Annotated in this window: 59 protein-coding genes, 2 pseudogenes and 1 CRISPR repeat array (1 of these 62 only partly in view); of the genes and pseudogenes, 35 read left to right on the forward strand and 26 right to left on the reverse strand. The window is 42.0% G+C overall.

All coding sequences use genetic code 11. The annotated features are described in order from the left end of the window. The 4 genes and pseudogenes from V7L05_RS00295 to V7L05_RS00310 form a co-directional block, all read left to right on the forward strand. Positions 1-386, forward strand: the end of a protein-coding gene (locus V7L05_RS00295) for an SPFH domain-containing protein (protein WP_335160720.1). Its footprint begins 622 nt before the window's first position; only the last 386 of its 1,008 coding nucleotides appear in the window; its start codon lies beyond the left edge, outside the window; it ends in the stop codon at positions 384-386. A gap of 516 nt (positions 387-902) precedes the next feature. Beyond that, positions 903-1,148: a hypothetical protein gene (locus V7L05_RS00300; protein ID WP_335160722.1), complete on the forward strand. Its 246-nt coding sequence runs from the start codon at positions 903-905 to the stop codon at positions 1,146-1,148. Between the two features lie 5 nt (positions 1,149-1,153). Then, complete coding sequence (locus tag V7L05_RS00305) at positions 1,154-1,549, forward strand: PIN domain-containing protein (RefSeq protein WP_335160724.1); 396 nt, start codon at positions 1,154-1,156, stop codon at positions 1,547-1,549. 166 nt (positions 1,550-1,715) lie between these two features. Further along, positions 1,716-2,285, forward strand: a pseudogene (locus V7L05_RS00310) (Uma2 family endonuclease). A gap of 29 nt (positions 2,286-2,314) precedes the next feature. Here V7L05_RS00310 and V7L05_RS00315 read toward each other — a convergent pair. Both V7L05_RS00315 and V7L05_RS00320 read right to left on the reverse strand, forming a co-directional pair. Beyond that, on the reverse strand, positions 2,315-2,551 hold the full coding sequence (locus V7L05_RS00315) for a type II toxin-antitoxin system Phd/YefM family antitoxin (protein ID WP_335160726.1): 237 nt from the start codon (positions 2,549-2,551) through the stop codon (positions 2,315-2,317). A gap of 144 nt (positions 2,552-2,695) precedes the next feature. Further along, positions 2,696-3,100: a Fur family transcriptional regulator gene (locus tag V7L05_RS00320; RefSeq protein WP_335160728.1), complete on the reverse strand. Its 405-nt coding sequence runs from the start codon at positions 3,098-3,100 to the stop codon at positions 2,696-2,698. Between the two features lie 145 nt (positions 3,101-3,245). Between V7L05_RS00320 and purS the strand changes: the two genes are divergently transcribed. Together purS and purQ are read left to right on the forward strand one after the other, a co-directional pair. Further along, complete coding sequence (gene purS / locus V7L05_RS00325; protein WP_335160730.1) at positions 3,246-3,524, forward strand: phosphoribosylformylglycinamidine synthase subunit PurS; 279 nt, start codon at positions 3,246-3,248, stop codon at positions 3,522-3,524. Between the two features lie 90 nt (positions 3,525-3,614). Next, on the forward strand, positions 3,615-4,289 hold the full coding sequence (gene purQ, locus V7L05_RS00330; RefSeq protein ID WP_335160732.1) for a phosphoribosylformylglycinamidine synthase subunit PurQ: 675 nt from the start codon (positions 3,615-3,617) through the stop codon (positions 4,287-4,289). A gap of 347 nt (positions 4,290-4,636) precedes the next feature. Here the strand turns inward: purQ and V7L05_RS00335 are convergent, their stop codons facing one another. The 5 genes from V7L05_RS00335 to V7L05_RS00355 all read right to left on the reverse strand — a co-directional run bounded on the left by V7L05_RS00335 (position 4,637) and on the right by V7L05_RS00355 (position 13,270). Then, positions 4,637-5,134: a DUF427 domain-containing protein gene (locus tag V7L05_RS00335; RefSeq protein ID WP_335160734.1), complete on the reverse strand. Its 498-nt coding sequence runs from the start codon at positions 5,132-5,134 to the stop codon at positions 4,637-4,639. A 38-nt stretch (positions 5,135-5,172) separates the two neighbouring features. Beyond that, positions 5,173-6,741, reverse strand: coding sequence for an HlyD family efflux transporter periplasmic adaptor subunit (locus V7L05_RS00340; RefSeq protein WP_335160736.1), 1,569 nt, complete (start codon positions 6,739-6,741; stop codon positions 5,173-5,175). 176 nt (positions 6,742-6,917) lie between these two features. Beyond that, positions 6,918-9,920 (reverse strand): peptidase domain-containing ABC transporter, encoded by a 3,003-nt coding sequence (locus V7L05_RS00345; protein ID WP_335160738.1) that lies wholly within the window; start codon positions 9,918-9,920, stop codon positions 6,918-6,920. Between the two features lie 1,188 nt (positions 9,921-11,108). Next, on the reverse strand, positions 11,109-11,531 hold the full coding sequence (locus tag V7L05_RS00350) for a hypothetical protein (RefSeq protein ID WP_334946837.1): 423 nt from the start codon (positions 11,529-11,531) through the stop codon (positions 11,109-11,111). A gap of 101 nt (positions 11,532-11,632) precedes the next feature. After that, positions 11,633-13,270 (reverse strand): CTP synthase, encoded by a 1,638-nt coding sequence (locus tag V7L05_RS00355; protein ID WP_335160740.1) that lies wholly within the window; start codon positions 13,268-13,270, stop codon positions 11,633-11,635. 84 nt (positions 13,271-13,354) lie between these two features. Between V7L05_RS00355 and V7L05_RS00360 the strand changes: the two genes are divergently transcribed. The 10 genes from V7L05_RS00360 to V7L05_RS00405 all read left to right on the forward strand — a co-directional run bounded on the left by V7L05_RS00360 (position 13,355) and on the right by V7L05_RS00405 (position 23,549). Further along, positions 13,355-15,130, forward strand: coding sequence for an N-acetylmuramoyl-L-alanine amidase (locus V7L05_RS00360; RefSeq protein WP_335160742.1), 1,776 nt, complete (start codon positions 13,355-13,357; stop codon positions 15,128-15,130). Positions 15,131-15,302: 172 nt separating this feature from the next. Then, complete coding sequence (locus V7L05_RS00365) at positions 15,303-15,476, forward strand: hypothetical protein (protein ID WP_335160744.1); 174 nt, start codon at positions 15,303-15,305, stop codon at positions 15,474-15,476. A gap of 38 nt (positions 15,477-15,514) precedes the next feature. Next, entirely contained in the window at positions 15,515-15,670 is a 156-nt protein-coding gene (locus tag V7L05_RS00370; protein ID WP_335160904.1) for a type II toxin-antitoxin system RelE/ParE family toxin, read from the forward strand. A 17-nt stretch (positions 15,671-15,687) separates the two neighbouring features. Further along, entirely contained in the window at positions 15,688-16,014 is a 327-nt protein-coding gene (locus tag V7L05_RS00375) for a helix-turn-helix domain-containing protein (protein ID WP_335160746.1), read from the forward strand. 429 nt (positions 16,015-16,443) lie between these two features. Next, positions 16,444-17,700, forward strand: coding sequence for a dynamin family protein (locus V7L05_RS00380; RefSeq protein ID WP_335160748.1), 1,257 nt, complete (start codon positions 16,444-16,446; stop codon positions 17,698-17,700). A gap of 147 nt (positions 17,701-17,847) precedes the next feature. Beyond that, positions 17,848-18,852 carry a hypothetical protein gene (locus tag V7L05_RS00385; protein WP_335160750.1) on the forward strand — a complete coding sequence of 335 codons (1,005 nt, stop codon included), beginning with the start codon at positions 17,848-17,850 and terminating at the stop codon, positions 18,850-18,852. Positions 18,853-18,858: 6 nt separating this feature from the next. Continuing rightward, positions 18,859-19,650, forward strand: a complete 792-nt coding sequence (locus V7L05_RS00390) for a hypothetical protein (protein ID WP_335160752.1) — start codon at positions 18,859-18,861, stop codon at positions 19,648-19,650. A gap of 11 nt (positions 19,651-19,661) precedes the next feature. After that, positions 19,662-21,941, forward strand: a complete 2,280-nt coding sequence (locus V7L05_RS00395; RefSeq protein WP_335160754.1) for a dynamin family protein — start codon at positions 19,662-19,664, stop codon at positions 21,939-21,941. Positions 21,942-22,435: 494 nt separating this feature from the next. After that, on the forward strand, positions 22,436-22,909 hold the full coding sequence (locus V7L05_RS00400) for a helix-turn-helix domain-containing protein (RefSeq protein WP_335160756.1): 474 nt from the start codon (positions 22,436-22,438) through the stop codon (positions 22,907-22,909). Positions 22,910-23,201: 292 nt separating this feature from the next. After that, a complete protein-coding gene (locus tag V7L05_RS00405) occupies positions 23,202-23,549 on the forward strand; it encodes a hypothetical protein (RefSeq protein ID WP_335160758.1) in 348 nt (115 codons plus the stop codon). A gap of 331 nt (positions 23,550-23,880) precedes the next feature. Here V7L05_RS00405 and V7L05_RS00410 read toward each other — a convergent pair whose 3' ends face one another. The 3 genes from V7L05_RS00410 to V7L05_RS00420 form a co-directional block, all read right to left on the reverse strand. Further along, a complete protein-coding gene (locus V7L05_RS00410) occupies positions 23,881-24,042 on the reverse strand; it encodes a type II toxin-antitoxin system HicA family toxin (protein ID WP_335160760.1) in 162 nt (53 codons plus the stop codon). Then, positions 24,042-24,284: a DUF1902 domain-containing protein gene (locus tag V7L05_RS00415; protein ID WP_335160762.1), complete on the reverse strand. Its 243-nt coding sequence runs from the start codon at positions 24,282-24,284 to the stop codon at positions 24,042-24,044. The genes V7L05_RS00410 and V7L05_RS00415 overlap by 1 nt, the downstream gene beginning before the upstream one ends. Positions 24,285-24,705: 421 nt before the next feature. Further along, complete coding sequence (locus tag V7L05_RS00420) at positions 24,706-25,215, reverse strand: pentapeptide repeat-containing protein (RefSeq protein WP_335160764.1); 510 nt, start codon at positions 25,213-25,215, stop codon at positions 24,706-24,708. An 87-nt stretch (positions 25,216-25,302) separates the two neighbouring features. Here V7L05_RS00420 and V7L05_RS00425 point away from each other — a divergent pair, with 87 nt between their 5' ends. Together V7L05_RS00425 and V7L05_RS00435 are read left to right on the forward strand one after the other, a co-directional pair. Further along, positions 25,303-25,806, forward strand: coding sequence for a hypothetical protein (locus V7L05_RS00425; protein WP_335160765.1), 504 nt, complete (start codon positions 25,303-25,305; stop codon positions 25,804-25,806). 105 nt (positions 25,807-25,911) lie between these two features. Then, positions 25,912-26,423: pseudogene (locus V7L05_RS00435) on the forward strand (YraN family protein). A 70-nt stretch (positions 26,424-26,493) separates the two neighbouring features. Here the strand turns inward: V7L05_RS00435 and V7L05_RS00440 are convergent. After that, positions 26,494-26,883 (reverse strand): hypothetical protein, encoded by a 390-nt coding sequence (locus V7L05_RS00440; RefSeq protein WP_094333021.1) that lies wholly within the window; start codon positions 26,881-26,883, stop codon positions 26,494-26,496. A gap of 272 nt (positions 26,884-27,155) precedes the next feature. Between V7L05_RS00440 and queA the strand changes: the two genes are divergently transcribed. The 4 genes from queA to V7L05_RS00460 all read left to right on the forward strand — a co-directional run bounded on the left by queA (position 27,156) and on the right by V7L05_RS00460 (position 32,261). Next, on the forward strand, positions 27,156-28,358 hold the full coding sequence (queA, locus tag V7L05_RS00445; RefSeq protein ID WP_442937046.1) for a tRNA preQ1(34) S-adenosylmethionine ribosyltransferase-isomerase QueA: 1,203 nt from the start codon (positions 27,156-27,158) through the stop codon (positions 28,356-28,358). 121 nt (positions 28,359-28,479) lie between these two features. Further along, positions 28,480-29,589, forward strand: coding sequence for a tetratricopeptide repeat protein (locus V7L05_RS00450; RefSeq protein ID WP_442937051.1), 1,110 nt, complete (start codon positions 28,480-28,482; stop codon positions 29,587-29,589). Positions 29,590-29,777: 188 nt separating this feature from the next. Continuing rightward, a complete protein-coding gene (locus tag V7L05_RS00455; protein WP_335160770.1) occupies positions 29,778-30,620 on the forward strand; it encodes a methyltransferase domain-containing protein in 843 nt (280 codons plus the stop codon). Between the two features lie 401 nt (positions 30,621-31,021). Further along, a CRISPR array of direct repeats spans positions 31,022-31,422; the repeat unit is 37 nt; unit sequence GTTTCTATAAAACAAATCCCCTCACGGGGACTGAAAC. Positions 31,423-31,484: 62 nt separating this feature from the next. Then, entirely contained in the window at positions 31,485-32,261 is a 777-nt protein-coding gene (locus V7L05_RS00460; protein ID WP_442937819.1) for an ABC transporter ATP-binding protein, read from the forward strand. Between the two features lie 196 nt (positions 32,262-32,457). On the opposite strand, the gene V7L05_RS00465 is transcribed toward V7L05_RS00460, so the two are convergent. The 3 genes from V7L05_RS00465 to V7L05_RS00475 all read right to left on the reverse strand — a co-directional run bounded on the left by V7L05_RS00465 (position 32,458) and on the right by V7L05_RS00475 (position 34,336). After that, on the reverse strand, positions 32,458-33,228 hold the full coding sequence (locus tag V7L05_RS00465; RefSeq protein WP_334946813.1) for a hypothetical protein: 771 nt from the start codon (positions 33,226-33,228) through the stop codon (positions 32,458-32,460). Positions 33,229-33,349: 121 nt separating this feature from the next. Beyond that, complete coding sequence (locus V7L05_RS00470; protein WP_335160772.1) at positions 33,350-33,997, reverse strand: hypothetical protein; 648 nt, start codon at positions 33,995-33,997, stop codon at positions 33,350-33,352. A gap of 102 nt (positions 33,998-34,099) precedes the next feature. Then, on the reverse strand, positions 34,100-34,336 hold the full coding sequence (locus tag V7L05_RS00475) for a DNA-directed RNA polymerase subunit omega (RefSeq protein ID WP_334832704.1): 237 nt from the start codon (positions 34,334-34,336) through the stop codon (positions 34,100-34,102). Between the two features lie 158 nt (positions 34,337-34,494). On the opposite strand from V7L05_RS00475, the gene V7L05_RS00480 reads away from it, so the two are divergent. Next, positions 34,495-34,914, forward strand: a complete 420-nt coding sequence (locus V7L05_RS00480; protein ID WP_335160774.1) for a fasciclin domain-containing protein — start codon at positions 34,495-34,497, stop codon at positions 34,912-34,914. Here V7L05_RS00480 and V7L05_RS00485 read toward each other — a convergent pair. From V7L05_RS00485 to pilM, 6 genes are all read right to left on the reverse strand, one after another. Next, positions 34,871-35,047 (reverse strand): histidine kinase, encoded by a 177-nt coding sequence (locus tag V7L05_RS00485; protein WP_335160776.1) that lies wholly within the window; start codon positions 35,045-35,047, stop codon positions 34,871-34,873. The genes V7L05_RS00480 and V7L05_RS00485 overlap by 44 nt on opposite strands. 10 nt (positions 35,048-35,057) lie before the next feature. After that, entirely contained in the window at positions 35,058-36,530 is a 1,473-nt protein-coding gene (locus tag V7L05_RS00490; protein ID WP_335160778.1) for a glycoside hydrolase family 13 protein, read from the reverse strand. 454 nt (positions 36,531-36,984) lie between these two features. Then, positions 36,985-39,318 carry an AMIN domain-containing protein gene (locus V7L05_RS00495; protein WP_335160780.1) on the reverse strand — a complete coding sequence of 778 codons (2,334 nt, stop codon included), beginning with the start codon at positions 39,316-39,318 and terminating at the stop codon, positions 36,985-36,987. A 611-nt stretch (positions 39,319-39,929) separates the two neighbouring features. Then, positions 39,930-40,733: a pilus assembly protein PilO gene (locus V7L05_RS00500; protein WP_335160782.1), complete on the reverse strand. Its 804-nt coding sequence runs from the start codon at positions 40,731-40,733 to the stop codon at positions 39,930-39,932. Then, positions 40,730-41,506 (reverse strand): PilN domain-containing protein, encoded by a 777-nt coding sequence (locus V7L05_RS00505; RefSeq protein ID WP_335160784.1) that lies wholly within the window; start codon positions 41,504-41,506, stop codon positions 40,730-40,732. Before V7L05_RS00505 ends, V7L05_RS00500 begins: the two co-directional genes overlap by 4 nt. Before the next feature lie 4 nt (positions 41,507-41,510). Next, positions 41,511-42,617, reverse strand: coding sequence for a type IV pilus biogenesis protein PilM (pilM, locus tag V7L05_RS00510; RefSeq protein ID WP_335160786.1), 1,107 nt, complete (start codon positions 42,615-42,617; stop codon positions 41,511-41,513). A 201-nt stretch (positions 42,618-42,818) separates the two neighbouring features. Here pilM and V7L05_RS00515 point away from each other — a divergent pair, with 201 nt between their 5' ends. Next, entirely contained in the window at positions 42,819-44,117 is a 1,299-nt protein-coding gene (locus tag V7L05_RS00515) for an ABC transporter substrate-binding protein (RefSeq protein ID WP_335160788.1), read from the forward strand. 85 nt (positions 44,118-44,202) lie between these two features. Here V7L05_RS00515 and V7L05_RS00520 read toward each other — a convergent pair whose 3' ends face one another. Continuing rightward, positions 44,203-45,492, reverse strand: a complete 1,290-nt coding sequence (locus V7L05_RS00520) for a bifunctional folylpolyglutamate synthase/dihydrofolate synthase (RefSeq protein WP_335160790.1) — start codon at positions 45,490-45,492, stop codon at positions 44,203-44,205. Between V7L05_RS00520 and V7L05_RS00525 the strand changes: the two genes are divergently transcribed. Next, positions 45,445-45,570, forward strand: a complete 126-nt coding sequence (locus tag V7L05_RS00525; RefSeq protein WP_335160918.1) for a hypothetical protein — start codon at positions 45,445-45,447, stop codon at positions 45,568-45,570. The genes V7L05_RS00520 and V7L05_RS00525 overlap by 48 nt on opposite strands. 125 nt (positions 45,571-45,695) lie before the next feature. Continuing rightward, positions 45,696-45,887, forward strand: a complete 192-nt coding sequence (locus V7L05_RS00530) for a hypothetical protein (RefSeq protein ID WP_335160792.1) — start codon at positions 45,696-45,698, stop codon at positions 45,885-45,887. 7 nt (positions 45,888-45,894) lie between these two features. Here V7L05_RS00530 and V7L05_RS00535 read toward each other — a convergent pair whose 3' ends face one another. Beyond that, positions 45,895-46,023, reverse strand: a complete 129-nt coding sequence (locus V7L05_RS00535; protein ID WP_334946793.1) for a photosystem II protein Y — start codon at positions 46,021-46,023, stop codon at positions 45,895-45,897. A gap of 210 nt (positions 46,024-46,233) precedes the next feature. Beyond that, the gene (locus V7L05_RS00540) at positions 46,234-46,761 is read right to left on the reverse strand and encodes a gamma carbonic anhydrase family protein (protein WP_335160795.1); all 528 of its coding nucleotides are present in this window, start codon (positions 46,759-46,761) and stop codon (positions 46,234-46,236) included. 243 nt (positions 46,762-47,004) lie between these two features. Here V7L05_RS00540 and V7L05_RS00545 point away from each other — a divergent pair, with 243 nt between their 5' ends. Further along, positions 47,005-47,514 carry a TIGR02652 family protein gene (locus V7L05_RS00545; RefSeq protein WP_442937050.1) on the forward strand — a complete coding sequence of 170 codons (510 nt, stop codon included), beginning with the start codon at positions 47,005-47,007 and terminating at the stop codon, positions 47,512-47,514. Positions 47,515-47,573: 59 nt separating this feature from the next. Beyond that, positions 47,574-48,017, forward strand: a complete 444-nt coding sequence (locus V7L05_RS00550; RefSeq protein WP_335160799.1) for a VOC family protein — start codon at positions 47,574-47,576, stop codon at positions 48,015-48,017. A gap of 173 nt (positions 48,018-48,190) precedes the next feature. Here the strand turns inward: V7L05_RS00550 and V7L05_RS00555 are convergent, their stop codons facing one another. Continuing rightward, the gene (locus V7L05_RS00555; RefSeq protein ID WP_335160801.1) at positions 48,191-48,919 is read right to left on the reverse strand and encodes a Bax inhibitor-1/YccA family protein; all 729 of its coding nucleotides are present in this window, start codon (positions 48,917-48,919) and stop codon (positions 48,191-48,193) included. Between the two features lie 337 nt (positions 48,920-49,256). On the opposite strand from V7L05_RS00555, the gene V7L05_RS00560 reads away from it, so the two are divergent. Next, the gene (locus V7L05_RS00560) at positions 49,257-50,042 is read left to right on the forward strand and encodes an RNA polymerase sigma factor SigF (RefSeq protein ID WP_334946783.1); all 786 of its coding nucleotides are present in this window, start codon (positions 49,257-49,259) and stop codon (positions 50,040-50,042) included. A gap of 65 nt (positions 50,043-50,107) precedes the next feature. On the opposite strand, the gene bchD is transcribed toward V7L05_RS00560, so the two are convergent. Next, the gene (gene bchD / locus V7L05_RS00565; RefSeq protein WP_335160803.1) at positions 50,108-52,141 is read right to left on the reverse strand and encodes a magnesium chelatase ATPase subunit D; all 2,034 of its coding nucleotides are present in this window, start codon (positions 52,139-52,141) and stop codon (positions 50,108-50,110) included. A 104-nt stretch (positions 52,142-52,245) separates the two neighbouring features. Here bchD and V7L05_RS00570 point away from each other — a divergent pair, with 104 nt between their 5' ends. The 6 genes from V7L05_RS00570 (at position 52,246) to V7L05_RS00590 (ending at position 55,877) form a co-directional block, all read left to right on the forward strand. Further along, complete coding sequence (locus V7L05_RS00570; RefSeq protein WP_335160805.1) at positions 52,246-52,827, forward strand: Uma2 family endonuclease; 582 nt, start codon at positions 52,246-52,248, stop codon at positions 52,825-52,827. A gap of 244 nt (positions 52,828-53,071) precedes the next feature. After that, a complete protein-coding gene (locus tag V7L05_RS00575; RefSeq protein WP_335160807.1) occupies positions 53,072-53,680 on the forward strand; it encodes a hypothetical protein in 609 nt (202 codons plus the stop codon). Positions 53,681-54,071: 391 nt separating this feature from the next. After that, positions 54,072-54,257 (forward strand): hypothetical protein, encoded by a 186-nt coding sequence (locus tag V7L05_RS00580; protein ID WP_335160809.1) that lies wholly within the window; start codon positions 54,072-54,074, stop codon positions 54,255-54,257. After that, positions 54,247-54,486, forward strand: coding sequence for an HNH endonuclease (locus tag V7L05_RS34575; RefSeq protein ID WP_442937820.1), 240 nt, complete (start codon positions 54,247-54,249; stop codon positions 54,484-54,486). Before V7L05_RS00580 ends, V7L05_RS34575 begins: the two co-directional genes overlap by 11 nt. 88 nt (positions 54,487-54,574) lie before the next feature. Beyond that, on the forward strand, positions 54,575-55,264 hold the full coding sequence (gene rnc, locus V7L05_RS00585) for a ribonuclease III (RefSeq protein ID WP_335160810.1): 690 nt from the start codon (positions 54,575-54,577) through the stop codon (positions 55,262-55,264). Positions 55,265-55,658: 394 nt separating this feature from the next. Then, positions 55,659-55,877 carry a hypothetical protein gene (locus V7L05_RS00590; RefSeq protein WP_334832735.1) on the forward strand — a complete coding sequence of 73 codons (219 nt, stop codon included), beginning with the start codon at positions 55,659-55,661 and terminating at the stop codon, positions 55,875-55,877. Positions 55,878-55,932: 55 nt separating this feature from the next. On the opposite strand, the gene ribD is transcribed toward V7L05_RS00590, so the two are convergent. After that, positions 55,933-57,177: a bifunctional diaminohydroxyphosphoribosylaminopyrimidine deaminase/5-amino-6-(5-phosphoribosylamino)uracil reductase RibD gene (gene ribD, locus V7L05_RS00595; protein ID WP_335160812.1), complete on the reverse strand. Its 1,245-nt coding sequence runs from the start codon at positions 57,175-57,177 to the stop codon at positions 55,933-55,935. Between the last annotated feature and the right edge of the window lie 494 nt (positions 57,178-57,671).

The raw sequence follows: 57,671 nt of genomic DNA on the forward strand, positions 1-57,671 counted from the left end.
AAATATTGGATGCCGAGGCTCGTCAAAAATCGACAATTTTGCAAGCGGAAGCTGAACAAAAGGCGATCGTTTTGAAAGCTCAAGCTGAACGTCAGCAGCAGGTTTTAAAAGCGCAGGCGATCGCAGAGTCTACAGAAATTATCGCCCAAAAGCTCCACTCTAATCCTAATGCCAATAAAGCAGTGGAAGTTCTGTTTGCTTTGGGCTATCTGGATATGGGCGCGACAATTGGTAAAAGCGATAGCAGCAAGGTCTTATTTATAGATCCGCGCACTATCCCTGCTGCTTTCGAGGGTATGCGCTCCATTATCTCAAATGGTCAGGTTGACTCTAACGAGTTGTTTCCTAAGCAAATACCAGGGTTAGAAAACAAGCGTCCTAGTTAGGAATGGGGAGTGCGGAGTGGGGAGTGGCATTGGTGTCAACTTAAGTTTAAAACCCTTTCCAAACCTCGTTTTTAGCCTCTGACCATTGGTGACAACTTAAGTCAGAAAGCTCATTCCACAGTCATTTTACCCCACCCTTTAATCCCCTCCCCGTTCACGGGCAATACGCTTCGGTTAAGGCAAGAGACGCGATAAATCGCCGTCTTTACAATAAGCAGCCCTTTGTAGAGACGGCGATTTATCGCGTCTTTGCGATTAGCGGCGTGTCATCAAAAAACCTTATTAGACAAAAGCGGGGTGGGGTTGCGAGGGCATAATTAGTAATTGAGTGGACTTGGTATAACGCAATTTGCTTGGGTTTGACGTTAAGTTGACACCAATGAGCAATGCTGTGCCCCTACCGTCTATTGTCGTGTATTTCATCCAAACGAGAAGCGCCATAATCGCTATGATCAAACAATAAAGCTTTGGGACATTAAAACAAGTGAGTGTATCGAAACTCTGAGAGATAAAAAAATGACAGTCAGCAAAGAACACATCAAGCAAGAATTAGATAACCTCAACGAACAACAGCTAGAGGAAGTTACCGATCTTATTACATCCATCAAATTTCGTACTCAAGCAATCGAGAAAACTCCAAAAAAACGCCTCAGTGAATTTTATGGTGTTTTACATACAACTATTGCCTATCCAAGTAAAGAAGCAATTCGTCAAATAGTTGGCGAAACTTTAGCTCAAAAAAGTTCCACTGATAAATCATAACTAATTTGTGGGTAGATGCTAACATCTTGCTCCGTTTTCTCACTGGAGAACCACCTGATTTAGCACAACGAGCTTTAAAACTAATACAAAAGGCTGAATCTGGGGAAGTTACGCTTCGACTTTCGCTAATTGTCGTCGCAGAAGTGGTTTGGGTTTTGTCTTCGTTTTATAAATATTCTCGCGTGCAAATTGCTGAAGTTTTGTTGCCTTTAGTAGGCGCAGAAGGAATTTTGTTAGATGATTTAGAACAAGTAACAGCCGCCTTTAAACGCATGGCTAATGCTAATGTCGATTTTATCGATGCTTATTTGGCAGAAATTGCTCGTCAAAAAGGAGAGACAATAGTTTCTTTTGACAGAGATTTTAAGCGTTTAGAAATTGATTGGGTTCAGCCAGAATAAATAGATGAAATAAAGTATCAAATGAAGGACAAGTGATTATTATTAATAAATTTGAGGCGATACCTGACGGTAAGCTAGCGCGATCTCTAGGATGGGCTACGCCTACACACTAAATTGCCACATTATTCTAGTGATAAAATAATCAAGTTTTGATAAGTTGTAAATTATGACGTTATCTATTCAGCCAACCACAGCATTAAGTGTAGAAGAGTTCTTAAAACTACCAGAAACCAAACCAGCAAGCGAGTATTTTAACGGGCAAATCTACCAAAAACCTATCCCACAAGGAAAACATAGCACTTTACAAATTGAATTAGCTTCTGCCATAAATCAAGTGACAAAACCACAAAAATTAGCTTATGCCTTTCCTGAATTACGCTGTACATTTGAAGGTCGTTCAATAGTACCGGATATTGCTGTGTTTGAATGGCAAAGAATTCCCCTTGATGGAAAAGGCAGAATTACAAATAAATTTGAAATTCCCCCAGATTGGATAATTGAAATTCTCTCACCAGAACAATCACCCAACCGAGTTATCCGCAAAATTACATTTTCTATCCAACATGGAGCAAAGCTAGGTTGGTTGCTCGATTCTGATGATGAGTCAATCATGATTTTTGAACCCAACAAATTACCATAATTAAAAGAGAAGCAAGATTTTTTACCCGTTTTGAGTGTTTTGGAAAATTGGCAATTAACAGTTGCAGACGTATTTAGTTGGTTAAGTTTTGTTTGAATAAAGCATAATGCTTGTATCTGAATAAATCAACGACTTTGCTCTGTACGTGCATTTATGACAGTTGCACTCAAAGACTCACCCTTAATCGCCAGCGAATCTCGAAATTTTTTCATAGTTGCTAACCGTTGTTCTTTTTGTCGGAAAGCAACCAAACGAGCTACGGCTTTATCTTGCTCTAGCAAAATTACTTCTTCTCCCCTAGCTACTCGTTCCAAGAAAGATTTTAAATTCATAGCTGCTTCTTCAACGCTAATTCTCAACACTCCATTACTCCTGTAGTTAAGCTTGAAGATCAAAGAAAATTTCCTGCTAATACCATTTCTTGATGAAAATGCACATAATTAGCCTACTGACGCAGGCTTTAGTCTCTGGGAGAATAAGTGCAACCTCAGATAAAATGAGTATGACTATTGAACAATCCCAGTAGCTTGATTTACTTGGCACTGGCTGCACAACCCAAAAAACTCTAGGGTGTGGTAAAAAACTTTAAACTTATGGTTGGATTCTAACTGGTCTTCTAGGTCATGAACGGGGCATTGATTAATCGGAATTGAGACACCGCATTGCAAGCAAGTAAGGTGGTGTTTGTCTTGCTGCGCTAGGCTGTAGAGGGCTTCACCGTTAGCCAAATTCCGCACTTGTACTATGCCTTCTAGTTTTAAGGCATCTAGGGAGCGGTAAACTGTCGCTAAACCCATGCTCTGATTAGTATTACGTAGCTCTACGTAAATATCCTGGGCGGAAATGCCTTTTTTGATGGTTTTCAATAGGTTGAAAATACGCTCTTGACTGCGGGTGCGTATAGCTCTCATAGACAATTATTTAAATATGCCACTGTAGTGGAAGCTGATTAGATGGGCTAATTGATCAATTAACTTTAACCGCTTCGTAATCTTATTTTCACTCAGTTGGAGGATAAAGTTATAGTATAGCGATCGCAGCATTCAGCAAAAGCCCGTGCAAACTAAGTATTTAGCCAAAATTTTCGTGACGCTTCGTCCTTCAGTCTTAGACCCTGCTGGTGTGGCTGTACAATCCGGTCTTCAGCAAATGGGATACGATAACGTTGACCAGGTGCGGATTGGTAAGTACATTGAACTCACCATCACTTCGACTGATGAAAAGAAAGCGCGTCAAGACCTTGATAGCATTTGTAACCAAATGCTATCAAATCCCGTAATTGAAAATTACCGCTTTGATTTGATTGAGGTCGAAACCCAAACTGGGGTATTTTAAGGATTGGGCATGGGGCATGGGGCATTGCTTTCTCCCTCATCTCCCTCATCTCCCTCATCTCCCCCCACTCCCCACTCCCCTTGACTAATCATGAAATTCGGCGTTGTTGTTTTTCCAGGTTCTAATTGCGATCGCGATGTTGCTTATGTAACCAGAGATTTGCTCTTACAACCGACTCGCATGGTTTGGCATCAAGAAACGGACATCGCTGATTTGGATGTCGTAATTATACCTGGTGGTTTTAGTTACGGGGATTATCTGCGCTGTGGTGCGATCGCCCGTTTTTCACCGGTGATGCAGCAGGTTGTCGAACACGCCCAAAAAGGTAAGTTTGTCCTCGGTATTTGCAACGGTTTTCAGGTATTAACTGAAGCTGGACTTTTGCCAGGAGTGTTAACTAGAAATCGGGATTTGCATTTTATCTGCGATCGCGTTCCCTTGAAAGTTGAGCGGACTAATCTCTTATGGACGCAAGCTTATAGCAATGGTGAAGTGATCACTTTGCCCATTGCCCACGGAGAAGGGCGATTTTACGCTGATCAAGCCACTCTCACACAAATTGAAGATAACGGGCAAGTTGTGTTTCGCTATGAAGGGGAAAATCCCAACGGTTCACTAAATAACATTGCCGGGATTTGCGATCGCCGAGGCAATGTGTTGGGGATGATGCCGCACCCAGAAAGGGCGTCTGACGCGATGCTGGGGAATAGCGATGGCTTGAGGTTGTTTCAGGGATTGTTAGAGAAAGTAGCGGCATTAGCCTAGAGCAAATATCGGGCGACTAGGTTGGGTTAGAGAGCGATCGCTGCAATGAATAACTAGCAACTTGGGGCGACAAGAATAAGTCGCACATCGAGTTAACAAATTCGGTGGGTTTAAGTCTCCGGCAACTAACAAGCCGTAAGTTTTGTAACGGGGATTTAGACCCTGCCACAAAACTTACAGCTGTTTTCATGTAAATAGACCACGCGGTAGGGGCACAGCAATGCTGTGCCCCTACGACAGATGTGGTTCAAATAGATCAAAACTGCTGTAATTACGAATTACGAACTTGTACTGAGCGCAGCCTCTCCTAGAGAAGTATTACGAATTACGAATTTTTTTAAATTGGCTCACCATCCCCAACTACCAGGAGCGCCTTTGAAAGGCCCAACAATATCACTGGTGATCCAACCGCCGTAGAAGTTACCTGGTTGTGGTTGCACTTCTTCGCCATCCACGTAGCAATTATCCATTAGATGAGCATAAAAAGCTACATAGTCCTTGAGAGAACCAAAAGCTGGTGTCGGGTTAGGGTAGAACCAAGCAGCATTCTGGACTTCTTTTTCACCAACTCGAATTGTGTAATAACTAGCACTTCCCTTCCACTCGCAAAAGCTAGATTGCGGCATCAGCTGCAAATATTCCATTTTGATATCCGCAGGAGGAATGTAGTAAGAAGGAGGATGACTAGTTTCTAAAACACGTTTGGGGTTGTGGGTATCTGCAATTATTACTCCGTTAAAGATAATTTGGATATGCTTACTTGTGTCCTCCAGACGAGGAGGACGGGGGTAATCCCAAACTGATTCTTGTCCAGCAGCAGGTTCGATGCGTTGAGAATTAACCATTTAACCATTCAAAACTGAAAATTGTTTGACTACAACTACTAACGTACCTCTTTAAGAGTATCAACTTGCTTGGTAAACAACTCAGTGAATAAACTGATCACACTCCGTTCTTCGCGCACTTTGATATTGGCACTGATGGACATACCTGATTGCAAGGTGACTTTTTTACCTTTAATCACTAAAGATTGTTTATCCAATGAGACTCTTGCCGGAAATCTATAAAACTGATGTGTTTGATCTGGCGGTAATGCGTCTGACCCTATGTCAATCACTTTTCCTTTGATATCGCCAAACTCGCTGTAAGGAAAGGAGTCAATTCTGACATCTACCTTCATGTCTTTTCGCACAAAACCAATATCTTTATTAGTGATGAAAACTTCAGCTATATAGTTTTCATTTGGGACAATTTGCAGCAGTTTTGTCGTTGGAGTCGCCACAAATCCAGGGTTTTTTGCTTGTAAATCGAAAATTTTTCCAGCTACAGGCGCACGGAGTTCTTCATATCTAATATTTAACTGTGATTGAGAGATTTTACTATTGACATCTGCCAAACGCTGCTCATTATCCAGCACAACTTTCATGAATTGGCTATCGATTGCGGCAATACGCTGTTTGTTATCAGCTATCTTATCCAAAATGGTCTTATCAGAAAGAGCCACCGTATTGTTTAACTCTTGTCGTCCTTTTTCTATATCAAACTGGAGGCGTTTTGTTTCCTCACCTAGTTGTGCTACTTCCGCCGTGCGGTTTTGTACTTCTTGTTGCTGGTTGAGATACTGAAGTTGAGAAATTCCACCTTCTTGTGCTAATGTCTTCAGCTTATTTAAAATCCCTCGTTGAATAGCTAAACTTGCTTTGCTATCTTCCAGCTTAAATTGATTTTGACTAAGTTGTTTTTTAGTTTTTTCTACTTCCAATCGCGCTGCCAAGGAGCGAGAGTCTAATTCTTTTTTGGCAACTTGTAGAAGTTTTTGCTCATCAATTCCTACCGCATAATCTTGACCGGAATTTTTTAATTGAGTCCGCAATAATTCATTTTCTGCTACTAGTGCTGCCCGACTTTTCAACAGAAAAGCAGTTTCTGGTGGCAAATTCCCGCCCAAATATGAGACTTCAGATCCTGTGTTGGTACTTGCACCCATCAATCGGCGATAAATCTGGTTTTCTTTAATTAATGCAAGGCGAATTTTATTCAAAGAATTTAATTCAGCAACAGAAGCGATAGAATCAAAAGTCAGCAGCAAATCTCCTGGTTTTACTTCTTGTCCATCTTTAACATTAACCGTTTTCACCACTCCACTCACAGGAGCCTGAATTTCTTTGACTGTTCCTTGTGGTTTTAATTGCCCTGTTGCTGGCACTACTTGCTCAATTTTGGCAAAATAAGCCCAACCAATTCCAAAACAGGCTAGCAGTATTAGAGTAACCATGATTGTACGCGACCAAATTGGAGATTGGCGCAAGACAATGGATTGCTCAAATTCCTGATTGTTTGAGTTAGTTAAAGACTCTTGAGCAGCTTTCTGTTGTTTTCTAATTATCTGTGAATCTTGCCTTACTCCGTTTTTCTGATTGCCGTTAAGTTGATTCCCATTAAGTTGAGTCATAACGATTTTGGTTTTTGGGTTTGGGATTTTTTGTAGGATGGGCACTATTTATCAATGCCGGAAACCTGGATTTTGATATTTGTGACATTGCCTACTCTACGCTGATTGCTGCATCTATGGAATAGTTGGGCAAACAGAGAATTTTCTCATACCATGCTCCCAGCAGCAATGACTAATTACAAGTTAACATCTTGTTGCTGATACAGATAAGAATAATGACCTTTAAGAGCCATTAGTTCTTGATGGCTGCCTTGTTCTATAACCCTACTATTATCCATCACGACGATCTTATCTGCATTACTCACGGTGTTCAGTCGGTGGGTAATAAAAAATACTGTATCACCCTTGAATGCTTTGGCTAAATTGAGACATATTTGCCGTTCTGTGGGATAATCTAATGCGCTAGTTGCTTCATCTAAAACTAATAATTTTGGTCGTTGTAAAACAGAGCGGGCGATCGCAATTCTCTGTCGTTGTCCACCTGAAAGTGCAGAACCCCGTTCTCCCACCCGCGTGTTGTAACCGTTGGGCAAGTTCATCACAAACTCGTGAGCGCACGCAACCTGAGCCGCTTCGATAATTTCTTCGGTTGTGGCATCGGGATTCGTCAGAGCAATATTTTCCTGAACGCTGCCATCAAACAATAATGTCTCTTGGGGAACTACGCCTATCTGTCGTCGCAGTGAATAAAGTTCCACTTTGGCAATATCATAACCATCAATCAAAATTCTACCGGACTCGGTTTCGTAAAGTCTCAGTAGTAACTTCATCATCGTACTTTTACCAGATCCACTTTGTCCGACAATGCCGATAAATTCACCTGGAGAAAATTCGAGGTTGACATTAGAAAGTTGCAAAGGACCACTTGTGCCAAACCGGAAGGAAACATTTTCGTATTTCACTGCTCCCTTGATTGCAGGTAAGGGGATATTGTAGCGGTCTGTTTCTGCTTCTTGTGGTGTATCGACAATATCGCCTAAACGTTCTATAGACAAGGCAGTTTCTTGGAAGCTTTGCCAGAGTTGAGCCAAGCGCAATATTGGACTGGTGACGTAACCCGATATAATCCTAAAGGCAATTAATTCGCCTAAAGTTAATTCTCCTTTCAGTACTAAATAAGCTCCTACCCACAAAACTAGTAAGCTGCTGAGTTTGTTGAGGAAGCTGCTGGTAGAGTTGGCGAGGGTAGAAGTCACAACTGTTTTAAAACCTGCGGCAACAAATCGAGCGTAACGCTCTTGCCAGGAAAAGCGCGTTCGCAATTCAATATTTTGCGCTTTTACTGTTTGAATTCCTGACATCACCTCCACTAAATAAGATTGAGTTTCGGCGTTGCGTTCGGCTTTGCCACGTAACTGTCTGCTAATGGTGGGAGAAGCAATTAAGATCACAATGATAAACACCGGAATTGTGCTTAAGCCTACTAAGGTGAGTTGCCAACTGTAAATCAGCATCACACCGATATAGACCACTGAGAATAGAGCATCTAACCCCACTGTTAAGGCAGTACCCGTGAGGAATTGGCGGATATTTTCTAGTTCGTTGATGCGAGTCGAAAGTTCGCCCACCGGTCGGCGTTCAAAATAGCGCAGGGGTAAACGTAGTAAGTGGTCGATGATTTCCGACCCTAAACTCATATCGATCCGGTTAGTGGTATCAACAAATAAGTAGGTTCTTAAGGTAGTCAGCACGGCTTCAAATATCCCGACTACTAATAGCAAAACCCCCAAAATATGTAGAGTACCAATACTATTTTGAGTGATAACTTTGTCAATAATTAACTGAACGACTAGCGGATTTGCCAAGGCTGCCAACTGCACGAAAAAGGAAGCGACAAAGACCTCGATCAGGACTCGACGGTAGCGTGACAAATAGGGCAGAAACCACCGGATACCAAAGCGCTCTTGGGGTGTTTCTTTGGTAGGAGTGAGCAGTAATACTCTAACTTGGGGCGGAAAGTTGGTTGGATCAACATCTAATTGTTCAATCAATTGGGCGGGTTTGCAGCGCACAATTCCTTCGGATGGGACACCCACAACCATAGTATTTGCATCTGCTGCATATAAAACCGCAAAATTATCACCATAGCGAATTAATGCTGGTGTAGGAATGCGCGTTACAGAGGCGACTGGTAGCTCTATCAACTGCGCCTTCAGTCCGATTAACTCTGCTAGGTAAGCAGTAACTTGAAACGATATAGTACCCTGACGTTTGACTTGCTCAGTTAAGATGCGGCGAACCACCTCTCGACGAAACGGCATTTCTAGTTGCTTCGCGATCATTTGGAAGCAGGCGAAGGCTGTATTTAGTTCTCCGTTACCACCAAAAAACGGGTATTTGCCTTTTAGCAAATTGTTTGAGGTCTGGGGCGTTGTCTGTGGAACTATTTCGTTTGATGCGTAAGGAATATCTAGTTCCTGGGCGCTATTTGATTTGGTGTCACTTACCACAAGTTCTATCTGATCAGGGACTTCCAAGATCAAATCTGACGGATGTATCCCAAGCAAGCGGGCGGGGTTTTGACCGATGACTTGGATATTATCTCTATCATCGTGCGCTTCTAGGCGATCGCTAGGTGATAAATTCGTGACTGTCCCACCGCCACTCACAAACCAGACCCTTTCGCCATCTAGTTGGTTGAATGGAGTTTTTCCGGGAGGAAGGTAATGTATTTTCGCCTGTGGTAAAGCCTTTTCTGACAGTTCTTTGAGATTTAAAGTCGCGATCGCTTGCTTTTGCCAATAGGAACTGAGAATATCGAAGACTTCCACTAAATAACTGCGGTTCTTGCGAGCATCGGCAAAAGCTGGATATAAAGCCAGAAAGCTAAAATATGCTGAGGCATTCAAGGTTAAACATACTACTTCGGTGGAGGCGATCGCTGTTTCACAGGCGATATCGCGCAGCAAACCAATTTCGCCAATAATTTCGCCAGGTTGCAGTAATTTTAGAGTGATTGGCAGTTGCGTCTGGGGGTCATATCCCAACAGGCGCACTTGTCCCTCATAAATTATGGTGATCTGTTCCGGGAGACTTTCTTTACCAATGATTTTCTGACCGATGCGATAGCGCCAAGCTTGCACCTGTTCTGATAGATTGGCGATCGCTGCATCTGGTAACTGATCAAACCCTTCTAGGGTGGTGAGAAATTCCGCAAAAGTGTTCTTAATGTAAGTCATATAAAACAAGTCGAAGGAAAAAGTGAGGAATAAAGCCGAAAATATTAGGGAGTATCTCTTTTTATTAACAGTAGCAATGTTTGGTTTTATGCCAGCAGCCGCAAGACTTATCTACTATTCAGTGTGTGCCTGAATATGTAAAAGCACAGAGAGTAACTTCATCTAATTGCAGTTCTACATCCAGATCACACGGTTCCTAATGTTATGCATTATTCAAAACCAAGATAGCGTAAATAGATCGAGGACAAGTTATCACTTGGTTAACGCTACATAATTTACGCCATCGTCGCGTTAATTTATACAAGTTGAAAATCAATATTTAGCATTGCAAGTATGCAACATGGATACTTATCATCAAACCAGGACACATAAACGCGGTTGTTAAACTTAGCGTCGGATATTTGAATTTATGATAATTTAACATGAAAATATCACAAATGCTTTCCTAAGTAAATACCCTCATGAAGAATTGTGTAATTAAAAAAACTTTAAATTTCTGAGTTATTTTTTACAAATTCTTCAATATAGGGATTGATACCATCACTATATGATCGGTGAAAAACAACAAACTTTCGTTGTCAAACAGTAGCCATGACATTTGGGCCAGATTAATTCAATAAAAATTAACTGGAAAAGTAAAGGTGAAGATTTTTTGATCGCCTGAGAGTAGTCAACTACTCAATTTATGAAGAAAAGACAATAACTGCCTTCAGTAAATCTACTAGTTTAATTAATATCGGCGTGAAATACAGACCTAACAAGAACAGCCCCTTAAGAGCTAGCGTTGGAGAGTAAGCCTCAAAGCCTCTCTCCTAAAAGGAGAGAGGTTTGGAGAGAGGTCAAAGTGTATTGCATCCAAACAAGAAGCGCTATATTTCAGGCATTTTTGACTGGTAATACCATTTCACACAAACCCTGATACATATAGATTTCTTGTAGGGGCACAGCATTGCTGTGCCCCTACCAACGTATTTGTATCATTATTAAAGTAAAAGGGTATAAGACAGTGTGAAACGCAGAAATCTAGGTTTTATCAGGCTTTGAAAAATATAGTGAGAAATCCGGGATCAAGCAACCTGATCCCGCAACAGGGATAATGTTGATAAATTTTATACAAAAAGTACTAGCGCTTAATACTATGCAGCATTGACACTTAGATTCACACGTACAATAATATTGTCCTAATTCCTAAGATAAAGAATATCCAGTTGCTTTCTTAACGTATTGCACGACTTTTTGATATGATTCAGGATTACTCACAGGGTTGATAATGATGGGGATAGTCCCATCTGGCAACCAAAAAGTTATCCTGCCGTTCGGTTCATGACAAAAGGAACTGATACAGTTGAGATTAATTACATATTCATTTTTTTCGTAAATAATTTTCACCCAGTGGGCGTGATCTAATTTCAAACCCGTCACACATTCTAAATAATCGAGAATCTTTTGATAATCTTCCAAGTTAGTTTGCGGGTTAATCACTATGGGAATGGCACTATCGGGCAACCAAAAAGTAACCCTGCCATTCAGTTCATAACAAAAGGCATGGACACGCTCAAAATTCACTACATATTCTCTCCTCTCGTAAAGGATTCTCACCCAGTACGCCACAACATCTCCTCAAGTCCGAAATTTACGAATGATGCACCCTGGATGTCCAAATCTGCTGAAGCCTTAAGTTAATGTTGCAATTAATTATCTATTGTGAATTTTTATGACACCTCCAATGGTGTTGGTTGATCAGATGTTGAGATAGAAAGAGCGATCGCTGCTTGAATAAAGCCTTTAAATAAGGGATGAGGGGTACTGGGGCGCGATTGAAATTCTGGATGGAATTGGCAAGCAAGAAAGAATGGATGCTTGGGTAACTCCACAATTTCAACTAAGCGTCCATCGGGAGAAGTGCCACTGATCATATAGCCAGACTTCAATAACAACTCGCGGTAATCATTGTTGAACTCATATCGATGTCGATGTCGTTCATAAATTACATCTTCTTGATAAAGCTTGAAAGCTAGAGTATCAGGTATAACACGACAAGGATATAGCCCCAAGCGCATTGTACCCCCTAAATCAACTACTTCCTGCTGTCCTGGCAATAAATTAATTACCGGATCAGTTGTATAGGGGTCAAATTCAGCACTATTAGCATCGGTTAATCCCCCTACGTGCCTAGCCCATTCAATCACAGAACATTGCATTCCCAGGCATAAACCCAAAAAGGGAATTTGGCGATCGCGCGCATATTTAATCGCAGCAATTTTACCATCCACCCCCCGAACACCGAAACCTCCTGGCACAACTACGCCATCGACACCCTTAAGATGAGTTTCGGCTGATTCAGTTTCCAAATCTTCTGAGTTCACCCAACGCAGACGCAGTTTGCCATAGGTGGAGATTGCAGCATGGTTGAGTGCTTCCACTACAGATAGGTAGGCATCACTTAACTGCACATATTTACCGACAATGGCAATTTCTACCTCGTGCTTGGGACTATGTAACCGTTTTACCAGGGTTTGCCACTGCGTCAAATCTGGTTTGCGTTGTTCCATTTGCAGCAAGTTCAGCACTTGTTCTGCCATTCCTTCCCATTCCAGATTTAGCGGGACTTCATAGATACTTTTGGCATCTTGGGAAGTGATGACGCATTCTTCGGGTACATCGCAAAATCCCGACAATTTTTGTTTTAATCCCTTGGGTAAGGGGCGATCGCTGCGACAAACTAAAATATCTGGTTGAATGCCAATGGATCTCAGTTCCTTAACTGAATGCTGCGTCGGCTTAGTTTTCATCTCACCCGCAGAAGCAATCCACGGTACCAGCGTTACGTGCATATACAACACATTCTGCCGTCCCACCTCTTTGCGGAACTGGCGAATTGCTTCCAAAAACGGCAGTGATTCAATATCTCCCACCGTACCGCCGATTTCTGTAATCACTACAGAGGGGTTTGTACTTTTAGCAACTCGCAGAATCCGATCTTTTATTTCATTGGTAATATGAGGAATAACCTGTACAGTACCGCCCTTGTAGTCTCCGCGTCGCTCTTTATTGATCACTGCCTGGTAAATCGAGCCAGTAGTAACACAGTTCAAGCGCGACATTGAGGTATCGGTAAAGCGTTCGTAATGCCCTAAGTCCAAATCTGTCTCCGCACCATCCTGGGTAACGAATACTTCCCCATGCTGAAAGGGACTCATTGTGCCAGGATCGATATTGATATAAGGGTCGAGTTTCAGAATCGACACCGAATATTCGCGCGACTTGAGCAAACGCCCTAGACTTGCTGCTACAATGCCCTTACCAATACTGGAAACTACGCCTCCAGTTACAAAGATAAACTTAGTCATAAGAGTTTGAATTTCTAACAACTTCTAAAAATACATCCCGTCATTGTGCCACAGTTATTGTGGTGTCATCTTCTGTGATTTGCTGTGAAAAACCTCTTAGGATTAGTAATATTAGGCTGTATTCTCACCTCCTCAGTAGCATTGGCAGAGCCATCTCTTATAGTCGTTTTTCCCCAGACAAACTATCAGACGAGTGCCGAAAAAATCTTCTTTCTGGGTACTGCACCACCAGATGGTCAGGTTTTGATCAATAGTAAGCCAGTTACCCGCAGCAAAGCTGGTCATTTTTCCCCCAGTTTCCCCTTGCAGTTGGGAGAGAATCTTTTTACTGTGCGTCACGACAATCAAGAACTCCAGATTAAGGTGACAAGGCTTACCACTGGACTTGAGCTACCACAAGGTTTAGGCTTTGCTAAAGATTCCCTGACTCCCGCAGCTGAGATTGCCAGACTACCAGGAGAACTAATCTGTTTTAGCGCGTTAGCAAAACTTCCTCAAGGGGTCGCACCCCCTAACGCCAATGTCTCTGTCAAGTTGGCTAATCAAACTATTGCCCTTTCACCCCAACCTCAACAGGCACAACTACCAAGTAATTTGGCAATTCTGACAGGGCAAAATCAGCCTTATGCCCAGTCTAGCGTAGGCAATTATCAAGGTTGCACCACAGTGGCAACAGCCGCTGATCTGGGACAACCTCAGTTTCAACTGACGCTCAATGGCAAGACGATAACTCAGCTAGGATCTGGTAAGATTCAAATCCTCTCAAGAGCAGAGTTGCCAGTTGCTGAGATCACGGCAGATGCAGGTGTTGCTCGCACTGGCCCGAACACCGATTATTCTCGACTCACACCACTGCCCAAAGGCACACGCGCAACAGTTACAGGTAGGGAAGGTGAATGGTTGCGCCTTGACTATGGCGCTTGGATTAATAGTAAAGAAACCCGCATTTTACCTGGTGCAATTGAGCCACAGACAATAATTCGCAGTGTCGGATACCGTCAACTCCCTGGTGCGACAGAGATATTTTTCCCCTTACAAGTTCCTGTACCTGTGAGCGTACAACAAAGTGAGCAAGCGATCGCTCTCACTCTCTACAATACCACTGCCCAAACCGACATTATTCGCCTGGATGATGACCCCCTAATTTCTCGCCTAGATTGGCAACAGGAAGCTCCAGGACAAGTAAAATACACCTTTAACCTCAAAAAAGCTCAACAGTGGGGATATAAGCTAAGATACGACGGTACAACCCTGGTTTTAGCTTTGCGTCATCCGCCTCAAATCGGGAACACAAGACGCAAGCCTTTAGCTAATTTCAAGATTGTACTAGATCCAGGGCATGGCGGTAAAGAATCTGGTGCCAGTGGCCCAACTGGATATTTAGAAAAAGATGTGAATTTGGTGATATCTAAGTTGCTGCGCGACGAGTTGGTGAAGCGAGGAGCAACGGTGGTGATGACGCGGGAGGACGATCGGGAAGTTTCGCTAGTAGAACGTCAGGCAATTATCAGTCAAGAAGAACCTGCGATCGCTATTTCCATCCATCATAATTCTCTACCCGATGATGGTGATGCGGAAAAAATCAAAGGATTCGCCGCTTTTTGGTATCAACCCCAAGCTCATAACCTCGCAATATTTTTACAGAAATATGTAGTCAAAAAACTTGGCAGACCTTCTTATGGTGTGTTTTGGGATAACCTAGCGCTGACACGTCCGACAGCTGCGCCATCGGTGTTGCTGGAATTGGGTTTTATGAGTAATCCCGATGAATTTGAGCAGGTAGTGAACCCAGAAGAACAGAAGAAAATGGCAAATGCGATCGCTCAGGGGATTACTGAGTGGTTTAAGAGTGTTAGATAAATTTGGAGGTATAACACTAGTTCCTCATTGTATTTGGTGGAGTGCGATCGCTATTTTTTAGTTATGAAGTCACTTGCAAGATTTAATCAGTATTTGATGGTAAGAGATTAAATTTGATACAACAAAATTACTCGTTGACATAATATATCAATTTTAGAATACTTAAGTTTACATGAGTGAACAACAAGAAAAACCCCTTAAATGGATTGCAAGCGCTCTTGATGATTTAAAGGAGTTTCCTGAAGATGTACAAGATGTAATGGGTTATGCCTTGGATTTGGCACAACATGGTGAAAAGCATCCTGATGCAAAACCTTTACATGATTTTCAGGGGCTAGCGTTTTAGAAATTGTAGATGATTTTGATGGGGATACATACAGAGCAATTTACACTGTTAAATTTGCAGGAGTTGTTTACTTATTGCATTCATTTCAAAAGAAATCAAAACATGGTATTGCTACACCGCAACAAGACATAGATTTGGTTAAAAAGAGATTAAAAGACGCTCAGAAAGATTATTCAACGGAAACAGCTAGCTAAAAAGAACGGGGTAAAAAATGAGCAACGAAAATAATGTTTACGTTAGTAGTGGGAATGTGTTTGCTGATTTAGGATTACCCAATCCCGAAGAAAGATTAGTCAAAGCCGAACTTGCCCGTAAAATTAGTGAAATCATTGCTGCTCGGAAATTAACACAAGTGCAAGCTGGTGAAATTTTAGGAATTGATCAGCCTAAAGTTTCTTCATTAATTAGAGGACGATTAAGCGGGTTTTCAATTGATAGATTGATTAGCTATCTGAATAGTTTAGGTAATGATGTAGAAATTACAATTAAACCAAAACCTGAAAATCGCTCAATCGGACGTACAACCGTAGTCTCTTAATAAAATTATTCCAGAAATGCGTAGTTTACCGCCGTATGCATCGCAGTTAATCAATACTAACAGTGAGATGCGATGCCTGCGACGGGCTTCGCCTACGCTATTTTTTAGCTAGTTCTTGCTCAATGTTGCGATCGCTATTTGTTTAAGCTTTTTGACTTTTATAATGTATTTTCATGGGCAAGATTGGGCATTAAGGATTTGGCGCGTCATTTTTGATAATTTTAATAAATCAAAGGTAAGAAATGTTTGTGGTATCAAAGCTGAAAAAGCAATACCATAAGCGTTATTTGAGCCAATGCTACGTACTGCTTACGCGGTCATGGCTAGTCTTCATAGTCACGCAACGTTTTATAAAAAATAATGTATGAAAAACAACACTAATTTTCGTGACTGTATATAATGGGACGAATACAGCATAAATACAGAAGCATGAGCAATAAAGTATATAAAATATTTGAATACGTAGAAGTAAAAGCGAAACTCCTTGCTAAATACTGGTATAACTTTTATACAGGAATTTCTGAGTATTTACCAGATACATATCAGCCTGAGATGCAACAACTCTCCAGTAAATTAGAGGAAGCTTTAAGTAAGCTGGTTGATGAGCTTCACAATCCTACTCTCACTCTTGCTACTACAGGCACTACGAGTAGTGGTAAAAGCACTCTCGTTAATTTGCTATGCGGAGCCGAAATTGTCCCCGTAGCAGTAAGTGAAATGAGTGCTGGGGCAGTCACTATTGAATACAGTAAGGAAAAGTCTCTGATTATTCATGAAACACCAGGAGCATTGTGGGAGTGTGGGGAATGGAGAGGCATTACTGAAGAAAAAATTTATCAGCGTTTATACCAAGTGATGATAAGTTATATCGAAAACAGAGAACAACAACCGAATTTAGCCTGTCCACAATCTACAATCTTTTATCCTTTCAGGCTTTTAAAGGAATCCAAGCTGGAACTGCCACACGGCACAAGAGTAAGAATTCTGGATTTACCTGGTTTGGCGTATGTGGGTGATGAAGGTAACGCAAATATTATTAAACAGTGTCGTGAGGCTTTGTGCTTAGTAACATACAACAGTGCAGAAACAGATTCACAGAAAGTAAAAAGTTTGTTACAAGAAGTTGTACAACAGGTAAAAGATTTAGGTGGTTCCCCTGCGCGTATGCTTTTTGCTCTTAATCGTATTGACGTTTTTCGAGCAGATAGAAACTGGCCAGAAACAGAAAACCGTTTTGTTGAGAATGCTATACGTAATATTAAAAATGAATTAACTGAACAATTAAAAGAATATACAGAAGATATTAATAATTTACAAGTAGTAAAACTTAGTACATGGCCTGCGCTGTTATCCCTTCAGATACAAAATCCTGATGATATTTACAGTGTTGATGCGTGTAAAAAAGCGGATAACAATTTTAATGGATTAATCGAAGATATATTAGAAGACTTGCCACGTAACACACAAAAATGGTCTAGACACGATAGAAATAGGGTTGCTGAAGCATTATGGCAAAAATCTTATGCCGAAGAATTTCAGCATAACTTAAAGGAGCATATTACTCAACACTTTCCACAATTAGTAATACCGCAAATTATAGAAAGTTTTAATGTCGTAGCAGGAAATGCCATAACAGAATGGGCAACACAAACAACAACAGCTATTCTTAAGAGTTCCGAAGAATAATATCAACAGGAATGCGATAAAGTCTCATACATTAGGTTAGCAATTGAACGTTTTCTTAAAATTAGTGACACAAACTTAAGAGAACCTTTTGAAAAAATAGATAGAAAAATTAAGCAAGTTATAGCACAAGAGTCAGAAGATGATCCTGTGCTGTATCTCGAATCAACAATTTCGGAACTCAAAGATGTAGAACCTTATAATTCATTAGGAGAAAAATTATATCCACTTTATGGATGGCGACGGGAATTAGGTCAAGGGATAAACCAAGTTCTGGAATCAGTTGCAAAATCTTTAGAAACTGGAAGGGTAGACTTAGACAGTCCGAATTTAAAAAAAGCAAATGTTTTAAATGTCAATTTGCTAGGAAGAAACTTAAACCGACTGGTGAACTTAGGCTACACCGATGACGTTGCTAAGGAAGGTAAAACAATGGAAGCACGAACAGACGCAGAGAAAAATAAAGTTAAACAAATAAATGAAGAGTTAAATGAATTAGCTATTCATTTGAATATTGTGATGGAGGATGTATTAAAGCAAATTTCTAATCAAGAATTAAATAGAATGTATCAGGCAGTGGTAGAACTTTTCAATTGCCATTTATCCCATATCGAAAAGGGAGCAAATGATATTGCACCTAATATAGCAATCAAATTTCCTGAATCCCAACTCAGTAAAGTTGAGAGCCAACCTACATTTAACTTTCGTTTTCAAGCAGGTTTTCCTATTAACCAAGGTACTTGGAAGGAGGCAATACAGGTTGCAAGAGAGAAAAGAACTTTCTACACATTATGGCTATTTAAAAAAACAATTTATGAAACTGAATATCAAACACGTTCTAGCGATAACGCTACAATTCCCAGTGTAGAAAATTTACTCACCAGTTGGCTAGATCAATCGAAAGAGGAAGAACTAAAAATAGTAAATCAAATTGCACGCTGGTTACTAGAACAAATTGATTGTCTAAAAAAAAATGTAGACAAAATTCAGAATGATATTATTGACCGTTATCAAGCCAGACTTGATAAAGCTAACCAAGAAATTACTTTAGATTATGAAAACCAAAGAAATATTTGGCAACCTATGCAACAAAAAGCTCAAGACCTTGCGGAAGAATTTTCTAGTTTAGAAATATTCTTAAAAGAGGAGCATTAAAATCTAGTGGCAAACGAGAACCCCAAAAACCTATACGAGCAAGTTTGTAATAACATATATCCTCAAATACAAGGGATTGAAAGAGGTCTTTTATATAAGACTATTCAGATAATAGTTTGTGAAGAACAATCACCAGAACAAGAAAAAACAAGAAAAATATGTGATTTTTTTGGTATAAAATCTTATGCTGATAAAGATGAAGACAAGAAAATTATTGATAATTTTTTGGATGCAATATTCATAAATGTTCAAATATTAAAAGTACCTGTAAGATTGGTAAAAAAGTTTCAAGGAGGAAACATGGAGTGGATTTTTATAGCAGCAGGTTTTACATTCGTTGGATTGTTTTATTACAAGCAAACTCTTGATAAAAAGCAACAGGAAAAAGTAAAACAGTCGGTTCAAGAAATAAAAGAGCAACCCATTATTTCGCCTCCAATTCCTGCTGATTTATGTCTTGTAGTTCCAGCATCTATAGCCAGTAAGTTCATCAATTATTCAAATTTAAGTGTTGATGAGCTAACATATCTCATAGATAGTGCATCGTATTTTTTATGTACTCATGTTAAAGCTGCCGACTCAAATGAGAAACTTTTAGAAACGACAGATGAGCATATTCAACCTGATAGCAAGCGAGAAGTTTATATCAGAATCAATATTGATGATGGTCGAAGCCTGATTGATAAAAAGATTCCTTATTTTTTAAAGACGAATCTACCAATTAACGCGCAGTGTATTGTTAAACAATTGGCTTGTCTCAAAAATCTCTCTGGGTTAGAAAAATTCAACCGTGTTTAAGGAGTCTATAAATGGATTGGCAAACAGCGTCTTCTTATTATGAAACTCGTCTTAGCGATGCTCTAAATGTGCAGCGACACGCGCTTAATTTAGCTATGTTACCTCAAGCAGAAGTTCCTTCTAAATTAAAAGAGGCACTTTTACAAGAAGCAGAACCAACTCGTCGTCAACTTGAAAGGCTCAAAAAACGCGAGTTTCGTATTGCTGTTGTAGGTTTAGAGAAAGCAGGAAAAAGCACTTTTATTAATGCTTGGTTAGAATGTGATTTACTCCCAGCAAAAGGAGGAAGATGTACATTTACAACAACACAAATTTATTCAGTTGAAAATGAGTCTGAACAAAGACTTGAAGTACAAACAAGAACCGAAGATGAGTTTATCAACTTACTAAAAGAACTTGAAAAAGCAGGGGCGCAAGAAGACCTCAAAACTATCCGAGCAAACGAAATAACTTTACAACAGGTAAAAAGAGAAGGTAATCTTACTTTTCCATTTACTAGACTGGAAGATATTAGAGAACCACTAAAGAAGTATGTAGCAGATGAAAAATATGCTCATGCTGTTTTGGAAGCTAGACTTTATACTAACAAACTAGCTCAGGCTGAAGGCATAGTTTTTTATGATGTTCCGGGTTTGGATTCAGGTTTAGCAAAGCACGTTGACGAAGCACAAGAAATGCTGTCAGACTGTGATGCTGTAATATTAGTACAGCGTTTTACTAGCCTTAGAGAGAAGGAACTGGAAATAATAAAATTCACCGAAGTTGGTGATAAAAACGTCACCGTTGCTGACAAGCTTTTTGTTTTTTTAAGTCGTATTGATTCCATAGGTAGTGCAGAAGCACTGAGAACCCATATTGAAGAAGCATCTCAAGACTGGTTAAAACGTACAAACTTACCCAGACAACGTATTGTCTATGGCTCTGCTGGTGCATATCTAATTTTGAATGGTTTAGCCGGAGAACAGACTAAGTTAGAGATTGGGGACGCAAGCAATATACAAGCCCAGTTAAAGAGATTAACTGGAATTGCCGATGAAGAAACTCTAAATAAAAATGGTACTGGCATTCCAGAAATAAAAGAGAAAATATTTCACTATATCAATACTGAACGTGTATCTATCTTAAAGAAAAGGTGCGAAACTTCTATTAATAAAATACTAAGTAATTCTGAAGATATTTATAATATAGTCAGTAAGAAATATCCAGAAAATCCCGAAGAAGCAAAGCTATTTGAAGAAAACAATAGACGGGTTTTATTTACAGAATGGTGGAATCAAAAATGGGAAACAATTAAGGCAGACTTACAAAAATACTATGAATTTTCTGTTGTTAACAAACCATTAGATAGTTTAGCTGTTAACTCTTTAACACAAATACAAAAATTTCGAGAACGATATATACAAATCGTTGAGAACGAAATGAATCAACTAAGGGAGAAAACATTTAAAAATAAAGATACTATCTTTCTTGCTAACTCAAATCCAGAGTTTGACCGTATGAAAGCTAATTTTGCTTGGCGTGATGATTTGTATGCTGACATTAGTAAACTTTTATCTTCAATTGCCCATCAACTTGCTATAGAACTAAAGGATGAAGCCTTAAAATTAGTTGAATATATGACAAGTTTATTATGGGAAAGTAATCAAGTCAAAGCCAGACTAATTGACAATTCAGAGGATTATTTCTTATCTAAACTAGAAAATAGTTTAAGCGTATTATTTTTACGATTTGCACGTCCAGTAGCAGAAGCTCTGATTCGTGGGCCAGTTAACAGTGATACTCGGAATAAAATAATCAGAAGCCTGGGAGTAGATATTGAAATTATTGATAACTATTACAGTGGTGAAGAACCGGCTTTTAGAGTTCTGAAAAGATATGTAAAATATGGTTCTGATTTAATTTTCAACCCTGAAATTCGCCAAGAAGTATTAGGAATAAAAGGAGGAGCAATACAAATACCAATAGATGTTGTTAATGACCTCAGTTATCCCAAAGAAGCTGTAATTTTTGAAGTTGAAAATGATATTAATGCATTTGAAGAATATTTGCGATCGGCAATTTTTGAGGCTGCTGGATTTGAGTCATTCTGTATTCAGGAACTTAAGGGTTTAGTTGATAGTTTTAGAGACAAAGAAGGTACTTGGACAGGAGTAGCTTTTAATGAATGGTTGCAAGAGAATCCACTGCTATTGGCTGAAATACCGCATAATTTGAAGTCACAAGAGTCAAACCTAGAAGTTAGCGAACGATTACGCCAGTTATCCATTGCATTAAAAAGAACTCGTTTGTAAAAAGTACACTTTAAGTCTGTTTCTAATGTTGGAGTGTAAAAGGCTATGCAAACGTTAGAGACTGAATTCCTCTGCTACCAAGTCCCAACTCAGATGAAGTTATGAGCATCTTAAATCTGTCATATTTTGGCGCGATCGCCTCCAATGAAGTTATCGGGACTTAAACATTTTTTCGGGATAAACAAGCCTCAAACCCATGCAGGGTAAGGGAAATACACCAAATGCTCAAAAACGGCTCAAACCCAGATATATCAATCAACCAAGCAAAACGATGTCAAAGTCTCTCTGTATATAGATTTGAGGCTTTTTTATGGGTGTTTTTTGTCTAAGTCCCATTATGAGCATCTTAATCTGTCAAAGTTTATTTCGTTCATTTCGTACATTGCGTTTATTTTGAATAAGAGTTATTATGAGGTGAATGATAATTGCAATCCATATTTTCGTATGGATAAGTGGAGTGCAATTCGATATTAAGCGTAGAGAGGCTAATATCTATGACACTCAGTAAATACCAAACTAGCAAACCCGCTATACCTACAGAAGAGGATGCTACCCTAGCTAAAACTAGTAGTCAAACTTTGGCATCATATATACAGAATAATGATACTTACCGTACTATCAAGGTTGTGCAAGATAACACTACGAGCGAAACGGTTACTATACCAGCAGAGGCTTTTCGTTTGCTTGTTGATATTTTGGCACAAATGGCTAAAGGTAATGCTATTACTCTTATGCCCGTACATGCAGAGCTTACAACACAAGAAGCAGCTGATATCTTAAATGTTTCTCGTCCTTATTTGGTAAGGTTATTGGAATCTGGAGAGATGCCATACCGTAAAGTAGGTACACGGCGACGGGTGCGTTATCAAGATTTAATTGATTACAAAAATCGCATTGATGCTTTACGAATGCAAACTCTTGAGGAGCTAGCGGCTCAAGCTCAAGAATTAAATATGGGATATGACTAAAAATCTCGATAATAGCAATTTCACATGATTAACTAGATACTCTGCTATGGAGAAGCTTTAGTAACTAATCGGCTTAGTTTTAACTCTAATGCTCCTAAGATTATTGAAATGAGATACCCTAAAGCTGTAACTAAGACTCCAATAAATTACTTACTAAAAAGTTAATTTCAAGATAAATTTGTGACTACTGTAAAGATTAAGTAGCTAAAAGTGGTGCAGTCTTGTAGTGTCTAATTTTACAGCTATTTATGATGCCTGTATCTTATATCCAGCGCCATTAAGAGATTTTCTTATGTGGTTAGCGCTTACTGACCTATTTAAAGCGCGATGGACAGATGAAATTCATTCAGAGTGGATCAGAAATGTTTTACAAAATCGTCCAGATCTTACACTTAAACAGCTTCTCAGAACTAAAGAAAATATGAATAATAATGTCAGAGATTGTCTTGTAACAGGCTATGAAACACTTGTGGCAGGTTTACAACTTCCAGATCCAGACGATCGCCACATTCTTGCAGCAATTCGTTGCGATGCCAATGTCATAGTCACTTTTAACCTCAAAGATTTTCCTGCCTCATATCTTGCACCCTATGGAATTGAACCTCAGCACCCGGATGATTTTATATTTACATTTAATTGATCTTAACCCAGCAGCCATTTGCCAAGCGGCGAAAAGACAAAGAAGGACTCTTAAAAATCCGCCCAAGACAAAAAAAGAGTACTTGGAAACACTTTTGAGACAAGGACTTCCACAGTCTGTTACTGCTCTACAAGAGTTTTGTTATGATATCTAGAAAATATACTTTTTTCAATAAAAAATAATTATTTTAATACAAGACTTAGCTTTATAATGTCTTTGATATATCTGCCTAAAACTTGAGTAATCAGAGGTGAGAAGTATTTGATACCAAAAGAAAGTTTATGAAGATTAAACATATTATTTTGGTTAAAATGCTTACACGGTAAAGCTTTTAAGGATTTTCAACCCGATTTTGCATAAAGGTATCGGTAGAACCGCTATTATCTGTAATTGGGCTATACCAAATTTCATGATCTCCTTTCCCTTGCCTTTTAAAATAACATCCGGCTTCTGTTAAAAGCTTTTTAACTTCAGGAGTAAAGGAAACACTCATTAGCCAGCCACTTTGATTGATTCATGACGATGGGTTGTTAAGTATAAATCAATGTAATCTTTGTTGCCAGATTCAACTCTATTTAATTCAAGAAGTTCTGGAATCATAGCTTTGAGTTTTGCTGTTAACACCTCAATAGTAGAAGCTTCTGTAACCAACCCAGGTAGATTATCACTGGTCGCTACCCAAACATCAACCTCAGCATCCCAAAAAGCGCTTACGTTGACAATAAAAGTATTCATAATTCGCTTTTTTAGCTATCGCACGTATGTAAACAATCGGGAAACTGAGGCGGTATGGCAATATCAGCAAGTGTTTCACTCATACTTTGAAAAGTATTGCAGCTATTTATTTAGTGCTTTACCCTTCCCATAAGGTGTTACGAACTAATATAACACCTTGCTCTGTCTTGATTTCAGTGCTTTTACCCTGCCAGAACCGCTTTGATTGCGGGTAGAAATATATGAAATCTGATATTTTGAAAGTCCATGTCTTTTAAAATAGGCGGCATAGTGAGAGCGATCGCTATTTTTTTGAATAATGGCAGTGCGATCGCCCAAGATGCACAAAGATATATGACTATTTTATAAGCAGGGAATGGGGAGCAGAGGAGCAGACAGGAAATAACCAATGCCCAATGCCCCAATACCCAAGTAGAAATTACTAAGGACAAAACAACGTGTCACGCGTATCTCGTCCTGTAATCGGATTAGTTCCTTTGGCAAGTTTGCACAATTTTTTTTGCTCATCGGAACGCAGCAGCGTATCGGTAAAATCTGCCCCGTCAATGATTGCACCATCAAATCTGGCGTTAGCAGCAAAAGCACCCTCCAACAGTGCATTTGTCAAATTTGCTCTGACTAAACGGGCTGAATCTAAAGTGGCATTTCTCAAGTCAGAACTCTCCAAATTCGCAGACTCCAAATTTGCTGCAAAGAAACTGACACCGCGCAAATTAGCGTGGCTGAAGTTGCTCTGGCGAAGATTAGCTTTGGTAAAGCTGGAGTCTGTTAAATCACGTCCTGAGAAATCAGCCTCAACCAAAATTTCCTTATTATATTCGAGTGCCAAAGCTGTAGGAGCAAAACCGACGGTTGCGGTGATGCCAATTATTCCCCAAAGGAATAGGCTGAGTATACTTGCCCAAATTCGGGCGCTTAACTTAGAATTCATGCGATTTTTAGCCTATGGCGAACCCTCCTCCATCTCATTATCCTTGAGTCAGAGATGTTAGCGCAAAAATCCTTTAAAAATATTTTTATGAATACTAATTCAAGTTCATACGACGATTTGAACATTGCCTTCGCACGACTTCAGGCTATTCAGTGGGATACGCTGGGAATGGGGGAGAAAGACGAAAGACTTACAGAACTGATGTTAGAATTTATGTCGCGGGTAAGACAATGGGCAAAGTTTTTACAGAGCGGACAGAAGCATATTTTTGAAAATCTTGCTGTCCAGATTCGCCCTGACATTGAACTCCCGTCTCCCCTAATGCAATGGCTGGACGAGTTATACAACAGGGAACCATACCAGCGTGGTAGAACCTATCTTGTACAAGGGGTAGGTAATTACTTATTTTGGTGTCGTCTACGTGAATTTGATGCAGTCCCGGCGAATGGTCTTCCTGATCCTTATGAGCCGTTCATCAACTTTCTGGAATGCGGTGGTGGCATATATGTCGAGCATCACTATTTTATGGATATTTACCCCAATTATGATCACTTTATTTTGACTGTTGGGAATGCCACACCAGGAAGGTAAGAATAAGCACATCATGGGAATATGATTTTGGTTAACTGCTAGAAACTCTTATTTTCCTGTTGAATTAAGTCATTAAATAACCCAGAATACTATACTAAAGTTTATATGCATTGTAAAAATAGTGGTCAATTAGGAGAAGACCTAGTAGCCCAATGGTTGCAATCTACAGGTTGGATAATTCTCCATCGTCGCTTTTCTAGCCGTTGGGGAGAAATCGATATCATCGCCCAACATGATGGAGGAACTGGGAAAGAGCAGGGGAGCAAGAGAGAATACCCCACTCCCCACTCCCCACTCCCCACTCATTACTAGCATTTGTTGAAGTCAAAACCCGCAGTTCAGGCAGTTGGGATGCAGGGGGAAGAAGCGCAATCACCCCACAAAAGCAAGCAAAAATCTGGCGCACAGCTGGAATATTTTTAGCCCAGTACCCGGAAAAGGCAGATTATTCTTGCCGATTTGATGTTGCTATTGTCTACTGTCAACGGATATCAAAAAATCTCAGTGGGGTTACAGCAAACCAGGAAGCTCTAGCTACTTCATCAGTAGCCGAATACAAGTTTAAGCTGCAAGAATACATTCTGGCAGCTTTCGACTCTTTAACTGATAATGGTTAATTGGTAATGGATAAAATATCTTGATTACCAATGACCAATAATTTTGTAATGGCGTTACAACCAAATAGTATCACGCCAAAGTTTCTGGACAGTAGCCTAAGCCACGGACAAATTGTTGCCGGAACGCCTCAATTTCGTCTCTCTCTGGGCTACCATGAGAAACGATCGCTACCTGATAGCGACGCATCACCTCTACAGGGCATTGTCCTGCTTCCAAACTCCAAAGTGCCATTTGCACCCTCATTGGCGGTTCGTAGCTAATTCCTAATTCATTTAGAAAAGCGCGAAAGTCGCCATCCTCTTGGGGCGAGACTTGGCCTTTGAGTTTGATCCTAACCACCCAGCCATCAATTTGATGAATTACGGTGACGAAAGAAACTGGTGTCTGGGGTCTAGCGTGCAGGTGTTGAACGACCCTCAGGGTTAGACTGGCATTTGCCAGATAGTACAAGTATTCCATGTTTGTTGGTGCTTGGGATCAAAGCCAATCCTACATATCTATATTCGTCAATCAATGCCTATTCCCGGTAGGGTAAAATCCCCCGTTTTTAGATGGGGAGGTTTACCCAATTTTTATGTTAATTTTCCCGTGTTACTTAATAGTACCAATCTTATAGCCAAGCGAGAAAACTGAGCGAAGATGCCTTAAAGTTCCTTTAGAGGGGAAAGCTTAAACGAGCTTTTTTAAGAGAGTATAAATACTAAATAAAGCAAAAACTAGTAGAAGCCAATTTGAAAGACACCTCTAGCCCACAAGCAAAAGATTTTGAATTAGATTGTTCGGTAGCTGGCTATGACTACAAACTACCTCAAGAACTTATTGCCCAAAACCCAGCAGTTCCTAGAGATAGCTCGCGGTTACTGGTGGTTAATTCTCCCACGGCAGGCACCGAAACAGCACCCATACACCACATTTTCCATGATTTGCCTGCACTGCTGCGCTCTGGTGATTTGTTGGTGATGAACAATACAAAAGTCATTCCAGCGCGGCTTTATGGTCATAAATCTACTGGTGCTAAAATCCAGGTATTGCTCTTGGAAGAACGGCAGCATAACTGTTGGTTAGCTTTAGTTAAACCAGGAAAAAGCTTCAAACAGGGAGCGAAGATTATTTTTGAAGTCAGGGGAGCGGGGGGAGATGGGGGAGATGGGGGAGATAGGGGAGATGAGGGAGAAAATTTTACCTCATCCCCCTCATCCTCTTCATCCCCTCACCTCCTCACGGCTACGGTTTTAGAAACAGATGCAGCCACCGGGGGGCGTTTGTTGCAATTTGATGTGCCAGAGGGAAAGTCTTTGGTGCAACTGTTAGAGGTATTTGGTGAAGTACCGCTACCACCGTACATTACTGCCTCAGAAGCTGCTGATGAACAGTATCAGACAGTTTATGCCAAACAACCAGGTGCGATCGCAGCTCCGACGGCAGGATTGCATTTTACCCCAGAATTATTACAAAAGTTGCGCGATCGCAATATCAATCAAGCTTTTATCACGCTACACGTTGGTGTAGGCACATTTCGTCCTGTGGAAGTGGAGGACGTAACTACCCATCACATGCATGAAGAATGGATTGAAGTTCCCGCCACCACAGTAGAGCAAATCCGCGCCACTAAAGCAGCTGGCGGTCGGATTATTGCTGTGGGAACAACGGCAGTACGAGCTTTAGAAGGAGCGGCTGAATCTGGGAATTTACAACCATTTTGCGGTAAAACAGGCTTGTTTATTTATCCCGGCTACCAATGGCGGGTGGTGGATGGTTTAATTACCAATTTTCACCTACCGCGTTCCAGTTTGCTGATGTTGGTAAGTGCGCTAATTGGCAGACAACGGTTATTGAATATATATCAGGAAGCGATCGCTGTTGGCTATCGCTTTTATTCATTCGGTGATGCCATGCTAATTTTGCCGTCAGATGTGGGAGTGGGGAGTGGGTAGAGACGCGATTAATCGCGTCTCTACTGAGTTAGGAGTTAAAGTTTGGGAATTTGGAGTTTTTTCTTTCGTGATGGGTACTCTGACTTATAAGGAACTAAAAATAAGTACAGGTTTGCGATTCATGTCTGAAAAATCTCTATCTTCTCAGTGGTTACATTTATTTTGCCAAGTAACACTCTGTGGCTGTTCTACGTTTTTGGTCTTGGCTGCACCGACAATTACTAATTTACCAGTCAGCAAGCTGCTGGCACAAACCGCAATTTCTCAGAATCTGGAAGCAGCTAGTTTTTTCCAGCAGGGAGTCATGCGCTATAACCGCAAAGACTTACAGGGTGCGGAATACGCCTTTCGGCAAGCGTTGCAGTATGACCCTAACCTTGGGGCAGCACGGAATTATCTGGGTAATATATTTATGGGGCAAAATCGCCTCGATCTAGCTTTACAAGAATATGCGGAGGCGGTTAAAGTTAATCCCAATTTTAGTGAAGGTTATTACAACTTAGGGTCAGTGTTGCAGCGACAAGGAGAAAAAGATGCAGCGATTACTGCTTATCGCCAGAGTCTGGCGATCGATCCGACAAGGGTAGCAGCGCTATATAATTTAGGTTTGGTGCTGTATGAACAACGACAGCTAGAGGAAGCGATCGCAGCATACCAAAAAGCAGTTAGTCTAGATAGCAGCAATGCTAATGCTTATTTTAACTTAGCGATCGCCTTGCAACAACAAGGTCAAATCGAGCCAGCGATCGCCACTTATCGCCAAGCCTTGCAGCTAGATCCTAAAAACGCCACAGCCTACAACAACATGGGAAATTTGCTAGCAATTCAAGGTCAAGCTGCTGAGGCTATTTCTGTTTATCGGCAAGCTATTCGCCTAAATCCTAAAAATGCCTCAGCTTACTATAACTTGGGAGTAACTTTATATAATCAGGGCGAGATCAAAAAAGCCAGTGGAGTCTTGAAACGTGCCCATAATGAGTATCGTCAGCAAGGCAACATTGAACAAGCTGAGAAAATTGAACAGCTAATGCAGCAAATTGCCCAGAAAAATGAGCAACAGCAACCTCAAGCCAGTCAAACAGTTACTCCTCCCCAGACTTCAGAACCTACAAGTAACGTACTACAAACACCTGAGTCACAGACGCCAAATCAACCAGAAACTTCTACGGAAACCCCCGCAAACCCTGCGTCAGTTGAACCAAAGTCTACTTTAACGAGTCCTAGACAATAACAATTCAAAATTCAAAATCTCAGAGTTAACGCGATGTGCAACTTATACCAATTACCTGTGAGGTTGCATAGAATAGGGAGCTTAAGCTCCTTGTTCTCACCAAGCCTGATTTTTAATTAAAAATACACATGGTAGCCTATATCTGTATGTTTTTTTGAATTCTACTTCGTCGCAATACTACTTTTTTCATGAGTGCAACACTTTACGAGCAAATTCAGCAATTTTACGATGCCTCCTCTGGTCTGTGGGAACAGATTTGGGGCGAACACATGCACCACGGCTACTATGGCGCGGATGGTACCCAGAAAAAAGACCGCCGTCAGGCTCAAATTGATTTAATTGAAGAACTGCTCAATTGGGCAGGGGTACAAGCAGCAGAAAATATCCTAGATGTAGGTTGTGGCATTGGCGGCAGTTCTTTATACCTCGCACAAAAGTTTAATGCCCAGGCTACAGGGATTACATTGAGTCCTGTACAAGCCGCTAGAGCAACGGAACGCGCTTTGGAGGCTAATTTAAGCCTGAGAACACAGTTCCAAGTTGCCAATGCTCAAGCAATGCCTTTTGCTGATAATTCTTTTGACTTGGTTTGGTCGCTAGAAAGCGGTGAACACATGCCAGATAAAAAGAAGTTTCTCCAGGAGTGCTACCGAGTATTGAAGCCTGGTGGGAAGTTAATTATGGTGACATGGTGTCATCGACCAACTGATGAGTCACCATTAACGGCGGATGAACAAAAGCACTTGCAGGATATTTATCGGGTGTATTGTTTGCCTTATGTGATTTCTTTGCCGGAATATGAAGCGATCGCACATCAACTACCATTACATAATATCCGCACTGCTGATTGGTCAACTGCCGTAGCCCCCTTTTGGAATGTGGTGATTGATTCCGCATTCACTCCCCAAGCGTTTTGGGGCTTACTAAATGCTGGTTGGGCTACCATTCAAGGGGCATTGTCACTGGGATTAATGCGTCGCGGTTATCAGCGTGGGTTAATTCGGTTTGGCTTGTTGTCCGGCAATAAGTAGGCTAGCACAGCATTGCTGATGCGTGTCAACTTCAGCTAGAAAAAAATACGCAACGGTCAAGCCTGAGAACATACGCCGATTACAGGAATTGGTCAGCAACCCCGACCTGTAGGTACGGTGGCTCTCTAGCCTAAAAACAGTTCGGAAATTCCTCGACAAAAGCAAACAATAGTTTTATGATTGGTGTATCAGCTTGATGTTTGGCAAGTCGAAGCGGGGGCTAAAACCCTGGGGGATCTGCCAAAATCGCCAGAACCTTGACAAATCAATAACTACAGCGTTTCGTAAATGCGGGAAGTTGCAAAATATTTGCAATAAGGCAGCCTGAAAATGACCAAAATTTTCGATCTGCCAAAACCATTCCCAGGAGGCTTGCTCTGTAACGGTTTCAGTATGGAGCGGTTTCTATAAAACAAATCCCCTCACGGGGACTGAAACATCGTAAGATGCTACTGCTCTAGTGGTTCTTATGAGTTTCTATAAAACAAATCCCCTCACGGGGACTGAAACTCTTAGAGATAAAGGGCATTCGATTAGACTTACTCAGGTTTCTATAAAACAAATCCCCTCACGGGGACTGAAACTCCCAGTATCTTTGCCTGCTGATGGGGTCTTTGCTAAGTTTCTATAAAACAAATCCCCTCACGGGGACTGAAACAAGAGATAGTAACAGAATTATCCGTAAAATACAATGTTTCTATAAAACAAATCCCCTCACGGGGACTGAAACCTAAAAGATGCCCATGCAAAGGCAGTACTGGAAAGGTTTCTATAAAACAAATCCCCTCACGGGGACTGAAACTACCATCTTCACTCGTTTTGATTGACTGGAAAAACGTTTCTATTAACCAAAAATTTCAGCAAATGCCACTCGAACTGCAAAACCTCACAGGCGGTTATACCTCACTAGCAATTGTTCAAGATATTAACCTCACTCTGCAAACAGGAGAATGGTTGAGTTTAGTTGGTGCTAATGGTTCAGGTAAATCTACTTTACTCAAATTGTTGAGTCGTATTCTCTCCCCACAGCAGGGAACAGTGCTACTTGATGGCAAAGCAATTCACTCTCAACCGCCAAATCTAGTTGCACAGAAACTGGCATTATTACCGCAACAACAAACAGTTCCCGTTGGCTTAACAGTGCGACAATTAGTAAGTTTAGGACGCACGCCACATCAACCTTGGTGGCAATGGGAATTAAACGCCCAAGATTGGATAAAAGTGGAAGCTGCAATTAAAAAGACGCAACTAGAAAAATTAAGCGATCGCTTAATCGAACAACTCTCAGGCGGTGAAAGACAACGGGCTTTTTTAGCTTTAGCATTAGCGCAAGAACCAAAAGTTTTATTATTAGATGAACCTACAACTTTTTTAGATATCAACTATCAATTGCAACTATTGGAACTGCTTAAAGAACTGAATCAGCAGCAGAAATTAACTATTGTCACAGTTTTACACGAACTGAATTTAGCAGCCCGGTATAGCTCCCGCATTGCATTATTAAAACAGGGTCGGATTTGGGAAGTTGGTACACCTGAACAAGTTCTGACACCAAATGCGATCGCTCAAGTCTTCGGCGTAGAATCAGTGATTATTCAGACACCTGTCGGATTGCAGGTTTGTGCCATTTCTGCGCTTTAATTGAAGAAGAATTCCGAATTAAAACACGTTAAGGTAAGAGACGCGATAAATCGCCGTCTCTACAAAGGACTGATTATTGTAAAGACGGCGATTTATCGCGTCTTTGCGATTAGCGGCGTGTCATCAAAAAACCTTATCCGAACCGTATTGAGTTAACTTGTGTACTTCACTTTTCTTGAAATCTGCTGTATGTTGCTCAAAAAAACAATTTGAATCGTGCTAGCTGGTTTTCAATGGTTCCTGTGAGGATTTTATTCAGTTCTGTGGTGTCTTGGAATTGCAAAATTTGTTGTGTGGGTAAGTCGAAGGGAAATTGCCCTTCAAAATCTGGGCGTTGCATTTGCGCTAATAGAATCTGTTCAGACCGCTTACTTTGGATGGCATAGCCAATCTCAATACAGACATTCGGACTGGGAATTAGTTGAGGAGTTTCTTTACCATCAATATTAGCAATCGGTGTGGTGTCAGCTATAAATAACAAACTCTTACGGATTTTTCGCATGATCGTGCGGTTAATTCGGACAGTAGCACCACTGGGACGAGAGGATTCTACTAATGTTAGGGGAAGGCGCGATCGCAAATTTAAACTGTCCAAACTTTTTCGCAGTTCTTCTCTGAGAACATTCGTCGCTGCGGCATACTCAGTTTGAGAGGATAAAAAAATCGTTGGTTCTAACTGAGCCAATACCGCCTGCTTGACGAAATAAATTTCATGACTAATTAAGTCAATGTTAGCGACGCAATAGCCACCACTACCTTCAATATAAAATTCAATATTTTCCCCTTCCAGATAGCGTCCAAACCAAGTTGATTCCTTAACTTCGTCACTTTCTTCTAAAAAGTCTGCTCGCAATGCTGATTTCAGCAGGCTTTTTTTGCTTAAGCGAATGTCTGGCGGACGTTTTTCCAATTCTGGAATCGGCTCGTAATCCTGGAGATACCACGCTCTGAGCGCAATAATTGACATAAGGCGCTATTTCAACTGTTTCTCGCTATTCAACTTCGTATAATCTTACACCCAGAGAAGTCCCGATTTCCGACTATTCTGAAAATAAGCTTTAGACTCGATAGGAGTCAAAATTATCTCCTTACCTGAGTAATTCGGCACCGCCTCGTTGGGGTGGCTGTGGGGGAGTGGATGTAGTCGGATTGGGTGTGGTGTTGGGGCTAGGAGATGGGGTTTTTTGGGAAGGCGGATTAAATATATTGACTAAGACTTGTACTAGGGCATTTCGCTGGCTGCGGGTAAGATGGCTGATGGCTTTGCGATCGCCTTCGATCGGATTTTCCCGTAATGAATCATTTCCTGGATAGCTATTATCATACATAATTTCGTTTGCACCCAGGTAATCAGCTAAAGTCAGCTTCCAATCCAAGCGATAAATTGGGGCGCGCCCTTTGGTATAAATGTGATATCTAATCAGGCGATTTACCAGGGTGTTGTTTTCGGCAACTTTGCCATTTTCTTTGCTGATATACTTATTTTCTCGTGGTAAATCTGGCAATTGCTGATATACTAACTCCCAAACATCGCTAGGAGTGATTCTCTGAGCATATAGCCTTGGCGTTGGCGCTGCGATCGCAGGTTGGATACTAAATAAATTTGTATGTATTAATTTGCCCGCCCCTGAACCCAAAGGAATTACACCCACTACCATTAAGGTAAGCAGTAGTGGTGAGTAATGAGTTGCGAGTTTTAAGAGGATTGATCTAGGTAGAAGTTTTTTCTTTTTCATAGAACGATATTTGCAAATGAGAGTGCTATCACACTGCTTTTTCATTCAGCATCGGCTAAACCCTAGCTATCCGCTAACAGCACTCTCAACTCAGCACTATTTTTATAGTTCCCCAATAATTTCTGGCTGAGTCAATTCATCAGACATTTCGATAATTGCCCTTAGCACTGGCTTCATCATCACATCTTCGTTATTTTCAAAGTCCTCATAACGCCGACGTTTAGCACGATTTGCCACCTGAACCGTAATGCGGTAGCGATTTGAGGCTGCACCAATCAGTTCCTCAGCACGGAGCATAATCTGAGATTGAGTTGTCTCGAACTTAGAACGCTTTAGCATAATCAGTGGTTCTTGGGGTCATTCCCCAGTGTAGCAGTACTTAATAAATCTGCTGCTATCTGTTTAATCGCCAGCAACCTCTCTCTTGATAGAGGTTGAGAGTGTTTTAATCAATATAAGTTACTGATAATATTACCTGACTAAAATCACATACCCTTATGGCTGACCTTCTGGAAACTGCTGTGAAAGCGGGAAACTTCACTACCCTGGTGAAGGCTGCTGAAGCTGCAAATCTCATAGAAATTCTGAAAAGCCCTGGCTCTTTCACACTCTTTGCACCGACTGACGAAGCCTTTGCCAATCTCCCAGAGGGAACTTTAGATTCGCTACTACAAGACATCCCCAAGCTCAAAAAAATTGTGGCGTATCACATCGCTAGTGGGGATGTTCGCTCTGATGATTTGGTACAGATTAATGAGGCAGAGACGCTTGAGGGGTCTATTGTAGCCATTGAATCTGCTGATGGGAAATTTAAGGTGAATAACGCCAATGTCCTCAAAACAGACATTTTGGCAGACAATGGCGTGATCCATATTATTGATGCGGTGTTGATGCCTGGAGTGGTGGCGGGAAGTTAATGCATGGGGCATGGGGCATTGGGCATTGGGCATTGGGCATTGGGCATTGGGCATGGGGCATGGGGCATTGGTTATTCTCCTCATCCCCCTCATCCTCCTCATCCCCATCCCCCTCATCCCCCTCATCCCCCACTCCCTACTCCCTACTCCCCACTCCCCACTCCCAGAATGCAGCCACTGCGAGAGGAAAGACTCAATGACAACTGCTGAGTTTCCCCTTCACCATTCCACTCAACCTCAGCATTGCCATATAACAGCTTGTGAGGTTGAGTACGCAAACTGGCGATATCTAGATTCGCTGTTGCCGAACTTGTGCCAGCGTTGACGGCAATTATCAATTCCTCTGTCCCTAAAGTTCGCGCAAAGATATAAAGTTGTCCTTGAGCTTGGAGGACTTGGTAATCACCTGTACGCAAGGCTGGGTAAGTGTGGCGGAGGGCAATTAATTGGCGGTGAGTATTGAAAATTTCTTGATTCCAGTTAGTCTCTAAAGGAAAACCACGACGTGAGTCTGGGTCTATTCCTCCAGGTAAGCCAACTTCATCACCATAGTAGATGCTGGAAGCACCGGGAAAGGTGAGTAGCAGTAGAGTTGATAACTCTATACTGGGTATATCACCGCCGGCAATCGTCATCAATCGGGCTGTATCGTGACTTGCGAGCAAATTGAGTTGAGTTAGCTGAATTTCCCAAGGGTAAAGTTGCAGTACTTCTTGGATTTTGGTGGCGTACTCGGCGGCAAATAAGGGTGGGTAGGGTTGATAGTCGCGGCTTTGGACTTGTTCTAAGACTACGCGATCGCCAGCTGCAAAGGCAATTGTCGGCCCAGCAAATAGATAATTCATCACGCCGTCAAATTGCGTCCCATCTAGCCACTGGCGAGAATCTCCCCAGACTTCGCCGACAATGTAAGCTTCGGGATTGACTGCTTTAACGCGATCGCGAAATTCCTGCCAAAAGCCAGGAGTTTTTATTTCAAATGGTACATCCAATCGCCAACCGTCGATGCCGAATTTAAGCCAATATTCGGCAATTTCCATAATGTATTCTCGCACTTCTGGATTATCGTGGTTAAATTCTGGTAAGGCACGATTTCCCACCCAACCCCCGTAGTTGGCAGGAAATTCCCCATTGTATGGTGAAAGAGGCCAGCCTTCTATTTTGAACCAATTTACCCAAGGCGAATAGGGGCCATTCTCTAAAACATCATGGAAAAAGAAAAAGCCCCGACTGGAATGGTTAAACACTCCATCCAGAACAACTTTGATATTCCGTTCATGGGCTGCATCGAGCAATTCCTTAAAAGCCTCGTTGCCCCCTAACATCGGGTCAACTTGGTAATAATCGTGGGTATGATAGCGATGATTGCTGGCGGATTGAAAAATGGGTGTAAAGTAAATCGCGTTAATCCCCAAATCCTGGATGTAGTCTAATTGCTCCATGATGCCCCACAAATCGCCGCCTTTATAACCTTGAAGTGTGGGCATAGCTTCCCAATCTTCCCAACGGGCTTCGTGCAACAGCCGTTTGCGTGGCTTTTTGCTTCTGGCAAAGCGGTCTGGAAAAATTTGGTAGAAAACAGCGTGCTTTACCCAGTCTGGTGTTTGAATTTGCATGAATAACTTTTTGTACCTTCAGAAGCGATCGTTGCAAATATTAGCTTCTTTATGGCTCTTACTTCTGATAGAAAAATGGGTTTAAAACCCCGTGCTTCTAGCACAGCTTTGATTGATTTGTGTTTCTATTAGAGGTATCGTAGTGAGTCTTAGAGGATGTTTGAAAAGTCGTAAAGTATACTTGAAACCCCTCTCCAAACCTCTCCCCGAAGCGGAGAGAGGCTTTGAAACCCGCATTCCCTCGTAGGGAAGGGGGGCTAGGGGGGTTAGGTTTCTGAGGCTTTGATGTTACGAAAAATACTTTTCAAACATCCTCTTAGGAATCCCCGACCGTTCACGGCGGGGAGGATGTCAAGATAGAAAATCTGTCACACAATTTTGGATTTTGAATCTTCAATCCAAAATCCAAAATTTAAAATCTAAAATTCGGTGACTCACCTACCGATTATCTTTATTACCTGCTAGGAAGCTTCAAGCCTCGACGCTCAAGGATTTGCCGCACTTCTGGGCTGGGGTTGTAGTTATAGCCGTAGGAGGAGTTCTGAGAGTCATCCATGATTTGAGGTGTGAGCAACACAATTACCTCATTGCGCTGGTTGGATCTGTTTGTACTTCTAAACAGCGCACCAATAAGGGGAAGATCGCCCAAAATAGGAATCTTAGAGATATTTGTCCGGTCTTGGTCTTGAATGATGCCTGAGAGAATGAGCGTTTGACCATCTCGTAAACGAATTAAGCCAGAAGTAAGGGAGCGCTGAGACACTAAAGTAATAGTTCCATTTCCTGTATCTGTTGTGCCTGAAGGAGCGCTGACAGTAGGAGCAACCGATAGAGAAACGAAACCATTATCATCAATCCGCTCAATTTTCACACTCAAGGTTAAGCCAACGTTTTGCTTCTCAATTTTTCTTTCTGTCCTGGCGCCACCAGCATTATCCGTTATATTGAGGGTTATGTTTCCCACCACTTCCTGGGTCAGGTTGATAAGAGCCTGCTGACCTTCTTGTACAATTAAGGTTGGGTCTGTCAAAATCTTGGCATTGCCATTTGTCACTTGAGCTTGCAAGCTAGTGAGAAGACGTTTGGGAAACTGGTACAAACTTGGCAAGCCGTATGTGGTTGTTGCAGGGGTGATCGTGGTTTGCTGCTGAAACTGAGTCGCTAAACCAGTATTAGGATCAATCGCAGTTGGCACAATTGAAGTTGTACTTGTTCCAGGTGTAAATGCTGTGATACCTGGTTGTAGTGGATTAGAGCTTGCGCCAGCAGTAGCTGTTGGACTAACAAAAATATTTGTGGCACTAAGTGGATTAGTGGCTGTAGGTGTACTAGTCACACTACTTCTTGCTTCAGCACTAGTAACTGGCCTTGAACCGCCAAAATTCAGAGATGCGGCACCACCATCATTGCTAAAGTAGTTGTTGCCAATCCCAAAAGAAAAGCTAGTGTTGTAGTCTTGGGTGTTATTGAGATTAACATCGATAATCTTGACGTTAACTACCACTTGACGACGGCGGATATCAAGCTGAGTTAGTTGAGCGATCGCCATCTCAACTAGCCGGGGAGCGCCAATTAAGGTAATGGCATTGGTGCGTTCTTCTCCTAATACCTGTAAACCTCTCAGTAATGGGCTAGAGTCTGTAAAACTAACGCGTTGAGTTTCAACTCTGGTTTCCGTCGTCGTCTGAGTTTGGGTGATAGGAGTAGCTCCAGCCCCAACAGGCACAGCATTAACGCTGGTAACTTGTCGTTCGCGGCTAACCGCACTTTCTGCGCCCAAGGCGACCAAAAAGTTCAGGGCGACTCCCACTGTTACTTGATTAAGTCGCAGGCTACGCATAACCATGTCACGGGTCGCATTCGGTAGTTTAACTCCGACAAAAACTGTCCGACCACTGCGATTAGCTTCTAAACCACTCAAGCGCAAAACGTAGTTAAACACATCTTGCACTGGCTCGTTTTCTATATCTAAAGAGATTGTTTGAGAGGTTGCTTGTCCAGCAGCAGCTTGCTGACCTTCGATATAAGCCAAGTTCAAACCAGCAGCACGCGCAAGCAATGACAAAACCTCACGCACCGGTGCATCTCGCAGTACTAGGCGGGGTACGCGTTCCTGAGTTCCTAAGTCAATGGTGCTAGGAGAAGCATCAGTATTAGAGATGGCAATATCTCCCACTGGTGGGGCGATCGCTCTAGGTAAGAAAGGTGGACCCTGACTCACCGGTTGACCTGGCCCAGCAGCTTGTGCAGGTTGTCCGTCAATGGTGATTTGCGGATTGGGAACGAGAACACCTGGCTTTTCACCAGCTTGGATTGGAGTAGTAGCAGGCGGTGCTGTGGATGTTAGCGCTGTTGGCCTTGGGACTGATACTGTAGTGCCTGCGGATGGGCTAAAACTGAGTGTAATTCCATTTAGCGATCGCACCACAGGTTGACTGCTAGGTGTGTCATTGCTGCCAGTTACCATCACCCGGATGCTATTGGCATCAAGCTGACTAACCTCCACAGACGCAATTCCTGGTGCTGGGCTATCTTGACGAAAACTCTTACCTTGTGGTAATCGTAATTGAGTATTGATAATATCTGCGACTAAAGCCTTGCCTCTTTTTGTCGTGAAAACTTGGGGGCGTGACCCTGAAGAAGTTTTCAAAACAACCTTAATTCCACCATCAACTGGATTTAACTTTACATCAGTAATTTGACTAATTTGTGCCCAAACTGGTTGAGCTGCCAAAAATACAAAAGCGGTAGCACCCAATATAAAACTATTACCGTGAAGCTGTTTCACACTTCATTCCTCACACTATAAAACCTTGTTTACAAACAATTTTGAGCGAATTCTATTCGCTTAATGTTAAATCGGCGGTTAGAAACCGCACGCCAGTTGCTTCAAGCCGGAAAACCCGTCCAACGCACTGGCTCGTCTACACGAAGCTTTACCCACCGACCTGGGTTTCAAACCCTCATTTTTTCCTTAGTCCGCGGAGGCGGACTAAGCCTGTGTAGCTGCGAATTCTATGAGACTGTTAGCGAATTGATCGGGAGTCTAGGGCGTGTTTTCAAACCTTTCTTGAAGCACCTGAGTCTTTGGAGATCCCCCCAACCCCCCGATAAATTGGGGGGCTTTTAGAGTTTCTTTTCCTCCCTTTTTAAGAGGGGGGTTAGGGGGGATCTTCGAGTTTGAAAACAGTCCCTAACCCATCAGCCCCAATCCATCTTAATTTCTTTAATTTCAGTGCGTTTCAACGTACTTTAGCTATTAGCCCGCAATTTATTGCAGGGCGGGAAAGTAACGCTCTAGGCGAGGTTTTAGGGCTGGGGAGTTTAACTCCTTACTTGTTTGCCAACAGTCTGATTCGATTCGCTAAGGCCTAAGTTGACACTTAGGACTGTTCACTATTACTTTTTCGGGACAACCGGGGCAACTGGTGCAGCTGGGGCAACTGGGGCAGCTTTAGCTGCTGCTGCGGCTATTTCTTCTGGACTAAGTGGCATCAATACCTGTAATTGGAATGATGTATTAATCGCTGCTGGTCCCACTGGCATCGGCGTTTTATCTAATGGGTTTCTTGACTCTACTGGAGCCAAAGTTACTTGATAATCTTTAATTATTAACAAAGGCTGCAAACGCTCAATGTTACGAATTATCGATTGTGTTTGTTCATAAGTTCCTGTAATTTCGGCACTGATATTGCTGCGTTGCAGCTTGCCATTAACCAGTAGTCCTAGACTTCCATCGATAATCGGTTCTGGTTTTGGGGAAAGTGGCGCAAACTTCTTCAGTTTGGCTTTCACTGTATTAAGAGAAGTTGGAGTATTGCCAGAATCAATCAAGCGGTTGATATCCAACAGCAATGTATCCAAGGTTTTTTCGTTAGCAAATAAACCTAAAACCTGAACATTTTGCTGCTTTGCCTGCGCTAGCTCGTCTTTAACTTGATCAATCTGTTTAATACTGGCTTTTTTCTGGTCAACTTGCGCTTGCAGTTCGGAGTTTTTGGCTTGCTGCTGCTGATAGCTTTCCAAAGCTGGCATCAGCAGGTTTAAAAATATATAACCTGCTCCCGCTAAACCAATTACCCCCACCAAAATCCCAATAATTTTTGGTGTGAAAGCAATACCAAATATCACCGGTGACTCTGGCGTTTCCTGCCCGAATTCCCCACCATGTTCAGCAAAATTTAAATCATCACTCAGCGTCATTTTGGAATGACTCCTGTTTGTTGCATACTACGAATTCGAGTCACTAACCCCACTGTGCCTTTTTTTTCCAACTCCTGGATTAATGAAGAAGCTGGAACATCGCTCATGGTCGATTGAATAGTGTATTTCACTACTTGGGGTGGCTTAATTATTACACCAGTAGTCGGTTGACCCGCACCTGGCGTTAAGGGAGCATCTACTAATGTTGCCGTCACAATTCTGCTTTCTGTGGGCTTTAAGAACAGAGACTGTTGTAAACTCAATAAGAAATCATTGACATCGTTAAAGGTACGAGCCATTCCGGTAATTTCCAATCCCCCGGCGGGATTGTTTGGTGGCTGACCTGCCACTACCGCAACGGGTGGGATTTGCTTGATTGTTTCGATTTGCACTGCTGCGGGGGTGCGATCGCGCAAATCTTGCAGCATTGCTGACCAAGGCCGAATCTGATCAAAGACACTCACTAAAGCTTGGGTTTCTCCTTTAACTGCGATCGTCTCGGTTTTGATTTTGGTGATATTTCCGATTTCTGTATCTAACCTCTTGCTTTCTTGGTCTAATTGTGCTGCTGTCCCCTGTAATTCCACAATCTTCCCTTGCAAAAACCACCAACTAATTCCCAGTAAAACTGGAAGACCTATACCTAGTCCAACTCCCACATACACTGGTATTAAATTACCCGCCGGAAACTTTAGGGCTTTTCCTCTCTTTTTCTCAGTATTTCCCTGGTATGCTGGCCGGTCTTTAAGAAAATTAACATCTAGGCTGTACATTCTATTACACCTCCCGCATTCCTAGACCAAGTACAATCGCCAAGCCAGAGCGTTGTACCTGTGGATATTTATCAATGTCAACTTCCAAAGACAAAGCCCCGATTGGATCTATTTGGGTAGTTGGCAAGCTCAATCGTTGGGTAAAAAATTCATCTAGCTGTTGGAGTCCACCTCCTGGACCAGCTAATAAAATCTGTGCTACCTCCAAATTGTCACTTTGATTGAGATAAAAATCGATGGAACGGCGCAGTTCATCTGTTAGTTCTCCCAATACTCTCAATATGGCTGCCATACCAGGATCGAGTTCGGTAACACCGGTTTTGCCACCGTCTATAGGAGTTGGGGGAATAATCATTGCATATAACAGATCCATATCTCGTGACGTGGGTAAGCTCATTGTCCTTGCTAAGGCAGTTTGCATTTGATAAGTCCCGATTGGGACTGTGCGCGAAAATTGCGGCACTCCGTTAACAATGATGGCGATTTCTGTACTATCGAACTCGATATCAACTAGTACTGCTGCTTCTTGCGGCCCAAATTGTCGCAGTTGCTCACGAATAGTCCGAATCAGAGCAAAACTGTTAATTTCTAAAACATCGAGTTGTAATCCTGCCTGCTCGAATGTATCTATATAGGTATCCGTTATCTCCTTGCGGGTGGCAACTAGGAGTACGTGTACTTTTTCAATGCCATCCTCATCTACAAAGTAGTCAAGTTTCTGATAATCTACATCAGCTTCTTCACGAGGATAGGGTAAATACAAACCTGCTTCATGGTTTAGCACCATTTCTCGTAGTTCTTTGTCATCTAACTCCGTTGGCATGGGTATTATCCGAACAATGGAATCTCGCCCCGGTACAGCAGTGGCAACCCGAGAAGTTTTAATTTTGCTCTCAGCTAGCGCCTGCTGGATTAATTGGGCCATTGTTGCGGGGTCGCTGATTTGACCATCGATAACTATGCCTTCTGGAACTGCTACCGATGTAAAGGTTTCTAGTTTCAAGCCTTGACCCTGCTTACGTAACTGAACTACATTTACCCGTTCGGGAGCAAGTTCAATGCCAACCCCTTTATTCGCTTTGCCAAACAGACCATTGAACTTTTTGACCACAAGTTCAATGCCGGCCCCTTTATTCGATTTGTCAAACAGACTAGTGAAGCTTTTTACCACAGTTGTGCCCGCTGGACTGCTAAATTGAAAATTTAAATGATACTAAAAGATGGATTTTGTGCTAAGTAATTTATTTAGCCGATAATCTCGACAATTCTGCCTAAGCTTTTCACACTGAGCAAGCGTAAAAATACTGGGAAAATGATTCAATTACGAAAATTTAAACAACTTGGTGCTTTGGCACTACTTGGCTTATTAATCAGTTGGATTGTAAGTTGCAGCACAGGTAATGTTGGTACAAGTACAAAACAGGCTACTTCAGGAGCGGCAACTGTTGAGTTTTGGACAATGCAACTCCAACCTCAATTTACCGACTACTTCAAAAGCCTAATTGCGAATTTTGAATCACAAAATCCAGGTATAAAGGTTAACTGGGTTGATGTACCTTGGGCGGCGATGGAGAACAAAATATTAACAGCTGTCTCCGCAAAAACGCCACCTGATGTAGTTAACCTCAATCCGGGTTTCGCTTCCCAACTTGCCGGACGAAATGCCTGGTTAGATTTAGATGCGAAAGTCCCAAATGATGTACGTTCCTCCTATCTACCGAATATCTGGAAAGCAAGTACGCTCAATGGCAAGAGTTTTGGGATTCCTTGGTATCTCACCACAAGGTTAACTATTTATAACACCGATTTATTAAAACAGGCCGGTATCAATAAACCACCCGCAACCTACGCAGAATTGGCACAAGCAGCCCAACAAATTAAAGATAAGACGGGGAAATATGCCTTTTTTGTGACTTTCGTACCGCAAGATTCCGGGGAAGTGCTGGAATCTTTCGTGCAAATGGGCGTCACTTTAATAAATGCTGATGGGAAAGCGGCGTTTAATTCGTCACAAGGTAAAGCAGCGTTTCAGTATTGGGTGGACTTGTATAAAAAAGGGTTGCTTCCTAAAGAAGCTTTGACGCAAGGACATCGCCACGCGATCGATTTATACCAATCTGGAGAGACTGCGTTTCTAGCTTCTGGGCCAGAGTTTCTGAAAACGATCGCTAATAATGCCCCAAAAATTGCTCAAGCTTCGGGAATAGCACCTCAACTCACTGGTAACACAGGCAAAAAAAATGTCGCGGTGATGAACATAGTCATTCCCCGCGACACTAAACAACCAGACGGCGCTGTAAAATTTGCTTTATTTGTCACCAATGACGAAAATCAGTTAGCTTTTGCTAAAGCTGCAAATGTCCTACCTTCAACAGTCAAAGCATTGTCTGATAGTTACTTTAAAGATGTTCCAGCCAATGCTTCAACAATAGAAAAAGCGCGAGTTATGAGTGCTAAAGAACTACCACAAGCAGAAATATTAACCCCTACTTTGAAGGATTTCAACAAACTGCAAAAGGCAGTGTACGAGAACTTGCAAGCAGCAATGTTAGACCAGAAGACTGTAGATAAAGCTGTAGAGGATGCGGCGCAGGAGTGGGATCAAAGATAAATTAGGGGAGTGGGGAGTGGTGAGTGGGGAGTGGGGAGTGGTGAATATTAATATTCCCTATTACCTACTCCCTACTCCCTATTCCCTACTCCCTACTCCCTTTTTGTAAAAAATCGCCTACTAAATAAAGAGAACCACACAAAACGATTAAATCGTCTGTGGTGGGTGTTGAGGTTGCGGCTTCTAGTGCTGTGAATAAATCTGGATGTATTTGGCGATCGCTTAATTGGGGACAAATGCCATAAGCTAGGTTTGATAATTCGTGTAGATTAGCAGAAGTTCTACCCGGCCAAGGTTCTACTGGTATTGGTACTAAAAAAAGGCGATCGCCTGGTCGTAGTAAAGCGGTAAAAATATCAGTATGATCCTTATCGGAAAACATTCCCATAATCCAATTAACAGGCTTGTGCTTAACTGCGTCTAAGCTATCGACATACTGGCGAAGAACTTGGGCGGCGGCTGTATTATGAGCGCCATCAAGTAATAATTTATGGTTTTTCCAAGTAGTCCATTGCATCCGCCCCGGCCATTTAGTTTTTGCCATACCGTTAATTATGGTTTCTTCAGAAATCTGCCAACCCTGTTGTTGAAGAATTTCTAAAGCAGCTAAAGCCAAAGCTGAATTAGTTAATTGAATCTGTCCCGCTAACGGTAAAGGATATTTAATTAATTTTGAATTTTGAAGTGTTTCATATTCTGCCCATCCTGTAGAGATTTCACGGGCGGGTTGAGGCGTAAAAATGGGGCATTTTAATTCTAAAGCACGCGATCGCACCACTTTCTCTGCCTCTGGTGGCAATGTCCCAACCACAACGGGACATCCAGGTTTGAGAATACCTGCTTTTTCTCTAGCAATGTCAGCGACGGTAGGGCCAAGTTGCTGCCAATGTTCCCGGCTGATGGAAGTGATGATCGTAACCAGGGGTTCCAAACAGACATTGGTAGCATCTAAGCGCCCTCCCAATCCGACTTCTACCACAGCTACATCGACTTGCTGCTGGGCAAAATATAACCAAGCAGCCGCCGTAATTACTTCAAACTGGGTTGCCGATTCGTCCTCAGCATGAATAGCCCCTTGGACTTTTTCTAATAATTGGCTCAATTCCTCAGAGGAAATTGGCTGTTCATTCAGACAAATACGTTCCGTCCAATCAACTAAATGGGGGGAAGTGTAGCGTCCTGTACGATAACCAGCCTCAGTAAGTACTGAGGAAAGATAAGCACAGACTGAACCTTTACCATTAGTACCAGCAACGTGAATTACCGGGACTTGGTGATGGGGATTGCCGAGATTTGCCAATAGATTGACAATGCGATCGAGTCCTAGATGCACACCAAAGCGTTGCAGGGGTTGTATTACAGAATCGATATTCAAGGAAGGGAGTGGGGAGATGAGGGAGATGAGGGAGATGAGGGAGATGAGGGAGTAAGAATTTTAGATTTTAGATTTTAGATTAAAGAATTGAAATTTAATCCAAAATCGTCAATCCCTTCTCCCAAGGGGAGACGCTGCGCGTAGCAAGATCCCGTTCGCCCCTGGCGTCCCGTAGGAAAGGGTACGGCTTGGTGCAGTCACTCATGGGGAGCCACTGCGGTGGAGGGGAACGCCTGCATAAAGCAAGTGGCGTGGAAACCCCCTGTTCCCGCGCTGCTTCACCAAAATCCAAAATTGAATTGCCCAATGCCCTATGCCCCATTAAATTAATCATTATGAATAAAACCGACTGCCTCTGTGAAGAGAAACAGTCGGTTGAAGATCGATATTATTGAGCCGTATTTAAGCTTCTCTATCCAAAAAGCCTTGAACTTGTCTTAAAGCCGCAGCGCCAATATTAAACACTGCCCAGCTAGCAGCAATGGCTACTGGTGCTAAAACGATTGCTATACGGAAATCGATAGAATCCATATCTAGAACCCCTCTTTTAAGTACAAATTAAAGTTTTGCCAACTGCTCTCATTTTTATTGTTAGCTGAAGTGGGCAATTTTTCCCACCCAATATGTAAAGAATATTTACATTATAACTACATCTCCCCCAGTCTTTTCTTCTCTAGGAGACGCTGCGCGAACAATTTTGAATTTTGAATTTTGAATTTTGAATTGATTTCTCCCCACTCCCTAAGACTTGCTAAAGCCGATATCAGTACCCTTACCAGCATGAACTAAAGCTAGCTTTTGGTAACGTTTAGCGTGTTCAATCAGTTCTGCGGCTTCAACGTCTGTTACTTTTCGTAACACTTTGCCAGGAATGCCGACAACTAGGGACAGAGGCGGTATATTTTTAGTTACCACTGCGCCAGCACCAATAATGCTACCAGCGCCCACTCGTACCCCGTCTAAAATCACCGCGCCAATGCCAATCAAACTTCCACGCTCAATGTAAGCGGAATGTACCACAGCGCGATGTCCTACGGTAACATGATCTTCTAAAATTGTTGGAAAATCAGGATCACCATGTAGAATTGCCCCATCTTGAATATTTGTGCATTCGCCAATTTCAATGCGTTCAACATCTCCTCTAACCACTGCTCCATACCAAATGCTCACCCCTGCTGCTATATTTACTGAACCCATAACAACAGCATTGGCTGCGATGAAGGCAGCTTGAGAAAAATCGGGAGATGTCCAGTAAGAAGCGGTAGACACGATAGAATATGAAGTATGATACCCAGGAACACTGGAGAAACTCCAACCTTTAAGGCTGGTTGCACAACCAGGATATCACACCATCAAGCCTCTACGCGGAGGAAAACACTAGTAAACAATGTTCCTGCCGCAACTCCGTGTCTATGCAGCAGTGAGCAAGTAACCCAAAGTGGTTGAGCCGAAGTGTATAATCCAACCCACTAGTGCTGGTGAAGACAAAATTATGTTTGTACGCACTTCATGATGAATCCAGGTTTGCAGTACCCGATGTTTGGGCCTGAAATACAGTGTCCCCATTGTCGCCAGACTATTCCGGCGCTGACACTGACAGATACCTATTTGTGTCCGCGTCATGGCGCCTTTGAAGTTAATCCTAAAAATGGAGAGTTAATCCATTTGCAATCGGGGCGTCATTGGCGGAGGTGGAATAATGAATGGTATAGACAGCATACTCATCCCGATGGTATTCGCTTTGAAATTCACGAAGCATTAGACAAGCTGTATACCCAAGGCTATCGAGCAACAAAAGTGATTATTGCTCGACGCTATCAGGAATTGATGAGTGGCTACTTAGAACGCAGTACACCTTGGCGTTCTGGACAACCAGAAGCTACTGCTGCGCGTTTGTATGGCTTACCCGTAGAGTTTAGCCCTGATACCTCAGAAGATCCCTGTTGGGAAGTGATTAATTTTGACTTGGAAAAAGAACCTGGCGTCCCTGTACGCTACCCTTATTTCAGGTTGTTTGAGTAATGGTTATTAGTCATTGGTCATTTGACTAATGACTAATGACTAATGACTAATGACTAATTATGCACCACGCTTCGATTCGGACTGCGAATATTCATCGAGCGATCGCTTTCTACGAACATTTAGGGTTTACAATTTCGGAACGCTTTACTACAGGCTACACCCTAGCTTGCTGGATGGAAGGATTGGGCGGCAGAATTGAACTTATCCAAATTCCCGAACCAAAACCAGCCCCAGATGCGTTTGCTGACGAACATTATGTGGGATATTATCATCTCTCGTTCGATTTAACTGAGATTACACCAGATTTACCTAGCTGGTTGACAAGTTTACAAGAACGTGTATTGCTGGCGGCTGAGAGTCAAGCAGAAGAATTACAACCTTTGAAGGTACTTTTAGAACCGACACAACAGCAAATAGGCGATCGCATTTACGAAGTGGCTTTCATCGCCGATACTGATGGCTTACCTCTGGAATTCATTCGGGTTTTAGGAAAACTCCCATAACTTAGCTTTTTTAAGCGTCCAGATCAGCCGTAGGTTAAATATATAAAACAGTCAATTCCTCATGATATTGAACAGTTTCTACTATTAAACAAATGAAAAAAACCGTGGTTGCTGAAAATTTAACCACGGTTTTTACTTTATAAAAGTTTACTTTTGTTAGTGCCTACAGACAATTAATTGCGGCCATTTAGGGAAATTAGCAACCGCAAGATAAAGACGAACAAGTTGATGTAAGTGAGGTACATCGATAAAGCAGCAGGCAGATATTCGTCATCGCTGTAAGTGCGGGGCAAGATGTAGAAATCGACAACAGAAACCCCAACAAATAGAAACACCCCCAAACCGGAGATGGCAATTTCTAACCAATTTGGCGTGTAAACACCAAACATGGCAAACCCGAATTGGGCTAGACACACAACCACCAAAGCAATGACGCCAAGATTGATGGTTTTCGTCAAAGCCATGCCGTCTTGTTCAGAGAGATTTGAACCAATTTGACGGGCGAAGATAAAAGTGATGCCACAACCAAGAGCAGCCAACCCAATGCCTTGAATGCCAACACCTTGGGATCTCAAAGCGACAAATATCAAGCCACTGAGAGTATATCCAGACAACAGGCTGTAGGTTGCCAACAAGGGTAGTGCAAGTCCCTTGTTACCTTTTTGGGCAACATTTTGGGCAACAAAGAACAAAATTAACTCCAAAATCACCGCACCAATGAAGGTGGGAAAAAATATTCCGGGATTAGTACGGATAACTCCCAAACCGCCGTAGGTTCCTAATGCCGTTAGCACCAATCCACCACCAACGTAGGGGAGGGCATTGGCAATCACATTTGGGCCAACGAGGGCGTGAGATTTAGCCTCACGCATAGCTTCACGAAAATTACTGGTATTGCTCATATTGAAAAACTGTTTTTTAGGAAAACGTTCTGCTTATTCCTATTCTTACCAAGATTTAGGGGAAGAAACCAGGAAGGGGTTACGCAAGTTAGAAGACAACTAAACAAAAAAGATTATGCAAGGTTGAAATTCCCATCTAAAAATCAAAAATAACCTGCAACAGAGAGGTTAGCAAAATCATGCGTATAAATACTGATTTGTAGAGTCCGACCTCTGATAAGTTCAGTGAAACGACGATGGCTTATTCCGCCTTGACTAGGGAAAATAATGACAGCTTAAAAGAAAATATACGCAGCTCCACTTTCTTAGGAATAGGAGTTACAACAAGGGAATGTATATGGCAACAAGTGAGTCCTCTTTACGAATTGATGGTATAGAATTATTACACTTGTACCACCAGAATCCTTCTATTAAACTTCGTAATAAACTTGTACAGTTACATACTGGCTTAGTGCGGAAGATGGCTCATAAATTCAGCCATCAATGTAATGAACCTTATGAAGATTTAGAACAAATCGGTTATTTTGGTTTGATTAGGGCAATTGAGCGCTTCGACCCTAGCCAAGGATATGCTTTTAGTTCCTTTGCTGTACCATATATTCGTGGTGAGATGCTGCACTTTTTGCGCGATCGCAGTACTCTATTAAGAATTCCCCGTCGTTGGCAAGAACTGTACAATGAAGGACAAAAGATTCGCAAGGACTTGGCAATGTCTTTAGGTCGCCTTCCCAAAGATGCTGAAATCGCCAAGGAACTTCAAGTATCTCTGCAAGAATGGCAAGAAACCAAGTTAGCTGCTCAAAACCGTATGCCTTTAAGTTTAGATGCGACCGCACTTAACTATGTTGATTGCCAAATAACCTTGGGTGAGGCACTTCCTTGTCCTCGTTCTCATCTGCTTCTGCAAGAAGAAGAAGAACGACAACAACTCCAAGGCGCAATAAATATGTTAGAAGACAAGCCTCGCATGGCAGTTGAAATGGTATTTTTGAAGGAACTTTCTCGCAAGGATGCTGCTAAAAATATTGGCACTAGTCCAATGACGGTAACGCGGTATCTGCAAAAGGGAATCCAAGATTTGATTTACTATTTGCAACCACAGGTAATGCCCACTGGATCGTAGATCGTAGTCATACTGAGTCAAAAATCCGATGACTAATGACCAATGACTAATGACTAATGACTAAATTATCGAGATTTTAAATCAGCGATCGCACCTCTGGTCATAGCAGCAATAGCTTGATCTGTCGCTTTCGGTAAATGATAATATTTACCGCCTGCTGTTTGCGATAATTCCTTAGCAAAGCCCGTGGACACAAATTTACTTTCCGTATCAATTACTAATAGTTGCATCCCCAAAGCCCGGATTCTGGCAGCAATTTCTAATAATTCTCCTTTGATATCTGGCTTTTCTCCTGGTTCTAGTTGTTCACCTAAAGAACGCGCTAAGGAAATATTACCCCGCCCATCGGTAATCGCTACAAGCACAACTTGCCCAATATCTCCGCTCATCTGGGCATTTAAGCCGACGCGCACAGCTTGGGTTAAACCATGTGCTAAGGGCGAACCGCCACCACAGGGCAACCTTTCCAAGCGATTACGCGCCAAGGCAATGGAACGTGTTGGAGGCAATAACACCTCCGCCTGTTCTCCCCGGAAGGGAATCAATGCTATTTGGTCGCGGTTTTGATAAGCTTCTGTCAACAGTTGCATCACCGCACCTTTAGCTGATTGCATTCGATTCAAGGCCATTGAGCCAGAAGCATCTACCACAAATACTACCAACGCCCCGGCTTTGCGTACCAGGCGTTTCGAGCGAATGTCTGCCTGTTCGACAATAACTTTTCTATCTGGGTGTCTTTCTCTTCGGGCTTTTTGATAAGGAGCCGCAGCTCTCAGGGTGGCATCTACTGCAATGCGTCGCGCTTTCCCCTTGGGCAACATTGGCTTAATGTAGCGTCCCCTGTCATCGGAAAAGATGACACTGCGACTACCAGATTTACCTTGCCGCTTCGCCATTTGAGTGAAGTAAAGCACGCTGTCATCAAGAATTACCCCTTCTGGATCAAAAATGAATTCTTCGGGGATGCTAGGGGGTTCTTGCTCTTGATTTTCTTCCTGTTCTTCTTGTTCTTCTTGCTCTTCCTCTTCTGATTCGTCCTGGGGTTCTTCTTGATTCTGTGGTGGGGGTGGAGGCGGTGGTGGTGATTGTTCTGGTGGCGGTGTCTGCACAATTGTGGCGCGTGGAACAATCACCAGTTCGACAGCACGGCGCAAATCTTCGGCATTTACTGTTGTTCGTCCCTCCAAAGCCGCCGCAGCTTTGGCAACTCGCGTGGCGAATAACTCGGCGCGATGTCCCTGAACTCCGCCGCGAATGGCCTCATCTACTAAGTAAGCAATTTGTTCATGAGTGATGATTACTTCTTTCAACCATTCCCGTGCCAAGATGATTTGGGTTTTGAGGGAGTCTAAGTCTTCGTTGTACTGTTTGAGGAACTCTTGGGGAGATTTAGAATAGGCGATCGCAACTTCTACTGCTTCTACTCTTTGATCTAAGCCGAGTACACCATCAGCAGAGAGTGCGATCGCAATTCTATCTAGTAAATGCTCCCGTAATCCGCCTTCTTCTGGGTTGTAGGTGGCAATAAATAAGGATTTACAGGGATGCTGAAAACTAATCCCTTCCCGTTCAATTTGGTTGCGTCCCTCAGATAATACTGTTAGAAGCTGATTTGATATTTGGTCATCTAATAGATTTATTTCATCTACATACAACACGCCTCGGTTTGCTGTAGCGAGTAAACCGGGCTGAAAAATGGTATCACCTTCTTTTACCGACTTTTCCACATCCACAGAACCGAGGAGTCGGTCTTCTGTGATACCTAGAGGAATTTGCAAAAAAGGCGCGGGAATTATTTCGACAGGAACATTTTGAATATCTTTGTCTGCGTACTCCGCCAAAAGTTGATCATCCCATTCTTCTGGGTGGTTGGGGTCACAATTGCTGATTGAGCCTTTGACAACTTCAATTGGCGGTAGTAGAGCGTGGATAGCACGAGCCATCACAGATTTTGCCGTACCGCGACGACCTGCGATCGCCACTCCTCCCAAACCAGGATCAACTGCGGCTAACAGCAAGGCTAATTTAATTGCTTCTTGACCGACTACGGCACTCAACGGAAAGGCAGTGATCGTGGGATTGATAGTAGGCGCAGGCATGGTTTGCTTTCATAGCGAGTCTTGGTCTTTAGCATACCAATTTCTGACACATTTAGAATATAAGTGCGGTTACGCGATCGCATTTACCGTTGGAAGGAAGATTTATGAGTATTGCTCAAGCTAAACGCTTCACACTAGCTGAATACCACAGGCTTACTGAATTGGGCTTTTTCCATGAAGATAACCACATTGAATTAATCAATGGGGAAATTATTGAAATCGCATCCAAAGGTACAGCCCATGAAACTTGTTTGCGAAACTTATTGCGGGAACTTCCAAAACTTGTAGCTGATCGGGCAACTTTGCAATCTCAAGCTCCGATTGCTTTGCCACCTAACAGCGAACCTGAACCGGATTTTGCTATTCTTCAAAACCGAGATGATAATTATCTTTCTGGTCATCCTCAACCTGCTGATGTGTTATTGGTGATGGAAGTTTCAGATTCTTCTTTGGGCTATGACCAAGATGTGAAAATTCCTCTCTATGCTAAAGCAGATATTACTGATTATTGGATATTTAATTTATTCGATAATTATTTGGAAGCTTACAGTGAGCCATATCAGGATAATCAAGGTAAATATGGTTATTTAAATAAGCGAATTTTCTTGTCAAATCAGGTAATATTTTTTCCTTGCTTCCCTGATTTATCTCTTGATTTAGTTAGGGTATTTCCGCCAAAGTCATAAGAGGATGTTTGAAAAGTATTGGGCGAATAGAATAGAGCCTCTGGCACGCTGACGCGAACGCAACTACACAAACTCTTTTTTTTTACGAACCACAGAGGCGCAGAGGACACAGAAAGAGAAGGAAAAAATTGCTTAACTGAACTGTATTGCTTCTTAACCCACGGAGGTGGGTTTTGTCTGTGTAGCCGCGACTTCTAGTCGCCCGAACTTTTCAAACATCCTCTAGGATCAAGGACTAATTTTTATGGCTTATAGTGATTTTAAACTTATTGAAGTTATTGATTCTTTTGGGTTAGTTATCCACGAGTCATCTGGACTATTTGCAAATATACAAGAGCAAGAATGTAGTGATTTATTATCTACTATTCTTAAGGAAAATGTTGATTTAGCAGTAGCGATAAGTTCGGAAAAAGCTCGAAGCGAAATGATAATTAGTCCAATTTTGTTAGAAATTAGACGTAAATTTAATTATGAAATAAGCTTTTTTTCTGGAGTTGATTTTACTGTTGATAGCCAACGAGGACTAAACGGCTTTTGTGATTTTATTTTGAGTCTTTCTTCAGAGCAGTTGCTTGTACGTAGTCCGGTGGTTGTCCTAGTAGAAAGTAAAAATGAAAATTTAAGGTCTGGTTTAGCGCAATGTATTGCCGAAATGGTAGCTGCTCAGTTATTTAACGAGAGAGGAGGAAATCAAGTCAAAGCTATATATGGTGCTGTTACTATCGGTACGATCTGGCAATTTCTCAAACTTGAAAGTAATGTAGTTTCGATTGATTTGAGTGAATATTATATTAAGGATATTAAGAAAATTCTAGGTATTTTGTATAGTGCGATCGCGCAAAGTAAACCGTAAATTATTTATTAACTAAAATATTTTTTAAATAAATGGTGGCTTTGAGAAAATACCATAGATGATTCCTAAAATTTATGGATATGGGCGATGTCTTACGACAAGCTGCTATGCATCTAGGCTTTTAGGAATCTTAATGAATAACTATATTGACATCCAGTATTAGCTATGGTAGTGTGTACTTAAGACAGCTAAGATAATCGCAAGTTTTTGGTAGTTGTCTCAGGAGCAGAATTCCTAAAGTCAGAAATTCTGCTCCTGAGACATTGACCAAAATCAAGTATAGATAGCAAATTTATTTGTAGAGGAAGATTCATTTTTGATAATTTCCCTCAAGAGAAATTTGTTAACGCTAGATGCGTGATATTCCAATGCTGTTGCACACAAAAGCAAAATGGAAAATCAACAAAATAAAAAACTCCATCCCCTTGTGGGTGGAGTTTTTGGGCATGGGGAATGGGGGATGGGGCATGGGGAAGAAGTTACCAATGCCCAATGCCCAATGCCCCAAGCGACGGGGCGACTATCCCTCTCCACCCACAAGGGGATGGAGTTTCCCGTCGCTTTCAATGAATTCTAAACAGAAGCGCAATAAGAAGCAGCAACTCATTGATTTGTATGGTTCTTACTGTTGGTGGTGTCGGCAAAATATGCCACAAAAAAATCTGACATTTGATCACCTTTTACCTAAGATTCATGGCGGTTCTAATTCTTTTGAAAACTTACGACTTTCTTGTTTTCAGTGTAATAACACTCGTGGAAACAGTCTTTATCCCCCTATCCAGATAAAGATAACTGTTTCTAGGTAGCACCTCAATTTTGTTAGCTTCTTATCTTTTAGGGTAGGCATCTTGCTCGCTCTTTACATTCAATTAACTACCATTGGAAAAAATAAAAATGCACAAGCTTCTAGAATTCGATGATAAAAAACTTTTGCGTCGAGCGCTTACCCACCGTTCTTATGTCAATGAACATCCTGGAGAAGGGGAACATAACGAACGCCTAGAGTTTCTTGGTGATGCTATCCTAAATTTCTTAAGCGGTGAATATCTCTATGAAAAGCATGGAGAAAAGGGAGAAGATGAATTAACTCGGCGGCGTTCTGCGCTGGTAGATGAGAAGCAATTAGCAAAATTTGCTATTGAAGTAGGTTTAAATTCTCGGATGCTTCTAGGACAAGGTGCAAAACTAGATGGAGGCTACCAAAATCCTAATTTACTTAGCAGTACATTTGAAGCTGTGATTGGTGCTTACTATTTGGATAATGGTTCGGATATTGAAAAAGCTCGCAAAATTGTAAAAGACTTCTTTGATTCTGTACCTGAAAATATTGTTGTGTCTCGCTCTAATGTAGACTCAAAAAATCGCTTTCAGGAATGGGTACAAAGCAAGGGTATCACTACTCCCCCGATATATAAGACAGAACAAGATGGACCTGCTCACGCGCCAACATTCGTAGCTACAGTATTTGTAGATGGAATAGAGCATGGAACGGGTACGGGACGTAATAAAAAAGAGGCTGAAAAAGCTGCTGCTGAAGATGCGCTAGCTAAGTTGAATAGGACTTACGCAGGAGTTACGGAATAACGAACCGCAGAGGCGCAGAGTACACGGAGAAATAAGAGTTTCAGAGATATTTTGCGTAAGTCCTATTGAAAAAGAAAGGTTTGTTGTAGAGATGATTTTTTATCTCACGCCTTATCAATTTGACGCTAAAAATGCTAAATTCCTGTTTGAGCCAGATTTAGAATTAGTGCATTTGTTTTCTAGGTTTTGCAACTAAATCCATTAAAATCTGTCTTTACCCATGCCCAATCCCGATTTTCTAAACTGAGTTTTAAATTCTTAATCTTTATAAAGTTATAAATACCATTATTAAGTTTTTCATAATACTTGTTTCAGCTTCTACATACATGATGTAAAGTGCGATCGCAATTGTGTAATCTGAAGATAGCAAAGCTAATTATTCAATTGAGGTCTGATGACTCCTACAATTATGCGTCAGCTTTGGTCAGTGGTTGAAACCGCCCAAGCCAAGCTCCTCTTGCAACTGGATGATGCTAGCTTAGTGCAGTGGTTAGTAAAACAAACCGAAACCCAAGTGTTGTTAGATTCTAACGAAACTGATTTTCTGTGCCACTACATTCAATCTCGGCTAGCCCTGATACGTGATATTGCCCAGGAACGTCAGTGTTCATGATGCCTACGGCGGGCTACGCCAACGCAAAATCACGATGAGTTAAGTTGATGTGTTATTACTCTTGACTATTGGCTTTTTGGGGAAAATAACCTTCAACTAAGCAGTCAGAGCCGACTACACGCCAACGAACACGTTCTAGAGATAACGCCTCAGTCATGGTAGTAAAACCTAAATCGCCCACAGGTGTGGGAGCAATGTTACCACCAATGATTTTTGGGGCGATAAATGCGAGAACTTTTTGCACTGCTCCTTGAGCGATCGCACTTGCAGCTAAGGTACCACCACATTCCCATAACACGCTACAAAAACCCCGCTCATATAAGTACGCCATTGCCTTATCTGGTGTCAGTGATGTTAATTTCACCACCTCTACCCCCTTTTTTAGCAACAGTTCTTGAAAATCGGGGTTAGCGCCCTCCTGTGTCAACACCAAAGTCGGAGCATCCGCAGTTTGCCAGAGATGGGCATTTTCCGGTAAGTTGTTGAGATGGCGACTCATTACCACCCGCAGGGGATTATGTGCCCCCACCTGATGGCTGGTTAAGTAAGGATTGTCGTGTCGGACTGTATTACCACCGACAATTATGGCATCAGAAGCCGCCCGCAGTTGATGTACTTCACTGCGGGAATCTTGGCTTGTAACCCAGGCGCTGTTACCAGAGGTGGTAGCAATTTTGCCATCTAAAGTCATGGCATATTTTAAAATTCCCAAAGGTCGTTTGTAGAGAATGCGATGCACAAAAGCTTCATTTAGCTGATGACAAGCTGACTCTTCTACTCCTACCAACACTTCGATCCCCGCCGCACGTAAACGGGCAATACCACCTCCAGCTACCAGTGGATTGGGATCAACCATACCCACCACCACTTTTGCCACCCCAGCTTGGATCAATCCTTCCGAACAAGGGGGAGTACGTCCGTAGTGATTGCAGGGTTCGAGGTTGACATAGATTGTTGCACCACGAGCGCGATTTTCCAGGGGAGAGGCTGCGCCAACGCCTGCTGCTTTCAAGGCAAACACTTCTGCATGAGGCTCACCTGCACGAGGATGAAACCCTTCGCCGACAATCTCGCCATCCTTGACAATCACCGCTCCCACTAACGGATTTGGCGAAGTATGTCCTAAAGCGCGGCGAGCAAGTTCCAAACACCGCAGCATCATGCGAGAGTCAAAGTCACTTCCTACCTTTTCCTTTACAGGAGAATTCGATCCAACTGCTGACTCCACTAAAAGTATATTTTCGTGAGTGTGATTTGGTAAGGATGCATCTGCTTGAGCGACCACTGGGGAATTATCCATAATTTTAGACAATATTGTAAATATTCTGCACGCGATCGCGCAGCCTTTCCACAGGAGAATCGTGCTTTGCTCCTGATAATTGAAGGAGGCAGGAGGGAGGAGGAGCAAATCACTTATAAGATTCGACCCCCGGATGATTTGGGCCGAGCAAAAGTTGTGGGAGATTCAAACCCTTGCTCCCTCTGGTCGCGGTAGGAGATAAAAAGCAGTATTCCTCCTGCCTTTCCTGTTAAACAGAATAAAATCCAGGCGCTATAATCTTGCATCAGCCTGTAATATTTTCATTACAATTCTTCTTACAACCTTTTTCATGTACCTTTTTCATGTATTTGAATCACAATATCCTGTAGGGTAGCATAGCTAGCTCTGCTACCCACCCATTTACAGCGTCGTTACAAGTTCCTGACCGACATTCAGCGTTTCCAAACCAGAATACCCAGGCTAGATCGGCAATTAGAGCGTGGACAGACAGTGCATATGTGCGAACATCAGTT

Source organism: Nostoc sp. (genome assembly GCF_036917755.1).
Taxonomy (GTDB): Bacteria; Cyanobacteriota; Cyanobacteriia; order Cyanobacteriales; family Nostocaceae; genus Nostoc.

Bases quoted from the DNA above. Each gene is read 5' to 3' on its own strand.
- V7L05_RS00300 (WP_335160722.1), top strand. From the start codon at position 903: ATGACAGTCAGCAAAGAACACATCAAGCAAGAATTAGATAACCTCAAC.
- V7L05_RS00320 (WP_335160728.1), bottom strand. From the start codon at position 3,100: ATGAGAGCTATACGCACCCGCAGTCAAGAGCGTATTTTCAACCTATTG.
- purQ (WP_335160732.1), top strand. From the start codon at position 3,615: ATGAAATTCGGCGTTGTTGTTTTTCCAGGTTCTAATTGCGATCGCGAT.
- V7L05_RS00335 (WP_335160734.1), bottom strand. From the start codon at position 5,134: ATGGTTAATTCTCAACGCATCGAACCTGCTGCTGGACAAGAATCAGTT.
- V7L05_RS00340 (WP_335160736.1), bottom strand. From the start codon at position 6,741: ATGACTCAACTTAATGGGAATCAACTTAACGGCAATCAGAAAAACGGA.
- V7L05_RS00345 (WP_335160738.1), bottom strand. From the start codon at position 9,920: ATGACTTACATTAAGAACACTTTTGCGGAATTTCTCACCACCCTAGAA.
- V7L05_RS00355 (WP_335160740.1), bottom strand. From the start codon at position 13,270: ATGACTAAGTTTATCTTTGTAACTGGAGGCGTAGTTTCCAGTATTGGT.
- V7L05_RS00365 (WP_335160744.1), top strand. From the start codon at position 15,303: ATGAGTGAACAACAAGAAAAACCCCTTAAATGGATTGCAAGCGCTCTT.
- V7L05_RS00375 (WP_335160746.1), top strand. From the start codon at position 15,688: ATGAGCAACGAAAATAATGTTTACGTTAGTAGTGGGAATGTGTTTGCT.
- V7L05_RS00380 (WP_335160748.1), top strand. From the start codon at position 16,444: ATGAGCAATAAAGTATATAAAATATTTGAATACGTAGAAGTAAAAGCG.
- V7L05_RS00395 (WP_335160754.1), top strand. From the start codon at position 19,662: ATGGATTGGCAAACAGCGTCTTCTTATTATGAAACTCGTCTTAGCGAT.
- V7L05_RS00400 (WP_335160756.1), top strand. From the start codon at position 22,436: ATGACACTCAGTAAATACCAAACTAGCAAACCCGCTATACCTACAGAA.
- V7L05_RS00405 (WP_335160758.1), top strand. From the start codon at position 23,202: ATGTGGTTAGCGCTTACTGACCTATTTAAAGCGCGATGGACAGATGAA.
- V7L05_RS00410 (WP_335160760.1), bottom strand. From the start codon at position 24,042: ATGAGTGTTTCCTTTACTCCTGAAGTTAAAAAGCTTTTAACAGAAGCC.
- V7L05_RS00415 (WP_335160762.1), bottom strand. From the start codon at position 24,284: ATGAATACTTTTATTGTCAACGTAAGCGCTTTTTGGGATGCTGAGGTT.
- V7L05_RS00420 (WP_335160764.1), bottom strand. From the start codon at position 25,215: ATGAATTCTAAGTTAAGCGCCCGAATTTGGGCAAGTATACTCAGCCTA.
- V7L05_RS00425 (WP_335160765.1), top strand. From the start codon at position 25,303: ATGAATACTAATTCAAGTTCATACGACGATTTGAACATTGCCTTCGCA.
- V7L05_RS00440 (WP_094333021.1), bottom strand. From the start codon at position 26,883: ATGGAATACTTGTACTATCTGGCAAATGCCAGTCTAACCCTGAGGGTC.
- V7L05_RS00450 (WP_442937051.1), top strand. From the start codon at position 28,480: ATGTCTGAAAAATCTCTATCTTCTCAGTGGTTACATTTATTTTGCCAA.
- V7L05_RS00455 (WP_335160770.1), top strand. From the start codon at position 29,778: ATGAGTGCAACACTTTACGAGCAAATTCAGCAATTTTACGATGCCTCC.
- V7L05_RS00460 (WP_442937819.1), top strand. From the start codon at position 31,485: ATGCCACTCGAACTGCAAAACCTCACAGGCGGTTATACCTCACTAGCA.
- V7L05_RS00465 (WP_334946813.1), bottom strand. From the start codon at position 33,228: ATGTCAATTATTGCGCTCAGAGCGTGGTATCTCCAGGATTACGAGCCG.
- V7L05_RS00470 (WP_335160772.1), bottom strand. From the start codon at position 33,997: ATGAAAAAGAAAAAACTTCTACCTAGATCAATCCTCTTAAAACTCGCA.
- V7L05_RS00475 (WP_334832704.1), bottom strand. From the start codon at position 34,336: ATGCTAAAGCGTTCTAAGTTCGAGACAACTCAATCTCAGATTATGCTC.
- V7L05_RS00480 (WP_335160774.1), top strand. From the start codon at position 34,495: ATGGCTGACCTTCTGGAAACTGCTGTGAAAGCGGGAAACTTCACTACC.
- V7L05_RS00490 (WP_335160778.1), bottom strand. From the start codon at position 36,530: ATGCAAATTCAAACACCAGACTGGGTAAAGCACGCTGTTTTCTACCAA.
- V7L05_RS00500 (WP_335160782.1), bottom strand. From the start codon at position 40,733: ATGACGCTGAGTGATGATTTAAATTTTGCTGAACATGGTGGGGAATTC.
- V7L05_RS00505 (WP_335160784.1), bottom strand. From the start codon at position 41,506: ATGTACAGCCTAGATGTTAATTTTCTTAAAGACCGGCCAGCATACCAG.
- V7L05_RS00515 (WP_335160788.1), top strand. From the start codon at position 42,819: ATGATTCAATTACGAAAATTTAAACAACTTGGTGCTTTGGCACTACTT.
- V7L05_RS00525 (WP_335160918.1), top strand. From the start codon at position 45,445: ATGCACACCAAAGCGTTGCAGGGGTTGTATTACAGAATCGATATTCAA.
- V7L05_RS00530 (WP_335160792.1), top strand. From the start codon at position 45,696: ATGGGGAGCCACTGCGGTGGAGGGGAACGCCTGCATAAAGCAAGTGGC.
- V7L05_RS00535 (WP_334946793.1), bottom strand. From the start codon at position 46,023: ATGGATTCTATCGATTTCCGTATAGCAATCGTTTTAGCACCAGTAGCC.
- V7L05_RS00545 (WP_442937050.1), top strand. From the start codon at position 47,005: ATGAATCCAGGTTTGCAGTACCCGATGTTTGGGCCTGAAATACAGTGT.
- V7L05_RS00550 (WP_335160799.1), top strand. From the start codon at position 47,574: ATGCACCACGCTTCGATTCGGACTGCGAATATTCATCGAGCGATCGCT.
- V7L05_RS00555 (WP_335160801.1), bottom strand. From the start codon at position 48,919: ATGAGCAATACCAGTAATTTTCGTGAAGCTATGCGTGAGGCTAAATCT.
- V7L05_RS00560 (WP_334946783.1), top strand. From the start codon at position 49,257: ATGGCAACAAGTGAGTCCTCTTTACGAATTGATGGTATAGAATTATTA.
- bchD (WP_335160803.1), bottom strand. From the start codon at position 52,141: ATGCCTGCGCCTACTATCAATCCCACGATCACTGCCTTTCCGTTGAGT.
- V7L05_RS00570 (WP_335160805.1), top strand. From the start codon at position 52,246: ATGAGTATTGCTCAAGCTAAACGCTTCACACTAGCTGAATACCACAGG.
- V7L05_RS00575 (WP_335160807.1), top strand. From the start codon at position 53,072: ATGGCTTATAGTGATTTTAAACTTATTGAAGTTATTGATTCTTTTGGG.
- V7L05_RS00580 (WP_335160809.1), top strand. From the start codon at position 54,072: ATGGAAAATCAACAAAATAAAAAACTCCATCCCCTTGTGGGTGGAGTT.
- V7L05_RS34575 (WP_442937820.1), top strand. From the start codon at position 54,247: ATGAATTCTAAACAGAAGCGCAATAAGAAGCAGCAACTCATTGATTTG.
- rnc (WP_335160810.1), top strand. From the start codon at position 54,575: ATGCACAAGCTTCTAGAATTCGATGATAAAAAACTTTTGCGTCGAGCG.
- V7L05_RS00590 (WP_334832735.1), top strand. From the start codon at position 55,659: ATGACTCCTACAATTATGCGTCAGCTTTGGTCAGTGGTTGAAACCGCC.
- ribD (WP_335160812.1), bottom strand. From the start codon at position 57,177: ATGGATAATTCCCCAGTGGTCGCTCAAGCAGATGCATCCTTACCAAAT.